The sequence below is a fragment of the Amycolatopsis azurea DSM 43854 genome (genome assembly GCF_001995215.1).
Lineage (GTDB): Bacteria > Actinomycetota > Actinomycetes > Mycobacteriales > Pseudonocardiaceae > Amycolatopsis > Amycolatopsis azurea.
Genome location: NZ_MUXN01000026.1, coordinates 170,415 through 211,171, shown reverse-complemented (window position 1 = coordinate 211,171; position 40,757 = coordinate 170,415). Strand labels below are relative to the sequence as shown.

Annotated in this window: 32 protein-coding genes, 1 pseudogene and 1 riboswitch; of the genes and pseudogenes, 16 read left to right on the top strand and 17 right to left on the bottom strand. The window is 69.2% G+C overall.

Annotation, left to right across the window (positions count from 1 at the left end):
- Positions 1-68 precede the first annotated feature (68 nt).
- Positions 69-2,438: a Tex family protein gene (locus B0293_RS34895; RefSeq protein WP_005168059.1), complete on the bottom strand. Its 2,370-nt coding sequence runs from the start codon at positions 2,436-2,438 to the stop codon at positions 69-71.
- A 161-nt stretch (positions 2,439-2,599) separates the two neighbouring features.
- Between B0293_RS34895 and B0293_RS34890 the strand changes: the two genes are divergently transcribed.
- On the top strand, positions 2,600-4,099 hold the full coding sequence (locus tag B0293_RS34890) for a chitinase (protein WP_005168061.1): 1,500 nt from the start codon (positions 2,600-2,602) through the stop codon (positions 4,097-4,099).
- A gap of 250 nt (positions 4,100-4,349) precedes the next feature.
- Here the strand turns inward: B0293_RS34890 and B0293_RS34885 are convergent, their stop codons facing one another.
- The 3 genes from B0293_RS34885 to B0293_RS34875 are packed head-to-tail and all read right to left on the bottom strand — an operon-like array spanning position 4,350 to position 8,640.
- Positions 4,350-6,017: a GMC oxidoreductase gene (locus tag B0293_RS34885; protein WP_005168062.1), complete on the bottom strand. Its 1,668-nt coding sequence runs from the start codon at positions 6,015-6,017 to the stop codon at positions 4,350-4,352.
- Positions 6,014-7,471, bottom strand: a complete 1,458-nt coding sequence (locus tag B0293_RS34880) for a flavin-containing monooxygenase (protein ID WP_005168063.1) — start codon at positions 7,469-7,471, stop codon at positions 6,014-6,016. The genes B0293_RS34885 and B0293_RS34880 overlap by 4 nt, the downstream gene beginning before the upstream one ends.
- Before the next feature lie 53 nt (positions 7,472-7,524).
- The gene (locus B0293_RS34875) at positions 7,525-8,640 is read right to left on the bottom strand and encodes a winged helix DNA-binding domain-containing protein (protein WP_005168065.1); all 1,116 of its coding nucleotides are present in this window, start codon (positions 8,638-8,640) and stop codon (positions 7,525-7,527) included.
- An 80-nt stretch (positions 8,641-8,720) separates the two neighbouring features.
- Here B0293_RS34875 and B0293_RS34870 point away from each other — a divergent pair, with 80 nt between their 5' ends.
- Complete coding sequence (locus B0293_RS34870) at positions 8,721-9,749, top strand: AraC family transcriptional regulator (protein WP_005168067.1); 1,029 nt, start codon at positions 8,721-8,723, stop codon at positions 9,747-9,749.
- Here B0293_RS34870 and B0293_RS34865 read toward each other — a convergent pair.
- The gene (locus B0293_RS34865; RefSeq protein WP_039920004.1) at positions 9,676-10,353 is read right to left on the bottom strand and encodes a TetR/AcrR family transcriptional regulator; all 678 of its coding nucleotides are present in this window, start codon (positions 10,351-10,353) and stop codon (positions 9,676-9,678) included. The genes B0293_RS34870 and B0293_RS34865 overlap by 74 nt on opposite strands.
- Positions 10,354-10,479: 126 nt before the next feature.
- Between B0293_RS34865 and B0293_RS34860 the strand changes: the two genes are divergently transcribed.
- Complete coding sequence (locus tag B0293_RS34860; protein WP_005168069.1) at positions 10,480-10,758, top strand: hypothetical protein; 279 nt, start codon at positions 10,480-10,482, stop codon at positions 10,756-10,758.
- Here the strand turns inward: B0293_RS34860 and B0293_RS34855 are convergent, their stop codons facing one another.
- Genes B0293_RS34855 through B0293_RS34845 form a run of 3 tightly spaced genes read right to left on the bottom strand, consistent with a single transcriptional unit; the run spans position 10,759 to position 13,057 of the window.
- On the bottom strand, positions 10,759-11,349 hold the full coding sequence (locus tag B0293_RS34855) for a TetR/AcrR family transcriptional regulator (protein ID WP_005168070.1): 591 nt from the start codon (positions 11,347-11,349) through the stop codon (positions 10,759-10,761).
- Entirely contained in the window at positions 11,346-12,638 is a 1,293-nt protein-coding gene (gene paaK / locus B0293_RS34850) for a phenylacetate--CoA ligase PaaK (RefSeq protein ID WP_005168072.1), read from the bottom strand. The genes B0293_RS34855 and paaK overlap by 4 nt, the downstream gene beginning before the upstream one ends.
- Entirely contained in the window at positions 12,635-13,057 is a 423-nt protein-coding gene (locus B0293_RS34845) for a hotdog fold thioesterase (protein WP_039920007.1), read from the bottom strand. The genes paaK and B0293_RS34845 overlap by 4 nt, the downstream gene beginning before the upstream one ends.
- A 201-nt stretch (positions 13,058-13,258) precedes the next feature.
- Between B0293_RS34845 and paaZ the strand changes: the two genes are divergently transcribed.
- The 6 genes from paaZ to paaE are packed head-to-tail and all read left to right on the top strand — an operon-like array spanning position 13,259 to position 18,922.
- Positions 13,259-15,289, top strand: a complete 2,031-nt coding sequence (gene paaZ, locus B0293_RS34840) for a phenylacetic acid degradation bifunctional protein PaaZ (protein WP_005168076.1) — start codon at positions 13,259-13,261, stop codon at positions 15,287-15,289.
- Positions 15,286-16,230, top strand: coding sequence for a 1,2-phenylacetyl-CoA epoxidase subunit PaaA (gene paaA, locus B0293_RS34835; RefSeq protein ID WP_005168078.1), 945 nt, complete (start codon positions 15,286-15,288; stop codon positions 16,228-16,230). The genes paaZ and paaA overlap by 4 nt, the downstream gene beginning before the upstream one ends.
- On the top strand, positions 16,227-16,511 hold the full coding sequence (paaB, locus tag B0293_RS34830) for a 1,2-phenylacetyl-CoA epoxidase subunit PaaB (protein WP_005168080.1): 285 nt from the start codon (positions 16,227-16,229) through the stop codon (positions 16,509-16,511). Before paaA ends, paaB begins: the two co-directional genes overlap by 4 nt.
- A 1-nt stretch (position 16,512) precedes the next feature.
- Entirely contained in the window at positions 16,513-17,370 is an 858-nt protein-coding gene (gene paaC, locus B0293_RS34825; protein WP_005168082.1) for a 1,2-phenylacetyl-CoA epoxidase subunit PaaC, read from the top strand.
- Complete coding sequence (gene paaD / locus B0293_RS34820) at positions 17,364-17,852, top strand: 1,2-phenylacetyl-CoA epoxidase subunit PaaD (RefSeq protein ID WP_005168083.1); 489 nt, start codon at positions 17,364-17,366, stop codon at positions 17,850-17,852. Before paaC ends, paaD begins: the two co-directional genes overlap by 7 nt.
- Positions 17,852-18,922, top strand: coding sequence for a 1,2-phenylacetyl-CoA epoxidase subunit PaaE (gene paaE / locus B0293_RS34815; protein ID WP_005168085.1), 1,071 nt, complete (start codon positions 17,852-17,854; stop codon positions 18,920-18,922). The genes paaD and paaE overlap by 1 nt, the downstream gene beginning before the upstream one ends.
- Before the next feature lies 1 nt (position 18,923).
- On the opposite strand, the gene B0293_RS34810 is transcribed toward paaE, so the two are convergent.
- From B0293_RS34810 to B0293_RS34800, 3 genes are all read right to left on the bottom strand, one after another.
- Positions 18,924-19,745, bottom strand: coding sequence for an ATP-grasp domain-containing protein (locus tag B0293_RS34810; protein WP_005168087.1), 822 nt, complete (start codon positions 19,743-19,745; stop codon positions 18,924-18,926).
- A gap of 41 nt (positions 19,746-19,786) precedes the next feature.
- On the bottom strand, positions 19,787-21,085 hold the full coding sequence (locus tag B0293_RS44465; RefSeq protein WP_005168090.1) for a gamma-glutamylcyclotransferase family protein: 1,299 nt from the start codon (positions 21,083-21,085) through the stop codon (positions 19,787-19,789).
- A gap of 76 nt (positions 21,086-21,161) precedes the next feature.
- Complete coding sequence (locus tag B0293_RS34800; RefSeq protein WP_005168092.1) at positions 21,162-22,727, bottom strand: ATP-binding cassette domain-containing protein; 1,566 nt, start codon at positions 22,725-22,727, stop codon at positions 21,162-21,164.
- Between the two features lie 117 nt (positions 22,728-22,844).
- Here B0293_RS34800 and B0293_RS34795 point away from each other — a divergent pair, with 117 nt between their 5' ends.
- Positions 22,845-23,933 (top strand): dihydrofolate reductase family protein, encoded by a 1,089-nt coding sequence (locus B0293_RS34795; RefSeq protein WP_005168093.1) that lies wholly within the window; start codon positions 22,845-22,847, stop codon positions 23,931-23,933.
- Positions 23,934-24,134: 201 nt separating this feature from the next.
- Here B0293_RS34795 and cobN read toward each other — a convergent pair whose 3' ends face one another.
- Positions 24,135-27,716, bottom strand: a complete 3,582-nt coding sequence (gene cobN, locus B0293_RS34790) for a cobaltochelatase subunit CobN (protein WP_005168095.1) — start codon at positions 27,714-27,716, stop codon at positions 24,135-24,137.
- 53 nt (positions 27,717-27,769) lie between these two features.
- Positions 27,770-27,884: riboswitch (cobalamin riboswitch) on the bottom strand.
- A gap of 132 nt (positions 27,885-28,016) precedes the next feature.
- Here cobN and B0293_RS34785 point away from each other — a divergent pair.
- The gene (locus B0293_RS34785) at positions 28,017-28,424 is read left to right on the top strand and encodes a hypothetical protein (protein ID WP_052014631.1); all 408 of its coding nucleotides are present in this window, start codon (positions 28,017-28,019) and stop codon (positions 28,422-28,424) included.
- Positions 28,425-28,490: 66 nt separating this feature from the next.
- Here B0293_RS34785 and B0293_RS34780 read toward each other — a convergent pair whose 3' ends face one another.
- On the bottom strand, positions 28,491-29,744 hold the full coding sequence (locus tag B0293_RS34780) for an HNH endonuclease signature motif containing protein (protein WP_077241464.1): 1,254 nt from the start codon (positions 29,742-29,744) through the stop codon (positions 28,491-28,493).
- A gap of 192 nt (positions 29,745-29,936) precedes the next feature.
- On the opposite strand from B0293_RS34780, the pseudogene B0293_RS34770 reads away from it, so the two are divergent.
- Positions 29,937-30,680: pseudogene (locus B0293_RS34770) on the top strand (IS5 family transposase).
- Positions 30,681-30,835: 155 nt separating this feature from the next.
- On the opposite strand, the gene B0293_RS34765 reads toward B0293_RS34770, so the two are convergent.
- From B0293_RS34765 to B0293_RS34755, 3 genes are read right to left on the bottom strand one after another with little or no spacing between them, the layout of a single operon-like run.
- Entirely contained in the window at positions 30,836-31,081 is a 246-nt protein-coding gene (locus B0293_RS34765; RefSeq protein ID WP_005162705.1) for a helix-turn-helix transcriptional regulator, read from the bottom strand.
- Positions 31,082-31,084: 3 nt separating this feature from the next.
- Positions 31,085-31,936 (bottom strand): ABC transporter permease, encoded by an 852-nt coding sequence (locus tag B0293_RS34760; RefSeq protein WP_005162701.1) that lies wholly within the window; start codon positions 31,934-31,936, stop codon positions 31,085-31,087.
- Entirely contained in the window at positions 31,933-32,841 is a 909-nt protein-coding gene (locus tag B0293_RS34755; protein ID WP_005162700.1) for an ABC transporter ATP-binding protein, read from the bottom strand. The genes B0293_RS34760 and B0293_RS34755 overlap by 4 nt, the downstream gene beginning before the upstream one ends.
- A gap of 98 nt (positions 32,842-32,939) precedes the next feature.
- Between B0293_RS34755 and B0293_RS34750 the strand changes: the two genes are divergently transcribed.
- Genes B0293_RS34750 through B0293_RS34740 form a run of 3 tightly spaced genes read left to right on the top strand, consistent with a single transcriptional unit; the run spans position 32,940 to position 36,150 of the window.
- Complete coding sequence (locus tag B0293_RS34750) at positions 32,940-34,028, top strand: cobalamin biosynthesis protein CobG (RefSeq protein WP_005162699.1); 1,089 nt, start codon at positions 32,940-32,942, stop codon at positions 34,026-34,028.
- Positions 34,025-34,648: a precorrin-8X methylmutase gene (locus B0293_RS34745; protein ID WP_005162698.1), complete on the top strand. Its 624-nt coding sequence runs from the start codon at positions 34,025-34,027 to the stop codon at positions 34,646-34,648. The genes B0293_RS34750 and B0293_RS34745 overlap by 4 nt, the downstream gene beginning before the upstream one ends.
- Entirely contained in the window at positions 34,645-36,150 is a 1,506-nt protein-coding gene (locus B0293_RS34740; protein WP_005162696.1) for a precorrin-2 C(20)-methyltransferase, read from the top strand. Before B0293_RS34745 ends, B0293_RS34740 begins: the two co-directional genes overlap by 4 nt.
- Here B0293_RS34740 and B0293_RS34735 read toward each other — a convergent pair.
- Positions 36,141-36,770, bottom strand: a complete 630-nt coding sequence (locus B0293_RS34735) for a LuxR C-terminal-related transcriptional regulator (protein WP_245192018.1) — start codon at positions 36,768-36,770, stop codon at positions 36,141-36,143. The genes B0293_RS34740 and B0293_RS34735 overlap by 10 nt on opposite strands.
- Before the next feature lie 93 nt (positions 36,771-36,863).
- On the opposite strand from B0293_RS34735, the gene B0293_RS34730 reads away from it, so the two are divergent.
- Complete coding sequence (locus tag B0293_RS34730) at positions 36,864-40,535, top strand: nSTAND1 domain-containing NTPase (RefSeq protein WP_005162691.1); 3,672 nt, start codon at positions 36,864-36,866, stop codon at positions 40,533-40,535.
- Positions 40,536-40,757: the final 222 nt, after the last annotated feature.

Genomic DNA, 40,757 nt, shown 5'->3' with positions numbered 1-40,757 from the left:
ACCGCCGCGCTTTCCCCGCATCTCATGCGGGGAAAGCGCCCTTCAGCCGCTTCTAACGTGCCCGATCCTTACTTGCCGAAGCCGGCCTTCCGGAGCGCGTCCGCCATGGCGCCGCCGCCGGAGTTCCCGCCCCGGTCCCGGCCACCCCGATTACCGCCGCCCTGGCGCTGACCGCCACCGCCCTGACGCTGACCGCCCTGGCCGCGGTCACGACCGCCGCCGCCCTGCTCGCGAGCGGGTTTGCCGGGCTCGTCGTCCAGGCGCAGCGTCAGCGAGATCCGCTTGCGCGGCACGTCGACTTCCAGCACCTTCACCTTGACGATGTCGCCCGGCTTCACGACCTCACGCGGGTCCTTGACGAAGTTCTTCGACAGCGCCGAGACGTGCGCGAGCCCGTCCTGGTGCACGCCGACGTCGATGAACGCGCCGAACGCGGCCACGTTCGTCACGACCCCTTCCAGGCGCATGCCCGGCTTGAGGTCGCCGATCTTGTCGACGCCCTCGGCGAAGGTCGCGGTCTTGAACGCCGGACGCGGGTCGCGGCCCGGCTTGTCGAGCTCGGCGAGGATGTCGGTGACCGTCGGCAGACCGAAGGTGTCGTCGACGAACTCGGACGGCTTCAGCGCCTGCAGCGTCCGCGTGTTGCCGATCAGCGCACGGATGTCCGTGCCGGTCGAGGACAGGATCCGCCGCACCACCGGATAGGCCTCCGGGTGCACCGAGGACGAGTCGAGCGGGTCGTCGCCGTCCGGGATCCGGAGGAAGCCCGCGCACTGCTCGAAGGCCTTGGGGCCGAGCCGTGCGACCTCCTTGAGCCCGGTCCGCGTCTTGAACGGGCCGTTCTCGTCGCGGTGCGCCACGATGTTCTCCGCCAGCGTCGTCGTGATGCCCGAGACGCGGGTCAGCAGCGGCGCCGACGCGGTGTTGACGTCCACGCCGACCGCGTTCACGCAGTCTTCGACCACCGCGTCGAGCGAACGCGACAGCGAGATCTCCGACAGATCGTGCTGGTACTGCCCGACACCGATCGACTTCGGGTCGATCTTCACCAGTTCCGCCAGCGGGTCCTGCAGCCGCCGCGCGATGGAGACCGCGCCGCGCAGGGAGACGTCCATGCCCGGCAGTTCCTGCGACGCGAACGCCGACGCCGAGTACACCGACGCGCCCGCCTCGGAGACGACGGCCTTGGTCAGCTTCAGTTCCGGGTGCTTCTTGATCAGCTCGCCCGCCAGCTTGTCGGTCTCGCGCGACGCGGTGCCGTTGCCGATCGAGATCAGGTCCACCTTGTGCCGCGCGCAGAGCGCGGCGAGTTCGGCGATGGACTGGTCCCACTTGTTGGCGGGCTGGTGCGGGTAGATCACGTGGGTGCCGACGACCTTGCCGGTGTCGTCGACGACGGCGACCTTGACACCGGTGCGGAAGCCCGGGTCGAGGCCCATCGTGGCGCGGGTGCCCGCCGGTGCGGCGAGCAGCAGGTCGCGCAGGTTCGCGGCGAACACGCGGACGGCGTCGTCCTCGGCCGACTGGCGCAGCCGCATCCGCAGGTCGATGCCCAGGTGCAGCAGGATCTTCGTGCGCCACGCCCAGCGGACGGTGTCGCCGAGCCACTTGTCGCCGGGACGGCCCTCGTTCGCGATGCCGAACTTGTACGCGATCCGGTTCTCGTACTCGGTCGGGCCGGTCTTGGGCTCGTCCGAGGGCTCCTCGGACTCCATCGACAGGTCGAGGATTTCTTCCTTTTCACCGCGCAGCATCGCGAGGATCCGGTGCGAGGGGAGCTTGGTGTACGGCTCGGAGAACTCGAAGTAGTCGGAGAACTTCGCGCCTTCTTCGGCCTTGCCGTCGCGGACCTTCGAGGCCAGACGGCCTTCGGTCCACATCTTCTCGCGCAGCTCACCGATCAGGTCGGCGTCCTCGGCGAAACGTTCGACGAGGATCGCGCGGGCGCCGTCCAGCGCGGCCTGCGCGTCCGCGACACCCTTGTCGGCGTCGACGAACACCGCGGCGGCGGCCTGCGGGTCGGTGTTCGGATCGTTCAGCAGCCCGTCGGCGAGCGGCTCCAGACCGGCCTCGCGGGCGATCATCGCCTTCGTCCGCCGCTTGGGCTTGTACGGCAGGTAGATGTCTTCGAGGCGGGACTTGGTGTCCGCCGCCATGATCGACGCTTCGAGCGCCTCGTCCAGCTTGCCCTGGCTGCGGATCGACTCCAGCACCGCGACCCGGCGCTCGGCGAGTTCCCGCAGGTAACGGAGGCGTTCTTCGAGCGTGCGCAGCTGGGCGTCGTCCAGCATCCCGGTGACCTCTTTGCGGTACCGGGCGATGAACGGCACGGTCGATCCGCCGTCCAGCAGGTCGACGGCCGCCTTGACCTGCCCCTCGCGCACGCCGAGTTCTTCGGCGATCTTCTGCTCGACTGTCTGCAGGCCCTGCACGCTCACTCCCACGCTCCTGAATCCGCCCTCGGGTGCTCTCGGACCCTGCATTCTGCCGCTTCCGCCGAGCCGACTTTCGTATGGCCTCCCCTAACCGAACCCTTGACAGTTGTATTGGTCTGTACCATTTTGATGTGGCCGACATCACCCGTTCGTGGAGGCCAGTAGTGAAAGTCAAGCCGAAACACGCGTTCCTCGCCCTGCTGTCGTCACTGGCCGTGTGCCTGGGGGTGACTTTCGCGGTCTCGGGTAGCGCCTCGGCCGCCAACATCCTGACCAACCCGGGCTTCGAGCTCGGGACCACGAGTGGCTGGACCTGCTCCGGCACGTCCTCGGTGGTCAGCACGCCGGTCCACTCGGGCACCCGCGCGCTCAGCGCCACCCCCGCCGGGCAGGACAACGCCCGCTGTTCGCAGAGCGTGTCCGTCAAGGCCAACACCGCGTACACGCTGTCGGCCTGGGTGCAGGGCAGTTACACCTACCTCGGCGTCACGGGCACCGGAACGGGTGACAAGAACACCTGGACCCCGGGCGGCGCCAGCTGGTCCCAGCTGTCGCTGAACTTCACCACCGGCGCGTCCACCACCAGCGTCGAGATCTACCTGCACGGCTGGTACGGCCAGCCCGCGTACTTCGCCGACGACGTCAACCTGGACGGCCCCGGCGGCTCGCCGACCACGACGCCGACCACGACCACGTCGTCGCCCACCACCAGCACCTCGCCGACCACGTCGAACCCGCCGACCACCACGACGACGACGAACCCGAACCCGGGCGACCTGCCGAAGCACGTGATCACCGGCTACTGGCAGAACTTCTACAACGGTGCGAAGGCGCTCAAGCTCGCCGACGTCCCGACGAAGTACAACATCATCGCGGTGTCCTTCGCCGACGCGACGACCACGCCGGGCGCGGTCACCTTCACCCTCGACTCGGGTCTGTCGAGCCAGCTCGGCGGCTACACCGACGCGCAGTTCAAGGCCGACATCAAGACCGCGCAGGGGCGCGGGCAGAAGGTCATCCTGTCCGTCGGCGGCGAGAAGGGCACGATCCGCGTCGACTCCTCGGCCGCGGCGACGAACTTCGCCAACAGCATGAAGTCGCTCATCGCGACCTACGGCTTCGACGGCGTCGACATCGACCTCGAGAACGGCGTCAACGCGACCTACATGGCGCAGGCGCTGCGGGCCATCCACGCGGGCGGCGGCACGGTCATCACCATGGCGCCGCAGACGATCGACATGCAGAGCACCGGCGCGGAGTACTTCAAGCTGGCGCTGAGCGTCAAGGACATCCTGACGATCGTCAACATGCAGTACTACAACAGCGGCGCGATGCTCGGCTGCGACCAGAAGGTCTACTCGCAGGGCACCGTCGACTTCCTCACCGGGCTGGCCTGCATCCAGCTCCAGGGCGGCCTGCGGCCCGACCAGGTCGGTCTCGGCCTGCCCGCCTCCGGCTCGGCCGCCGGCGGTGGCTACCAGGCGCCCGGCAACACGGTCAACGCGCTGAACTGCCTCGCGAAGGGCACGAACTGCGGTTCGTTCAAGCCGTCGACGACGTACCCGACGATCCGGGGCGCGATGACCTGGTCGATCAACTGGGACGCCTCGCAGGGCTACTCCTGGTCGAACACGGTGAGCGCGGGCCTGGCAGGCCTCCCGTGATGATCGCCTAGACCGGGGCGGGTGCCGGCGTCGCGCGGGCGACGGCACCCGCCCTTTCCACGGACCTCCGACGTGGTGCTCCACGGACGAGTGCGTTGCGAAAGCCACTTTCGCAACCTTCAACGTTGCGAAAGTGGCTTTCGCAACGTCGCTGACAGGTCCGGCGAGCGAACGGGCTTACCGCAAGCAGGTGACTGGTTACGGTAGTTGGCAGGGCGAACTACCGCATTCAGAGGACGAAACGCGTGGGTCAGAGCGGGGTGAGCGGGAGGCGCAGGGCACCGGGGGCGTGAGGCGGCACGACGGGCTTGAGCGGCGCGACGGGGAACAGCCGCCGGTAAGGGGAGCCCAGCGGCGGTCGCGAGTCCGCCTCACCCTTGTTGGGCCACAACGACATCGCGCGTTCCGCCTGTGCGGTGATGGTCAGCGACGGGTTCACCCCGAGGTTCGCCGAGATCGCCGACCCGTCGGCGATGTGCAGCCCCGGATACCCGTGCACCCGCTGGTACGGGTCGACGACGCCGGTCTCGGGGCGGTCGCCGATCGCGCAGCCGCCGATGAAATGCCCGGTGATCGGGATGTTCGCCAGATCCGTCCACGCGCCCTGCGCGAGCCCGCCGATTTTGTCCGCCACCCGCCGCGTGACCTCGTGCCCGGCCGGGATCCACTCGGGGTTCGGGTCGCCGACGCCCTGTTTCGTGGTCATCCGGCGGCCGAAGAGCCCACGTTTCGTGTACGTGGTCACGGAATTGTTCAGCGTCTGCATCACCAGCAGCCCGACCATCCGCTCCGACCACCGCCGCGGGTTGTGCAGCCGGACGAGGTGCCGCCGGTTCCGCCACAGCTCGCGCGCGCCCAGTGCCCACCGGCGTTTGCCGGGCTCGGCGTCGACGAGGACCGTCGTCAGCAGGCCCATGAAGTTGCTGCCCTTGCCGTAGCGCACCGGCTCGACGTGCGTGACCGCGTCGGGATGGATCGACGACGTGATCGCGACGCCGCGCGTGAAGTCCGTGTCCTTCCGCAGCGACCGCGCGGCGAGCACGGCCTCGGAGTTCGTCCTGGCGAGCAAACCCAGACGCGGCGACAGTCCCGGCAGCGTTCCGGAGTCCTTCAAGGAATGCAGAAGCCGTTGCGTGCCCAGGGAAGCGGCGGCGAACACGACCTGCTCGGCGGTGAAGGTCCGCTTGCCCTTGCGGGCCCACCGTCCTGTCCGGACGGTGTCCACCGCGTATCCGCCGTCGATCGGCCGGACCGACACCGCGGTGGTCAGCGGATGGACCTCCGCGCCCGCCTTCTCCGCCAGGTACAGATAGTTCTTGACGGTCGTGTTCTTCGCGCCGACGCGGCAGCCGGTCATGCATTCGCCGCAGTGCGTGCACGGTTTCCGTCGCGGTCCTTCGCCGCCGAAGAACGGGTCGACGTCGCGCTTGCCGAAGTGGACGCCGACCGGCGTCGGCCGGTAGGTGTCCGCGATGCCCATGTCCTCGGCGACCTCGCGCAGCACCCGGTCGGCCGGGGTGACCAGCGGGTTCTCCGTCACGCCCAGCATCCGCTTCGCCTGGTCGTAATGCGGGGCGAGCTCGGCCTTCCAGTCGGTGATGTGCGCCCACTGCGGGTCTTCGTAGAAGGTGTCCGGGGGTTCGTAGAGCGTGTTCGCGTAGACGAGCGAACCGCCGCCGACGCCCGCGCCGCTCAGCACGAAGGTGTTCTTCAGCAGGGTCAGCCGCTGGATGCCGTAGCAGCCCAGTTTCGGGGCCCACAAGTACTTCCGCAGCCGCCAGGAGGTCTTCGCGAACTCGTCGTCGGCGAACCGGCGGCCGGTCTCCAGCACACCGACGCGGTACCCCTTCTCGGTGAGCCGCAACGCGGTCACGCTGCCGCCGAAACCCGAGCCGATCACCAGCACGTCGTAGTTCATCGCGGTCCCGCCGTCCGGTAGTCGCCGAGGTCGAGCGTCTTCGTCCGGCGGTCGTACTCGGTCACCAGACCCGGCCAGTTCGTGCTCACGCGGCCGTTCTCCTGGCGGTACCAGCTGGCGCAGGCCGCCCAGACGCTACGGCCGAGCCGGCGCTGGACCTCCTCGTCGTAGCGCTGCTCGACCTCGGGGACGACGTCCATATAGGACACTTCGGGGCGGCTCAGGTGCTCGACGGCCTGGCGGATGTAGCGGGCCTGCCGTTCGATCATGTAGATGATGGAGCCCGCGCCCAGGTTCGTGTTGGGCCCGTAGACGCAGAACAGGTTCGGGAATCCGGGCACAGTCATGCCGAGGTACGCCCGCGCGCCGCCCTTCCACGCGTCGGACAGCGCCCGGCCGCCGAGCCCCTCCACCTTGAGCTCGCCGAGGAAGTCGGTCGCCGCGAACCCGGTCCCGTAGACGATGACGTCGGCTTCGTGCTCGACGCCGTCTTCGGTGAGCACCCCGGACGGCGTGATCGCGCTGATGCGCCGGGTCTCCACGGCGACGTTGTGCTGCGCTAGCGCGGGCAGGTACTCGTTGGTGAACAGGATCCGCTTGCAGCCCAGCGGGTAGTCCGGGGTGAGCTTCTCGCGCAGCGTCCGGTCCTTGATGTGACGGCGGCGCAGCTGGGCGGTGCGCAGTTCGAAGACCTTGGCCAGCAACGGATGTTTGGTCATCGCGTAGGTCGCGTACTCGGCGAGGAGGAAGATCCGGAGCCTGCCGAGCAGCTGCGTTGCCGGGAGGTGCCGGAACAGCCGCTGCTGCCAGCGCCGGTAGCTGGTGTCCCGTTTGGCCATGATGTACGGCGCGGTGCGCTGGAACACCGTCAGTTCGCCCGCCTGGCGCTGGAGTTCGGGCACGAACTGGATCGCGCTCGCGCCGGTGCCGATCACCGCGACCTTCTTGCCGCGCAGGTCGGCGCCGTGATCCCAGCGCGCGGAGTGGAAGCTGGTGCCCTGGAAGGTCTCCTGGCCGGGGATGTCCGGCTGGACCGGCCGCGAGAGCTGGCCGACGGCGGGGACGAAGACGCCTCCTTCGAACGTTTCGCCGCCTGCGGTCTCGACCCGCCAGAGCCCGCGTTCCTCGTCGAAGGAGGCGCCGGTGACACGCGTGCCGAAGCGGATGTGCGGTTCGAGCCCGTAGCGGCGCACTACGCGTTTGAGGTACTCGTGGATGGCTGGTTGCAGCGAAAACCGCTTGGGCCAGTCGGGATTGGGCTCGTAGGAGAACGAGTAGAGCGGCGACGGGATGTCGCAGCCCGCGCCGGGGTACGTGTTCTCCCTCCAGACGCCGCCGGGTTCGTCGGCGCTCTCCAGGATGGTGAAGTCGTCGAACCCGGCGCGTTTGAGCTCGATCGCCGTCCCGACGCCGCCGAAGCCCGTTCCCACGATCAGCACGCTCGTCTTGCCCATGGTGATCGAAGCTACGCAGCGGTCACCCGGCTAGGAAGTACACGACCGGCCACTCAATCGAGATTTCCGGCCACGACCTCCACCGAGTGCGACTCGGCCTTGGGGTGCGCCCAGGTCAGGAGCCGGTGGGCGGAGCTTTCCAGGGTGTCGAGATCGCGTTTCGGGACGCGCTCGAACGGCGTGATCACCACCGACGCGGCCTTCTTCACCGTCTTGATCTCCCAGAAGCCTTTCACCGACCCGTCGACCAGGATGGTGCCCTTGACCAGGCCGTTCTGGGTGATGACGACCTTGCGGTACTCGTCGCTGATCACCCGTGTGCGGTCGGCGTAGGACAGGACGGTCTGGTCGAACGGACCCAGCAGCCGGGCGGGCGCGGGCGTGTCCGGATCCGGGCGCGAGGCATCGGGCAGGTCGAAGAGCTCGCGTCCGTTCTCGTCCCGGAACGTCCGCAGTTCCGGCCGCAGCCGCTCGGCGACATCGCCGAGCTTCGTGATCCCGGCCCACGCCTGCGCGTCCTGCACGCTGGCCGGCCCGAACGCGGCCAGATAGCGCTTGAACATCGCTTCGGGGGACGGCGACTCGTCCGGTTCGGCGCCGAGCCAGTCGCCGGTGGTCTGATACGTCGGCTGCCCCGATTTGCCCCAGACGCCGCGCGGCGGGATCTGCACCAGCGGCAGCAGCGCCCGCGCGACGTGCACCAGCGACGACGGCGCCGCGCCTTCCCAGTGCTTCGCGAGTTCCGCGCCGAGCCCGGCCGACGACAGCGGCCGCTCGCCGAGCAGTTTGCGGGCGGTACGGGCGATCTCCTGGTGGTCGAGATCCTTGATGTCGGGGCCGAACTGGGTGTTGCCGGTCACCGAGCGGTCGTAGAGGGGTTGCACGATCGGCCGCCACGCCAGCGCGTCCGACGGTGTCACCAGGTGCACCGTGCCGCGCATGAGCGCGATCCGCACGACACTCTTGTCCAGCAGCAGGTTCGCCAGGTCTTCCTGGCGGAAACCGTGCAGCCGCGTCCACAGCGCGAAGTACGGCGGGTTCGGGGCCTGCGCCTGCAACCCGGCGAGATGCTCGACCGCTTCCAATGCGGACATCTTCGAACGCCGGAGCAGCAGTTGCCGGTCCAGCATGGCGCGGTTCAGCGCGCGCCTGCTCAACGTGTCGGACATGCCGCTCACCCTAAACGGGATCAAGGACAGTTACGGTCCTCAATGCGCCGATCGTTGCCAGGGGATCCATAATCCCGGCCATGGAACTACCGCCGCCGGTGATCCGCGACTGGGACTACCCGCGCGGGACGGCGAGCATCGTGCTCATGGCCCGCTTCGCCGCCGAGAACGGCGTCGCCGGACTGGAGTCCTACGAACACGCTCCGATCGACGGCCAGGTCGACGCACGCCAGGAACTCGCGGTGGTCCGAAGCCTGGTTCGCGGGCTCGGCGGCGGGGACGACGTCGCGCTGAGGCTGAGCAGGCGGTACCGCGTGAGTGCCTTCGGTATCTTCGGCTTCGCGTGCATCAGCAGCCCGACGCTGGGGGACGCGATGCGCTTCGCCCTGCGGTACCTGGACTTGAGTTTCACCTTCTGCATCCCGCACGTGACCGTCGAGGCCGGACGGCTCGCGCTGACCATGGACGACGGCCGCGTACCGGGCGACGTCGCCCGCTTCCTGGTGCTGCGCGATCTCGGCGCGATCCACACCGTCATGCGCGACATCCTGCCGGACATCTCGTTGCGCTCATTGTCTTTCCGGCATGACAAACCATCCACTGTGGACGAGTATGTGCGGACCTTCGGGCTCGCGCCGTCGTTCTCCGCGCCCTCGCACCTCGCCACCCTGGACCCGCTCTTCCTCGACAAACCGTTGCCGCAGGCCAATGACCAGACGGTCGCGGTCTGCGCCGCGCAATGCGATCTGCTGGTGTCGCGGAAACGCGAGCGCTCCGGGATCGCCCAGCAGGTCCGGGAACGGCTGGTGCGGCTCGGCGGTGTCGACGCCGGAATGGAGGAGGTCGCGCGGCGGCTCGCGCTCAGCCCGCGCACGCTGCGACGGCGCCTGTTCGAGGCGGGGACCGGCTATCGCGCGCTGCTGGACGAGGTTCGTCAGGCCCTCGCGGAGGAGATGCTGGACACCGGCGCGCTCAGCGTGGAGGACGTCGCGCTGCGGCTGGGTTACGCCGAGGCATCGAGCTTCATCTACGCCTTCAAACGCTGGAAGGGGATGACGCCGGCGGCCTACGCCCGGCGGAACGCGTTGCGAGCACGGCCGGGTAGGTGACCCGCAGCAGGTGCAGGATCGAATCGGTGAGGAAGACGCGCAGCTCGTCCCGGTCGAGCGTGCCGCGGACCAGCCACTCGCGTGACGCCGCCCGCAGCATCCCGCCATACGAACGGATCATCGCGCGAAGCTCTTCGCGACCCTCCGTGACGTCGCTCATCAACGCGGCCGCGAGCACCCGGTCGGCGGCGATCTCGTCACCCTCCAGCATGATCCGCTCGACGTCCGGATCCCGGCCGACGGCCTCCGTGCCGATCGCCGTCAGCCACGCCTGCTCGTTGCGTTCGACGACCTCGATCCAGTGCCGGACGCTGATCGCGAGCCGCTCCTCGGAGGTGGTGTCGGGCAGGTTCTCGATCACCGGCGCCGGGACGATCATCATCTGCCGGACGACTTCCAGGTACAGCTCGCGTTTGCCGCCGAAGTAGTGGTTGATCAGCGGCCTCGCCACCCCGGCCGCCTTCGCGATGTCCGAGGTCGAGACCGAGGCGTACGTGCCCTCGCCGAACAGCCGCCGGGCCGCCGCCAGGATCTCGGCGCGCCGGGCGGCCGGTTCGAGGCGGCGCCGACCTGAGAGAACGGGCGTCTCCGGATCGGTGCTCATGGGCCGAGCGTAACTGTTTCAGGTGGCCGCCTGTCGTTACTCATTCGGAACGACCTGGCCGGTAACTCCGAGAGCCTTCGAACCGACGTTCGGGGCGGGGGTACCGGGTGTCATGGGTAGGGACGAATGGCCAGTGCTGAACGTGATCCGGTTCGCCGTGCCGGACGGTGGGTCAGTGTCCGGTTGCAGCATCGTGACGTCCGGATCCAGGGCGACACCGGGGACGAATGCGTCTCCTACGCGGGGATAGTGATCACCAGTTTCGAGAACGGGGCCGAGGTCGGCGAACGCTGGATCCCGCTCGGGGGCGATCCGTCGGAGGCGGACGACGAGCAGCTCATCCAGCAGTTGCGTGACGCGCTGATCTGGCAGGCGCGACGACCGCCCAAGGCGGCGGGGGAGTAGCTAAGCCCGCAGGCCGTCGAAGGCGATCTTGCACACCGCGTCCGCCAGCTCCGTCCCCGCCGAGCCCCGTCGCGGCCGGTACCACTCGATCAGCGAGTTCACCATGCCGTACAGCAGCCGCGCGGTGACCGCGGGATCGATGTCGGGCCGCACGTCGCCCTCGGTTTCGGCCTGTTTCACCAGTTCCGTCACCAGCCGGTCGAATTCGCGCCGCCGCGCCAGTGCCGCCCGTTCGATCTTGGTGTTGCCGCGCACCCGCAGCAGCAGCGTCACGAACGGCAGCTGCTCGACCAGGACGAGGACACTGCCCCGCACCAGGTGTTCCAGCTTCTCGATCGCCCTGCCCTCGAAGGATTCCGTCTCGGCGGCGACGGCGAACAGGCCGTTCAGCGCGCGGTCGACGGCGAGCCGCAGCAGCTCCTCCTTGCTCGGCACGTGGTGGTAGATCGCGGATTTCGTGATGCCGAGCTTGCGGGAGAGGTCCTCCATGCTGGTGCCGTCGTAGCCGCGTTCGTTGAACAGCTTGACCGCGACCTGCAGCAGCGACTCGAGGTCGTACCCGGGGCGGCCCCGGCGCGCGGGGGTGCTCAAGCGCGGTCCCGTTCGTCGAGTACGCGGCGCATCTTGCCCAGCGACCGCTCCAGCGTGTCCGGGTCGACGACCTCGACGCCGACGCTCACACCGACCCCGTCCTTGACCCCGGCGATGAGCCGGGCGGCGGCCTCGGCGCGCTGCTCGGGGTTCGCGTCCGGACGCGCCTCGACGCGGACGGTCAGGTGGTCCATGCGGCCCTTCGTGGACCGGATCAGCTGGAAATGCGGCGCGAGCGCGGGGGTCACCAGCACGACTTCCTCGATCTGCGTGGGGAAGACGTTGACGCCACGCAGGATGATCATGTCATCGCTGCGCCCGGTCACCTTCTCCATCCGCCGGTAAGCCGGCCGCGCGGTGCCCGGCAGCAGCCGGGTGAGGTCGCGCGTGCGGTACCGGATGATCGGCAGCGCCTGCTTGGTGAGCGAGGTGAACAGCAGTTCGCCCTGGGCGTCGATGGGTTTCTCGGTGAACGGGTCGATCACCTCGGGGAAGAAGTGGTCCTCCCAGATGTGCAGCCCGTCCTTGGTCTCGACGCATTCCTGCGCGACGCCGGGGCCCATCACCTCGGACAGGCCGTAGATGTCGACGGCGTCGATGCCGACGCGTTCCTCGATCTCCGTGCGCATCTGCTCGGTCCACGGTTCCGCGCCGAAGATGCCGACCTTGAGCGAACTCGTCTGCGGGTCGATGCCCTGCCGTTCGAACTCGTCGAGCAGCGTCAGCATGTACGACGGGGTGACCATGATGATCTCGGGTTTGAAGTCGGTGATGATCTGCACCTGGCGCGCGGTCATGCCGCCCGACGCCGGGATCACCGTGCAGCCCAGCTTCTCCGCGCCGTAGTGCGCGCCGAGACCGCCGGTGAACAGCCCGTACCCGTAGGCGACGTGGACCTTGTCGCCCGGCCGCCCGCCCGCCGCGCGGATCGATCGCGCCATCACCGTCGCCCAGGTGTCGATGTCCTCGGACGTGTAGCCGACGACGGTCGGCTTCCCGGTCGTGCCGCTGGACGCGTGGATGCGGCTGACCTGCGACTCGGGGACGGCGAACATGCCGAACGGGTAGTTGTCGCGAAGATCCTGCTTGGTGGTGAAGGGGAACTTCGCCAGGTCTTCAAGCGCCTTGCAGTCGTTCGGGTGGACGCCTGCCTCGTCGAACTTCCGGGTGTAGAACGGCACGTTGTCGTAGGCGTGCCGCAGCGTCCACCGGAGGCGGGTCAGCTGCAACGCCTTCAGTTCGTCGATGGTCAGGTTCTCGGCTTCGTCGCTGAAGGCGCTCATGATCATGCTTTCTGGATGGTGCGGCTGCGGCCGCGGAATTCGGCGACGACTTCCGGACCGTCGGGGGTCTCCCGGTGCACGGTGACGTCGTAGATGCCGTTGCGGCCGTAGCGGGTCCGCTCGGTGGCGGTGGCGATGAGGTGGTCGCCGAGTTTGCCGGCGGCGACGAACGAGATTTCCGCGCCGGACGCGACCGTCACCGGGCCGTGCCGTCCCGAGGTACTTCCTCCCGCCGAGGGCGCGTGGACAGAGTTGCAGGCGCAGGCGAAGGTCGTGTCGGCCAGCAGGAAGACGTAGCCGCCGTGGGCGATGTCGTGGCCGTTGACCATCGTCTCGGTGATCCGCATCGTGGCGACGGCGTGCCCTTCGGCGGCCTCGACCAGTTCGATGCCCAGCGCGTTGGACGCCTGGTCGTCGGCGAACATCGTGTGCGCGGCGTTAGTCAAGCCAGACCACCTAGATACTGACCGAATGGACGGTTGTTAAAGGGTGTCGCCAGTAAAGGCGTGTTTTCGGGTGGATGTCAAGGGTCCACCGCCATCAGGGGGTTTGCAAGTGCCGGGTCACGGGCTACAGTCAATTACTGAACGGACGGTCTGTAAATCCACCACGCGAAGGGTCGCCCCATGGCATTGCTGCGCAGCTACGTCTCCGGCGGATGGCACACGGCGGAAGCTGACGGAGTACCGCTGCACGACGCCTCGACGGGCGAGGAGGTCGCCCGGGTCTCCTCGGACGGCATCGACTTCGCCGCCGCGCTGGACTACGGCCGCCGCACCGGCGGCCCCGCGCTGCGCGAGCTGACCTTCCACCAGCGTGCCGCGCTACTGAAGGCCCTCGCCTCCCACCTGCGTGAACACCGCGAGGAGCTGTACGCGCTCTCGGCCAGGACGGGCGCCACCAAGGGTGACTCGATGGTCGACATCGACGGCGGCATCGGCGTGCTGTTCGCCTACTCCAGCAAGGGCAAGCGCGAACTGCCGAACGACACCGTCTACGTCGACGGCAACGTCGAGCCGCTGAGCAAGGGCGGCACTTTCGTCGCCCAGCACATCGCCGTCCCGCTGCGCGGTGTCGCCGTCCAGATCAACGCCTTCAACTTCCCCGTCTGGGGCCCGCTGGAGAAGTTCGCGCCCGCGTTCCTCGCCGGGGTGCCGAGCCTGATCAAGCCGGCCAGCCAGACCGCGTACCTCACCGCGCGGCTGGTCGAGATCATCGTCGAGTCCGGCATCCTGCCCGAGGGCTCGCTCCAGTTCGTCGCGGGCAGCGTCGGTGACCTGCTCGACCACGTCACCGCGCAGGACCTCGTCTCGTTCACCGGTTCCGCGTCCACCGCGCAGAAGCTGCGCACGCACCCCGCGATCGTGCGCAACTCGGTCCGGTTCAACGCCGAGGCCGACTCGCTGAACCTGTCGATCCTCGGCCCGGACGCCCGGCCCGGCACCACCGAGTTCGACCTCTTCGTCAAGCAGCTCACCACCGAGATGACGGTCAAGGCGGGCCAGAAGTGCACCGCCATCCGCCGCGCCTTCGTGCCCGCGGACCTGCTGGACGCCGTCGCCGAGGCCGCGAGCGCGCGGCTGGCGAAGACCACCGTCGGCAACCCCGCCGCCGAGGGCGTCCGGATGGGCGCGCTGGCCAGCCTGGAGCAGCGTGAGGAGGTCCGGCGGTCGCTCAAGGCGCTGCTGGACGTCGGCACGGTCGTCTTCGGCGACCCGGAGCAGGTCGACGTCGTCGGCGCGGACGCCGAGCGGGGCGCCTTCATCTCGCCGGTGCTGCTGAAGGCGGACCCGGAGCGTTCCGAGCCGCACGAGGTCGAGGCGTTCGGCCCGGTGTCGACGCTGTTGCCCTACACCTCGACCGAGCAGGTCATCGAGCTCGCCGCCCGCGGTGGCGGCAGCCTCGTCGGCTCCGTCGTTTCCGCCGACAAGGACTTCGTGCGCGAGGTCGTGCTCGGTGTCGCGCCGTACCACGGCCGCCTGCTGGTGCTCGACGCCGAAGACGCCAAGGAGTCGACGGGCCACGGTTCGCCGATGCCGCAGCTGGTCCACGGTGGCCCCGGCCGCGCCGGCGGCGGCGAAGAGATGGGCGGCGTCCGCGGCGTCCTGCACCACATGCAGCGCACCGCGGTCCAGGGTTCGCCCGCGGTGCTGAGCACCGTCACCGGACGCTGGGTCACCGGCGCGCCGAGGACCGAGAGCGACGTCCACCCGTTCCGGAAGTCCTTGGCGGAGCTGAAGATCGGTGACTCCGTCGTCGCCGGGCCGCGCGAGGTCCTCCAGTCCGACGTCGACCACTTCGCCGAGTTCACCGGCGACACCTTCTACGCCCACACGGACCCCGAGGCCGCGGCGGCGAACCCGCTGTTCGGCGGGATCGTGGCGCACGGCTACCTCGTGGTCTCCTTCGCCGCCGGGCTGTTCGTCTCCCCGGAACCCGGCCCGGTGCTGGCGAACTACGGCCTGGAGAACCTGCGGTTCCTCACCCCGGTCAAGGTGGGCGACACCCTCACGGTGACCTTGACCGCCAAGCAGATCACCCCGCGCATCGACCAGGAGTACGGCGAAGTCCGCTGGGACGCCGACGTCACCAACGCCGACGGCGACTCGGTCGCCAAGTACGACGTCCTGACCCTGGTGGCGAAGGAGCAGTCATGACCGCGACCTTGCCGGAAGAAGACCTCGAAAAGCACTTCGAGGCGACCATCGAACGCGACCAGCGCATCGAGCCCCGCGACTGGGTGCCCGAGGGCTACCGCAAGACGATGATCCGCCAGATCGCGCAGCACGCGCATTCGGAGATCATCGGCATGCAGCCCGAGGGCAACTGGATCACCCGCGCGCCTTCGTTGCGGCGCAAGGCGATCCTGCTCGCCAAGGTGCAGGACGAGGCCGGGCACGGGCTGTACCTGTACTCGGCGGCCGCCACGCTCGGCGCCGACCGCGCGGACCTGACCGACAAGCTGATCAACGGCAGGCAGAAGTACTCGTCGATCTTCAACTACCCGACGCTGACCTTCGCCGACGTCGGCGTGGTCGGCTGGCTGGTCGACGGCGCGGCGATCTGCAACCAGGTCCCGTTGTGCCGCAGCTCCTACGGGCCGTACGCCCGCGCGATGATCCGCATCTGCAAGGAGGAGTCCTTCCATCAGAGGCAGGGCTTCGAGCTGCTGATGACCATGATGCGTGGCACCGAAAAGCAGCGCGAAATGGTGCAGGAGGCGGTGAACCGCTGGTGGTGGCCGTCGCTGATGATGTTCGGTCCGCCGGACGCGGATTCACCGAACACCGCGCAGTCGATGGCGTGGAAGGTCAAACGCCACACCAACGACGAACTGCGGCAACGTTTTGTCGACATGTCCATTCCGCAGGCGGAGGCGCTGGGCGTCACCTTCCCGGACCCGGACCTGAAGTGGAACGCCGAACGCGGGCACTACGACTTCGGCGCGGTCGACTGGGACGAGTTCAAGAACGTGTTGAAGGGCAACGGCCCCTGCAACGCCCAGCGCGTCGCGCACCGGCGGCGGGCACAGGAAGACGGCGCGTGGGTGCGGGAAGCCGCGGCCGCCCACGCCGCGAAGAAGGGTGCCTCGGCATGAAACACGACTGGCCGCTGTACGAGGTGTTCGTCCGGGGCAAGCGCGGGCTGAACCACGTCCACGTGGGTTCGCTGCACGCGGCGGACGACGACATGGCGCTGCACCACGCGCGGGATCTGTACACCCGCCGCAACGAAGGCGTGTCGATCTGGGTCGTGCGCGCGTCCGACATCACCGCGTCCTCGCCGGACGAGAAGGACCCGTTCTTCGCGCCCAGCGGCGACAAGGTGTACCGGCACCCGACGTTCTACGACATCCCCGACAACGTCCCCCACATCTGACATGAGCTTCGACAACGCCTACGAGGCGATCACCGAGGAGAATGACTCCCGCTGGGCCTTCGGCACCGGGTTCGAGGATCCGCTGTCCGGTGTGGACACCACTGTCCCGTCCGGTGTGGACGGTGCGCGCCTGGCGGCCTACTGCCTCATGCTCGGCGACGACGCGCTGATCTTCTCGCACCGGCTCCAGGAGTGGTGCACGAACGCGCCCGAACTCGAGGACGAGGTCGCGATCGCCAACATCGCGCTCGACCTGCTCGGGCAGGCACGGTTGCTGCTGGCCCGCGCGGGCAAGGCCGACGGCAGTGAGCGCACCGAGGATTCCTACGCCTTCTTCCGGAGCGAGCAGGAGTACCGCAACGTCCGGCTCGCCGAACTCGAAGGCGGGCACTTCGGGCATCTGATCGCGCGGCTGCTCGTGTTCTCGATCTGGCGGCTGGCGCTCTTGCAGCGCTTGCAGACCAGTGTGGACCCGGTGCTGGCGGCGATCGCGGACAAGGGTGTCAAGGAAGTCGCCTACCACCGCGACTACGCCGCCCAGTGGGCCGTCCGGCTCGGTGACGGCACCGAGCTGTCCCATGAGCGCATGCAGGAAGGCCTGGACGCTGTTTGGCCTTACGTGGGCGAGCTTTTCGCCGCGCACGAGGTCGAGTTCGTCGAGTCGCCGTCGCTGCGGCCGGAGTTCGACGCGATCCTCGACCAGGTGCTGGCCGTCGCTCACCTGACCCGCCCCGAGACCGGCGCGCTCGCCGGGGTCTCCGGCCGGATGGGCCGCGACGGCGTGCACACCGAGCGGATGGGCTTTCTGCTGGCGACCTTGCAGAGCGTCGCCAGGGAACATCCGGACGCGACATGGTGACCGCGTACGCCGTGGCGGCCACGGTCACCGACCCGGAACTGCCGATGCTCACCCTCGCCGACCTCGGCGTGCTGCGAGAAGTGTCCGAAGAGGACGGCCGGGTGGTCGTGGCGATCACGCCGACCTACACCGGCTGCCCGGCGATGGACACCATGCGCGATGACCTCGTGCACGCGCTCACCGGTGCGGGCTACGGCGACGTCGAGGTCCGCACGGTGCTGCAACCGGCGTGGTCCACGGACTGGATCACCGAAGACGGCAAACGGAAACTGGCCGAGGCCGGGATCGCGCCGCCGGGCGCCGCGCCGCGGCGGACCGGGCCGATCCCGCTCACATTGAGCCCGCCGGTGTCTTCGGTCCGCTGCCCGCATTGTGGTTCCGCGGACACCGAAGAGCAGTCCCGGTTCAGCGCGACGGCGTGCAAGGCCCTGCGCCGCTGCCGGTTCTGTCTCGAACCGTTCGAACACGTCAAGGAGATCTAGTGACAGCGACCCTCCGCCGCACGGGTTTCCACACCCTGAAGGTGTCCGACGTCCAGCGCCTGTGCGACGACGCCGTCGCCGTGACCTTCGACGTCCCTGAAGACCTCGCCGAGACCTTCCGGTTCAAGGCAGGTCAGTCGCTGACCCTGCGCCGCGAGGTCGACGGCCGCGACGAGCGCCGCTCGTACTCGATCTGCGCGCCCGCCGGCGCGAAGCCGCGGGTCGGCGTTCGCGAGGTGCCGGGTGGACTGTTCTCGTCTTGGCTGGTGCGCGAGGTGAAGCCCGGCGACGAGATCGAGGTCGCGCCGCCCACCGGCAGCTTCAGCCCCGATCTCGAAGCGGCCGGGCACCATGTGCTGATCGCGGCCGGGTCCGGGATCACGCCGGTATTGTCGATCGCGTCCTCGCTGCTCGGCGACTCCGACGCCACGGTGACCGTGCTCTACGGCAACCGCCGCACGGACACCGTCATGTTCGCCGACGACCTCGCGGACCTGAAGGACCGCTACCCCGCGCGGCTCGAACTCGTCCACGTCCTCTCCCGTGAGCCGCGCGAGGCCGAACTGTTCACCGGACGGCTCGACGTGGAGAAGCTGCGGCGGCTGTGCACCGTGCTCATCCCGGTCGGGGACGTCGCGCACTGGTGGCTGTGCGGCCCGTTCGACATGGTGACCGGCGCGCAGGAACTGCTGCGGTCCCTGGACGTTCCCGACGAGCGTGTCCACCAGGAACTGTTCTATGTGGACACTCCGCCGGAACCGGTGCACCATGTCGACCCCGCCGTCGTGGGTTCGTCCAGCGAGGTCACGCTGGTCCTCGACGGCCGGTCGACGACGATGACCCTGCCGCGGAACTCCTCGCTGCTCGACGGCGCGCAGAAGTACCGCCCGGATCTGCCGTTCGCCTGCAAGGGCGGCGTGTGCGGGACCTGTCGGGCGAAGATCTGCGACGGCAAGGTGGACATGCGGCGCAACTTCGCCCTGGAGAAGGCCGAGGTCGACGCCGGTTTCGTGCTCACCTGTCAGTCGGTGCCGGTGTCCGACGAGGTGACCGTGGACTTCGACGCCTGACTCAGGTGAGGCAGGCGCGGATCGCTTCGGCGTAGACCCCGCCCGCGAGCCGGAAGTTCTCCTCGCCGTGGTGGCTGAACCGCTCCAAGGAAACCCCGCTGTTCACTTCCAGCACGAGGTAGCTCCCGTCGACGGTGATGATGTCGACCGTGGCGAAGCGCAGGGACAACGCGTCCACCGCGCTTCGCCCCAAGGTCGCCAGCCGCTGGTTCACCCGATGATCCCCGCACACTTCGGGTACCGCGCCGAAATGCAGGTTGTGCCGCCATTCCCGGCTGTCCGGCGGCCGTACCTTGCGATAGGCGAGCAGCAGTTCGCCGTCCAGGAGAACGGCCCGGAACTCGTCCTCGACGTCGAGGAGGGGAGACCAGGCCAGCGCTCGGTAGCGCGGCGAGAGCGAGGAGACCAGGGCCTCCAGTTCGCCTTCCGTGTGGACGCGGTGGACGTCGCGACCGCCGCTCTCGGCGTTCGGCTTGAGGACGACGGGGAGTTCGACCGGCCAGTCGACCGATCGGTTGCCTCGCCAGGCCGGCCTTAGCAGGGACTGGTGGAGGCAGGGAACACCGCCCGATCGCAGGAGCGTGGAACTCGCCGCCTTGTCGTCGGCGATCTTGGCGGCCGCGACGTTGTTGAGGGGAAAGGAATAGCCGAGGACCAGCGCGCGGCCCGCGTCGCGGCGGATCTCCGCCAGCCAGTGGTCCGCGTGCCAGGCGATCGTCCCGCCCGCTCCGGCGACGGCGTTCTCGAGGTGACGGACGAAGTGTCGATCGGCGAGGCCCGACCTGGGCGGGTCGGCGTCGATCACGGTGCTGGGGCTGGTCACGGATTCCCTCAAATCGGCGGGTGATGGTTCGGTGGTCGGGCTTAGTAGCTCAAGCTCGCGCGGATGTCCAGCCAGGCGACGATCACCGTCGCGAGGATGGCGGTGGCGATCGCCAGGAGTCCGCGCACCAGGCTGGACAACGTGGGCGCGAACAGGGCGAGCAACTGACTCAGTGAGGCTATCCCGAGGAAGAAGGTCACTCCGTACCTGGCGATCCGCTGCTGCAGCAACCGCCGCACGCTGGGCCGGACCAGGACCGGCCGGTTCAGGAATTCGCCACGATCCGTCGGGAGGCCGAGTTCGGTCCGGCATTCGCGATCCAGGTGGACGTGGTCGAAGCCGGGGTAGTCGCGGGTCTGGTCGGCTCGTTTCTCGGAAGTGTAGGCGCGGAGCTTGATCTTCTTGACGGAGAGATGCCCCGATCCGTCTCGCCACGCGTTGAGGATCTCGACGTGTTCACCCTCCTTGATGCCCAGCAACGCGAGGCTGCGTTCGTGGAGTACGCAGATCCTCTTCTCGCTGTCGATCCAGTTCGTCTGGTGCACGAGAAGGGTGAGGCTGCGCGGCCTGACCAGGTCGACCCTGTTGCGCATTCCGCTGAGCGGATGTATCCCCACCGTGTAGCCGTAGCAGTTCTGCCCGATCATGCCCAAGGCGTGGCGAAGGTTCTGGTCGATCTCGCAGGAGCGCTCGGCGACCTCCTCGGTGATGTCCAGCGCGGCGACGGTGACGCGACCGTCGAACTCGACGGTGACCAGCCTGCTCTTCACCTTCCCCAGGGTGCGCGGATGGACGCGGACGAGGTAGTGCCCTCCCGGCCTGTTCCGGACGTTCGTGCCGGAAACCAGCAGTCCTTCGCGGAGCGGTGGGGTGCCTGCCTCCGCCGCTCGTTTCCGCAGCCAGCGGAGGAAGACGGCGTACGCGGGAAGGCCGAGCCGGTCGGCCTGGGTGATCATGGCGGACAGATACTCCGCCGACGGGATCTGCTCGGCCTCCGAAGGCGATACGACGACGAAGGCGGTGGCCGTCCTGCTCTTCTTGTCCGCGAAGGAATAGACGGTCACCTCGACGGTGCGGTACGCGGGCTGCTTCATCAGCGCGCCCTCTTTGCGCAGTATCCCCTTCCACTCGTTTTCCGGTACGTCGTAGAGGACTCCCATGACCGTGAAACCCGGCTCGGCGACGATGTCGGCGACACCGGTCCCCGTCTTCTTCGACTTCCGGCCGAACCTGATCCTGTACTCCGGGAGCCGCGCCTTCCCGACGAAGGTCGCGGAGGGAGCCCTGCCGGTGACCGTTTCTTCCGACATGTTGCTGCCGTAGGCGAAATACAGGACCACGGACGCTCCTAGTGCGGGCAAGCCGGTACTTCACGGTCCTCTGCAAGTCGCGATCGGCGCCACCCGCGTTACCTGTTCACAGCTCCAGCCACCTGGTGACGCCGATGTCCTTCAGGAACGGCCGGTCGTGGCTCGCCACGATCAGCGCGCCCCGGTAGGCCCGCAACGCCTCGGTGAGCCGCCGCACGCTCGCCAGGTCGAGGTTGTTCGTCGGCTCGTCGAGCAACAGCAGCCGAGGTGTGGGCTCGGTCAGCAGCAGGGTCGCCAGCGCCGCCCGGAACCGTTCCCCGCCGGACAGCGACGCCACCTCGCGGTCGGCCGTCGTTCCCCGGAACAGGAACCGGGCCAGCCGCGCGCGGATCTCGTTGTCCGTGAGCGACGGCGCGACCAGGCGCACGTTGTCCACAATGGACAGCGTGTCGTCGAGGATGTCGAGCCGCTGGGGGAGCAGCCTGGCGGGGACGAACAGCTCCGCTTCGCCCGACTTCGGCGGGAGTTCGCCGGTGATCGTCCGCAGCAGGGTGGTCTTCCCCGACCCGTTCGGGCCGACGAGCGCGATCCGTTCGGGGCCCATGACGTGCAGGTTCACCGGCGGGCCGAACCGGGGCACGGCGTCGATCCGGAGCACGTCGGTTCCGCGCGGGACCGTGGTTTCCGGGAGTTCGACGCGGATCTCGGCGTCCTCACGCACCAGGTCCTCGGCGGCCTTCAGCGCTTCGACGGCGTCGTCCAGCCTGCCGGCGTGCAGGTTCCGGTGCTTGCCCGCGGCGATCTGCGCGTCCTCCTGGCGTTTGCGCATCCGCACCTTGGGTTCCCGCTTCTGGTCCCACATCTTCTGGCCGTACCGGGCCCGCCGGGCGAGTTTGATCCCGGCTTCGATCAGCTCCCGTTTCTGGCGCTTGACGTCGGATTCCGCGGCGCGCAGGTGCCGCCGCGCGGCCTCCTGGGCGACTTCGACGGCGTGTTCGTAAGCCGCGAGGTCGCCGCCGTACAGGGTGACCTCGTGGTCCCGGACCTCGGCGATCCGGTCGACCAGCCGGAGCAGCTCGCGATCGTGGGAGACGACCACGAGGATCCCGCCCCAGGCCGCCACCTCGCGGTGCACGAGTTCGCGTGCCCGCAGGTCGAGGTTGTTCGTCGGCTCGTCGAGCAGCAGCGCGGCGGGACGGCGCAGGAGCAGGGCCGCCAGCCCGAGCAGCGTGAGTTCGCCGCCGGACAGCTCGCCCGCACGCTGGTCCAGCCGGACGGCGTCCAGGCCGAGCCGGTCGAGGATCGCGCGAGTGCGTTCCTCGACGTCCCAGTTGTCGCCGATGGTGGCGAAGTGCTCCTCGGTGGCCGTGCCGCTCTCGACGGCCTTGATCGCCGCGCGGACCGCGGTGACGCCCAGGACGTCGTCGACCCGGCGATCGGTGTCGAGGACGAGGTTCTGGGGCAGGTAGCCGAGTTCGCCGGGCGCGGTCACCGAGCCCGTGGTGGCTCGCAGTCGTCCGGCGAGCAGCCTGAGCAGCGTGGACTTGCCGGATCCGTTGGTGCCGACCAGGCCGGTGCGGCCCGTGCCGATGGTGAGCGAGAGGCGCTCGAACACCGGAACGCCGTCCGGCCAGGTGAAGGAGACGTCGGAAAGCGTCAAGGAAGAAGACATGAGACTCCCTGCGAAGGAGGTGGGATGAGGGCGCAGGTTCGTCTCACAAGATCATCGGGCCACCCTAGCCCGCGCGCGTCCGCGATGCGACCGATTTAGCGGGGCATACTGGCGGACGTGATCGAACGACCCCACGTCCTGTTGTCCGCCGCGGTCTCGCTGGACGGCTACCTCGACGACGCGACTGACACCCGGCTGGTGCTGTCCAACGAGGACGACTGGGCCAGGGTGGACGGGCTGCGCGCCGCGTCGGACGCGATCCTCGTCGGCGCGAACACGGTCCGCGCGGACAATCCCCGGCTGCTGGTCCGCTCGCCGGAGCTGGTCGCCGGACGGGTCGCGGCGGGCCGTCCGGAACAGCCGATCAAGGTCACGCTCACCCGGAGCGGGTCGCTCGACCCGACGGCGCTGTTCTTCACCGTCGGGGACGCGGAGAAGCTGGTCTACGCCCCGCCCGGTGTCGTCACCGGGGTGAAGGCGACCGTCGTCGAGCTGACGGATCTGCGCGGAATGCTGGCCGACCTCCACGCGCGGGGCGTCCGGCGGCTGATGGTCGAAGGCGGCGGTGCGATCCACACGCAGTTCCTCACCGAAGGGCTGGTCGACGAACTGCACCTGGCCGTCGCGCCGTTCTTCGTCGGTGACCCGCGAGCGCCCCGGTTCACCGGTCCGGGCGCTTTCCCGCGCGGGCTCACGCTCGCCGTTAGCACCCGCCTGGGCGACATCGCCGTACTGGAGTACCACGCGACACCGGAACCGTCCGAAGTGGACATTCTGCGGTTGCGCGAAGCCATCGCCTTGGCCGAGAACTGCCCGCCACGGACTTTCCGCGTCGGCGCGGTCATCACCGACGCCCACGGCGAGGTGATCTCCACCGGCTACTCGGGCGACGGTGATCCCGCCGACCACGCCGAAGAAGCCGCGCTGGCCAAGCTCGAACCCGGGGACCAGAGGCTGGCGGAAGCGACGATGTACACGTCGCTGGAGCCGTGCAGCTCGCGGACGTCACATCCGCGAAGCTGCACCGAGCTCATCCTCGACGCCGGTATCCCGCGCGTCGTCTTCGCCTGGCGCGAGCCGTCGGTGTTCGTCGACTGCGTCGGCGCCGAGACGCTGGAGGCGGCCGGACGCCGGGTGATCGAGGTACCAGCCCTCGCCGCCGACGTCCGCCGCGCGAACACTCACATCGCGGGTGTCCGTCCGTGACCTACTTGCAGGCGTCGCAGCAGCCGCACCCCTGACCGGTGCAAGCCGAGCAGCAACCGTGGCGAAGCACGACCTTCAACAGACGCTTGATCATCGCTGTCCTCCCGATCGTTGTCATCCCACCGCCCTTGTCACGCTAAGTTCTGCGCATACGACAGTGGTACCGCCGGGAGTGCCATGACACCGCTCCACCGAGTGATGTCAGGACTCGAGGTCCCCCTCCAGCGATAAGTAGACCTCGCGCAGCTGAGCCAAAAGGTCGGCGTCCGGCTCCGCCCACAGCCCCCGATCGGCCGCCTCGTTCAAGCGCTCGATGATGCCGCGCAACGCCCACGGGTTGGCCTGGCGCAGGAACTCCTGGTTGACCTCGTCGAGCACGTAGGACTCGCTGAGCTTCTCGTACATCCAGTCGCCGACCACCCCGGCGGTGGCGTCGAACCCGAAGAGGTAGTCGACCGTCGCCGCCAGCTCGAAGGCGCCCTTGTAGCCGTGCTTGCGCATCGCCGCGAGCCAGCGCGGGTTGATCACCCGGGCCCGGAAGACGCGGGCGGTCTCCTCGCCGAGGGTGCGGGTGCGGACCGCGTCCGGCGTGGTGCTGTCGCCGACATAGGACGCGGGCGCGGTGCCGGTCAGCGCGCGGACCGTGGCGATCATCCCGCCGTGGTACTGGAAGTAGTCGTCGGAGTCGGCGATGTCGTGCTCGCGGGTGTCGGTGTTCTTGGCCGCGACCACGATCCGCTTGTACGAGTTCTCCATGTCCTCGCGCGCCGGCCTGCCGTCGAGGTCGCGGCCGTAGGCGAACCCGCCCCAGACCGCGTAGACCTCGGCGAGATCCTTGTCGTCGCGCCAGTTCCCGGAATCCATCAGCGGCAGCAGTCCCGCCCCGTACGCACCGGGCTTGGAGCCGAAGATCCGCGTGGTGGCACGGCGTTCGTCACCGTGCGCGGCCAGATCGGCGCGGGTGTGAGCGCGTACGAAGTTCTGCTCGTCCGGTTCGTCCAGGTTCGCGACGAGGCGCACGGCGTCGTCCAGCAGCGTGATCACGTGCGGGAAGGCGTCGCGGAAGAACCCGCTGATCCGCACGGTGACGTCGACGCGCGGGCGCCCGAGTTCGGCGAGCGGGATGGCCTCGATCCCGGTGACCCGCCGCGACGCCTCGTCCCAGACCGGCTGGACGCCCAGCAGCGCCAGGACCTCCGCGGCGTCGTCACCCGACGTGCGCATGGCCGACGTGCCCCAGACCGAGAGGCCGACCGAACGCGGCCAGTCGCCGGTGTCCTCCTTGTAGCGGCGGAGAAGCGAGTCGGCGAGTGCCTGCCCGGTCTCCCAAGCGAGACGGCTCGGGATGGCCTTCGGGTCGACGGTGTAGAAGTTGCGGCCGGTCGGCAGCACGTTGATCAGGCCGCGCAGTGGCGAACCGCTGGGGCCCGCTGGGATGTAGCCGCCGTCGAGCGCGTGGAGCACGGCGTCGATCTCGGCGCCGGTGCCCGCCAGGCGCGGGACGATCTCGGTGGCGGCGAAGGTCAGCACGCGGGCGACTTCCTGGTGTTCCGGCACTTCGGCGACGACCTCGGCGACGGCGGCGGGGGACCAGTCACGGGCCTCCATCGCCTCGACGAGTGAGCGTGCGGTCTGCTCGATGGCGTCCACTTCGGACAGTGGGGCGTCGCTGTTCTCCTTGAGGCCCAACGCGGAACGCAGACCGGGTACGGCGCCCTGTTTGCCGCCCCACATCTGCTGGGCGCGCAGCATCGCGAGCACGAGGTTGATCCGCGCCTCGCCTTCCGGCGCGGCACCGAGGATGTGCAGGCCGTCCCGGATCTGGGCGTCCTTGACCTCGCACAGCCAGCCGTCGATGTGCAGCAGGAAATCGTCGAACTCCGCGTCGTGCGGGCGTTCCTCGACACCGAGGTCGTGGTCCAGTTTCGCGGCCTGGATCAGCGTCCAGATCTGCGCTCGGACCGCGGGCAGCTTCGCCGGGTCCATCGCGGCGATGTTGGCGTGCTCGTCGAGAAGCTGTTCCAGGCGGGCCATGTCGCCGTAGCTCTCGGCGCGGGCCATCGGCGGGATCAGATGGTCGACGATCGTGGCGTGCGCGCGCCGTTTCGCCTGCGCGCCCTCGCCAGGGTCGTTGATCAGGAACGGGTAGATCAGCGGCAGGTTGCCGAGGACGGCGTCCGGCGCGCAGGAGTCCGAGAGGCCCGCGGTCTTGCCGGGAAGCCATTCCAGCGAACCGTGTTTGCCGAGGTGGACGACGGCGTGCGCGCCGAACTCCTCCTCCAGCCAGCGGTACGCGGCGAGATAGTGGTGGCTCGGCGGGAGGTCCGGGTTGTGGTAGATCGCCACCGGGTTCTCGCCGAACCCGCGCGGCGGCTGGATCATCAGGACGACGTTGCCGGACTGCAAGGACGCCAGGACGATGTCGCCGTTGTCGACGTACAGCTCACCGGGTGCGGGGCCCCAGTGCTCCTCCATGCCCTCGCGGAGTTCCGCGGGCAGTTCGGCGAACCACGCGCGGTACTTGTCGGCCGGGACACGGATCGGGTTGCCGGAGAGCTGTTCTTCGGTGAGCCACTCCGGATCCTGGCCGCCCGCGGCGATGAGCGCGTGGATCAGCGCGTCGCCGTCCGGCTGGTCGGTGCCCGTGGGCTCGACGCCGGGGAACGGGTCCTCGCCGAGGTCGTAGCCCTGGTCACGCATGCGGCGCAACAGCTCGATCGCGGACGCGGGCGTGTCGAGGCCGACGGCGTTGCCGACGCGGGAGTGCTTCGTCGGGTACGCGGACAGCATCAGCGCGATCCGGCGCTCCTGCGGCGGCGTGTGCCGCAGCCTGGCGTGGGCGAGCGCGATCTTGGCGACCCGCGACGCGCGCTCGGCGTCCGGCACGTACTTCGGGAGGCCGTCGTCGTCGATCTCCTTGAACGAGAACGGGACGGTGATGAGGCGGCCGTCGAACTCGGGGACGGCCATCTGGTTGCCCGCGTCGAGCGGGGAGAGACCGTCGTCGTTGGCGGACCAGGTCTCACGGTCGCTGGTGAGGCAGAGCGCCTGGAGGATCGGGATGTCGAGCGCGGCCATCTCGGCGACGTCCCACGCCTCGTCGTCCCCGCCGGCGCCGACCTCCGACGGCTTCGTGCCGCCCGCGGCGAGCACGGTGACCAGAAGCGCGTCGGCCTTGGCCAGCTCGGCCATCATCTCCGGCTCGCGGGTGCGCAGGGACGCGCAGTGGATCGGGAGCGCGCGGCCCCCGGCGTCCTCGATGGCGTCGGAGAGGGCGTGGACGAACTCGGTGTTCCCGGACAGGTGATGCGCGCGGTAGTAGAGGATCGCGATGACCGGGCCCTTGGTGGTCTTGGGCTCGCGTTCGAGGACACCCCACAGCGGCTGCACGGCGGGCGGTTCGAAGCCGTCACCCGTGAGCAGGAGCGTGTCGCTCAGGAACCGGTGCAGCTGGGTGAGGTTGGCCGGGCCGCCCTGCGCGAGGTACGCGTGCGCCTCCGCCGCGGTGCCCGCCGGGACCGTGGACAGCTTCATGAGCTGCGCGTCCGGTGTCTGTTCGCCGCCGAGGACCACCACGTGCGCGCCGCTCGCGCGGACCGTGTCGAGCCCCTCCTGCCAGCTCCGCTCGGATCCGAGGATCCGGACGACGACGATCCGGGCGCCATCGAGCAGGGCGGGCAGCTCGGCCAGGTCCAGCCGGGCGGGATTGGCCAGCCGGTAGTCGGCCTCGCTGGCGCGTGCGCTGAGCAGGTCGGTGTCCGAAGTGGACAGAAGCAGGATCACGGCAGTCCTCACTCGGGGTGTCCGCGCCCCGGGTCGTGCGGTCGCGACGGCCGGAGTTCCTGGCTTCCCCTCTTCGGTCCGGTCCTTTCGGTCCTTTCGGTCCTTTCGGTCCTTCGGTTCGGAGGGGTGACAGTGGCGGGACCGCCCCGGACTCTCACCGGGTTCCTCCCTCTGCCGTCGCGTGGGTCTCCGCTCACTCTCCGGTGCGGTCCGGCGGGAGTCAAGGTGATGTGTCCGGCAGGCGGCGAGGGGCGGGATTTTCGCTGGTCGTGAACGGTGTGTTCGGACAAACTCGCGGGTATGCGATCGGTATTCGTGTACCCCCACCTGGACCAGGTCGGCACCGTCGCCGTGCTTGACGCGCTTTCGCCAGGTCAGAACGCGCCCTGGCTGGTGGAGGGCGTGCTGTACTGCTGGCTGGAGTCTGAGGACGAATACCTCTATCAGGGCTGGGAACCAGATGGTGTCGAGCACTTGACTGTCACGATCGGTCACCGCCCGGACTGGGCGATAGAGATCGAAGTGTCCGGCCGGGTCGACGGAACCGAGCAGCTGCGGCGGCTGGTCCTGACCCTGCTTGAGCATGGTGGTGTCGTGACGGACGACTACAGCGACCATGCGTGGACGGCGGGCGAGATTCGGTCCCACGCGCGACACGAAGGCTTGACCTTCTTCGACTTCCGAGGTTCGTACAACCGGCTCATCTAGCCGCAGGCATGGCGAGGGGCCCGTCGCCGGTGTGGGTGGCGGGCTCCTCGGGTCATGCAGGGGATGTCAGGCGCGGTGGAGGGTGTTGCGCCGGGATCTGCGTAGCGGGTCCAGGTACTGGGGTGGGATGAACTCCGGGAGTCCGTCGGTGGCCATGTGGACTTGCCAGTCGCCGTGGTGGATCAGGCGGTGATGGAAGCCGCAGAGGAGGACGAGGTTGCGGAGGTCGGTGGGTCCGCCGTCTGCCCAGTGGTGAATGTGGTGGGCGTGGCAGTTCTTGGGTCTTCGATGACATCCGGGGAACGCGCAGCCGTGGTCGCGGATGTTGAGCGCCCGCCGCTGGCCTGGGGTGACGAACCGTCGTAGCCGTCCGACGTCGAGGGGTTCTCCGGCGGCGTTGAGCACGACCGGGAGCATGAGGCAGTCGCACGCGGCCATGCGGGCCTCGCGGGCGGTCATGCTGCCGACGAAGTCGAGGCAGGCTTTCCCGATGCCGGTCTTCAGCTCTTCGAGACCGATGGTGACGTGTACCAAAGTCCTGTAGCCGCTCGTCCCGGGTTGATCAGGGCAGGCGATGGCGAGGTCGAGGAGTTCGGCCCACGCGTCGCCCAGCCGTTCGCATTTCATGCGCAGGTCGGCCTGGCCGAACTCGTCCACCGGGCGAGGTTTCGCGTACGCCTCCAGGGCGGCGGCGGTGCGGGCGCCCAGCTCGTCATCGAGCAGCCCGGTCAGCTTCCAGAACCCGTCCCTGCGGCGCTCCAGAGTGACCTCGCGACGCGGCTGCTTCGGCTCTGGATCCTTGGGTTCGTTGCCGTCGGGGTCGAGCCAGGCGAGAAGGTTCGCCTCCGCGTCCGCCAGCTGCCGGGGACCCGCCTCGCGAGCCAGATCGGCCAGGATCTTCTCCGCGCTCTCCCGATCCTCTACGGACGTGTCGGCCGGGATCTTCTTCAGAATCTCCAAGATCTGCTCGATACGGTGCTCACCGATCACACCCTCGGCAGCCACGGCGGCCGTGGCGGGAGCGACAGCCGGGACCTCGCTGCCGTCCACAGCGCGGGTGGGGTTCAACGCGATCGCCCGCTTCACGATCGGCCCCGCCTCACCCCGAGACAACCGCGCCACATCGGCGAACCACGCCGCCGTCGACCCATACCCATACAGGTCTTTCGCGCCCCGCGACTCCACCTCCGCCAGGAATTGCCCGAGCCCGGCGGACGCCACCCGCATCACCTGCAAGAACTGCTGCACGCCATGCGCAAGCTCCAGCTTGCCGGCACGCCACAACTCCTGCGGCAACTCGGGAAGAACGGTCTCGGACACTCCTCCATAATACGCCTAGAAATCGAACACATGTTCGTAATTTTAAGTCACCATAAACCCGCTCCTTCGCCACTTTCGAGTGACCTCGCAATTAGGTGACTAAGGGGTCGTAACAGAATGATCTTGGGTGTGGTTTGATGCCGTGTCTCGGTGATCGTCTGTGAGAGGTGTGCTGGGTGGGCGGCGGCGTCCGTGGGGGGCGATGACGGTCTGTGGGAGCGGATCGAGCCGTTGTTGCCGCGTGTGGAGCGTCGGTTTCGGCATCCTGGGCGTAAGCGGTTGGACGACCGTAAGGCGTTGTGCGGGATCATGTTCGTGCTCTATACCGCGATCCCGTGGGAGTTCCTGCCGCAAGAGCTGGGGTATGGCTCAGGCATGACCTGCTGGCGGAGCTGCACGCGGCGGGCCAGCTGGATTGGTCACAGGCGGCGGTCGATGGATCGCATGTGCGGGCGTTAAAAGGGGGGCGAAAACCGGGCCCAGTCCGGTAGATCGAGCCCGTACCGGATCGAAACACCACGTGATCACCGACGGCACCGGTATCCCGCTGGCGACTACCCTGACCGGCGGGAACCGGCACGACGTCACCCAGCTGATGCCGCTGATCCACGCGATCCCGCCGGTCCGGGGCCGCCGTGGACGGCCCCGCCGACGGCCACAACGGCTCTACGCCGACCGCGCCTACGACCACGACAAGTACCGCAAGCTTGTCCGCGCCGCGGGAATCACGCCTCTCATCGCCCGCCGAGGCCAGGAGCACGGCTCCGGTCTCGGTGTCCATCGCTGGGTCGTCGAGGGCGCCTTCGCCTTTACTGCACTGGTTCCGGCGTCTACGCATCCGATGGGAGATCCGCGACGACATCCACGAAGCCTTTCCTCACCCTCGGCTGCGCCATCATCTGCTGGCACAGACTCAAAGCCCACTCAATCTGTTAGGACCCCTAATTGCTTCACGCGAGCGTGGTGTGGTTACGGGAGACCGTCCCGAGCGCCACGTTCGAGACGGTGAGTGTCCCGAGCGGGGCGCTCGGGACACTCACCGCATTTAGTCCTCTAATCGCGAGGTCGCCGGAGAACGGCGACCAGCAGGGTCACGCCGAGCGCTCCGACGAAGAATCGCCGATCCGCGGGAAAGGGGCGGTGGAGAAGATGATCTCCACCGCCACCTCGAAGAACTCCGCGATCCGCAACGCGAGATAGAGGCTCGGGCTGTACTCGCCGCGTTCGAGGTAGCCGATGGTCTGGTAGTGCACGCCCAGCGCATCGGCGAGCTCGCGGCGGGAGATGCCCCGTTCCGCCCGCAGCATCGCGATCCGGTTGTAAACGACCTCGCTCATGAGCTAGCCAATTCGCTGCATCGCCTTTTCCCGTCGTGCCGCCACCGAGGACCCGGACTCGCGTCGCGCCATGCGCCGCAGGACCACCGGGGCCAGGGTCAATCCGATCACGGCCCACGCGGTCAGCACGCCGAGGGTCTCCCATGGCCGCCAAGACTGCCCGATCTCGATCATCACCGTCGAGTCCGGCAGCAGGGCCGACCGCATGCCGAGGCCGAGCCAGTACATCGGGAACACCTGGCCGATGCCTTGCAGCCACTCCGGCAGCGCGGTGATCGGGTAGAAGATCCCGGAGATCGCGCCGATGCCCAGCGTCGGCAGCATGATCAGGCCGATGCTGCGCGCGTTGGTGGTCAGGGAGCCGAAGATCGCGCCGAGCGGCATGGTGGCGAGCAGGCCGAGCACCAGCACCCACAGCAGGCCCAGCCAGGAAGCCAGCCCGCCCGGGGCGATGCCGTCGAACAGGATGAGGCTCGGGATCAGCACCAGCAGCATCCCGATGACGGTGTTGATGGAGACCGTGACGACCTTGCCGACGAGGTAGCCGACCATGCCGTTCGGCGTGGCCTTGGCGCGCAGGAGCGTGCCGTCCTCGCGTTCGACGGCCAGGACGCCCGCCATCCCGAGCATGCCGCTGAACACGATGCCCGCGCCCAGCACGCTCGGCACGGTCGCGGCGCCGAGCGAGAACTCCATCCCCGGCAGTTTCGCGTCGCGCATGAAGAACATGACGACGATGAAGATCGCCGGGAAGATGAACGTGTTGAACAGGTCTTCCCGGTTGGTCATCATTTGCAGCGTCTCGAGCCAGCCTCGTTTGACGCCCATCCGGACACTGTGCTGAACCGGGTTCATCGCGCACCCACCTCCACGAGCGGCGTCTCGGCCTTGCGGACCAGGGTCATGTACGTGTCTTCGAGCGACGCCCGCCGGACCTCCAGGTCGCCGATGGCCTCGCCGTGCTGTTTGAACAGTTCGTGCACGTACTTCGTCGATTCCGTCGTCGAGTGGACGAACCGCTGTCCGTCCAGCGTCCAGCGCACCTCGGCCTCGCCGGCGATCTGCCTGCTCAGCGCGTCGGCCGAACCGTCGGCCACGATCCGGCCGTGGTTCAGGATCAGGATCCGGTCGGCCAGCTTCTCGGCCTCGTCGAGGTCGTGCGTGGTGAGCAGGATCGTCGTGTCGTCGTCATCGGTCAGCCGGTGCACGAGTTCGTGGAACTCGCGCCGCGCCTCCGGGTCCAGCCCGGCGGTCGGCTCGTCGAGGAACAGCAGTTCCGGACGGCCGACGATGCCGATCGCGACGTCGAGACGGCGCCGCTGCCCGCCAGAGAGCATGCGGACCCGCTTGTCCGCGTGCGCCGTCAGCCCGACCGCGGCGATCAGCTCGTCCGGATCCCACGGCCGCCTGATGCGATCGGTGGAGTACGGCGCGTAGTAGCCGCCCAGGTGCTCCAGCAGTTCCCGGACGCGCCACTTCGCGTGGTCCCGCCAGGACTGGAGGACGACCCCCAGCCGCGCCCTCCAGTCTTCGTCCGCGTGCGCGGGGTCGATGCCCAGCACGCTGACCTCGCCCTCCGACCGCATCCGGAAGCCTTCGAGGATCTCGATCGTCGTGGTCTTGCCCGCGCCGTTCGGCCCCAGCAGGCAGATCACCTCGCCGCGGTGCGCGGTGAAGTCCACGCCGTGGAGGACGTCGTTCGTCCCGTACCGCATCCGGAGATCTTGGACGGAGATCATCACGTCGTGTGGATCTCTCATAGGTCACCCCCATCTCAGTGCTGCGATCGAATGTAGCACACCTACTACATTCGATCCGACCATTACTCTCCCGAAGAGGGGCCATCTACAGTGAGCGCATGTCCACGAGCGCACGTGTCCGAGCCGACGCGTGCCCCGGTGTTTTCGCCACGCACGACGCCGCGGACGGTCCGCTCGCCCGGGTCCGGCTGCCCGGCGGCGCCATCACCGCGGACAGGCTCCTGGCCCTCGCGGACGCCGCCGACGACCTCGGCGACGGCGCTCTCCACCTCACTTCGCGCGGCAACATCCAGCTGCGCGGCGTCACCCGTCCCGGTCTCGCGGACAGGCTCGCGAAGGCAGGACTGCTGCCCTCGCCGTCGCATGAACGCGTACGCAACATCCTCGCTTCGCCGCTGAGCGACGTCTCCCAGGAACTCGCTTCGGCGCTCGACAAGGCCCTGTGTGCCGAACCCGAGCTGGCCGAACTCCCAGGACGCTTCCTCTTCGCGCTTGACGGCGGCCAGGGTGACGTCGCGGGAGAAGGCGCCGACGTCTGCTGGCGCGACGGCGCGATACTGCTCGCCGGCGACGACACCGGCCTGCGCGTCCCCGCCGAGCACGCCGTCGACGCGCTCATCTCGGTCGCGCGCGCGTTCCTCCGCATCAAAGGCACGGCCTGGCGGATCAGCGAACTCGCCGACACGAAACCGCTGGTCAAGGACATGCCAGGCGAAAACCGGGAGCCACAGAGGTTCGACGTGAATCCCGGCCTGCCCATCGGGCCGATCGGTGAAGCGATCGCCGTCGCCCCGGTCTTCGGCCGCCTGACCTCGGCTCAAGCGCGCGCGATCGCGAGGGCCGGGAACGCCGTGGTCACCCCATGGCGGTCGATCCTGGTCCTCGGCCCGCTGGAGGCGGACACGGGACTGGTCGCCGATCCGGACGCGCCGTCGCTCGGGATCAGCGCCTGCATCGGACGGCCGGGCTGCGCGAAGTCGCTGGCCGACGTCCGGGCCGACGCGGCACGGGTCGGCCGGGCCCCGAGAGCCCATTTCGCCGGTTGTGGACGGCGCTGTGGAAAACCCGCGCACGAGCACGTCGACGTGCTCGCGACGGAGGACGGTTATCTGGTCGACGGGGCGTTCGTCCCGGTCGGCGAGCTGGCGGAGACGTTGGCGACGTTGGCGAAGAAGGGAACAGAGTGATCGACTACATCCGGGACGGGGCCGAGATCTACCGGCATTCGTTCGCCACCATCCGCGAGGAGGCGGATCTCGCGATCCTCCCCGACGACGTCGCGGTGCTGGCCGTGCGGATGATCCACGCCTGCGGGATGGTCGACCTGGTCGACGACATCCGCTACAGCCTGGACGTCGTGGAGTCCGGTCGCGCCGCGCTGGAGGCGGGCGCGCCGATCCTGTGCGACGCCAACATGATCGCCTCCGGCGTGACCCGCAAACGTTTGCCTGCCGCCAACGAGGTGCTGTGCACGCTGTCCGACCCGAAGGTGCCGGGGCTGGCCGAGCGGATGGGCACCACCCGGTCCGCGGCCGCGCTGGAACTGTGGCGCGACAAGCTGCCCGGTTCCGTGGTGGCGATCGGCAACGCGCCCACCGCGTTGTTCCGCCTGCTGGAACTGCTCGACGAGGGGGTCGGTGCCCCGGCGGCGATCATCGGTGTCCCGGTGGGTTTCGTCGGCGCCACCGAGTCCAAAGTGGAACTCGTGGAGCGGGCACCCGCGCCGTACCTGGTGGTGCACGGACGACGCGGCGGCAGCGCGATGGCCGTCGCCGCGATCAACGCGATGGCGAGTGAGGTCGAATGAGCGGGCTCGGGAAACTCTGGGGTGTCGGGCTCGGACCCGGCGACCCGGAACTGATGACGGTCAAGGCCGCGCGGCTGATCGGCGAGGCCGACGTCATCGCCTATCACTCCGCACGGCACGGCCGGAGCATCGCGCGTTCGGTCGCCGAGCCGTACCTGCGGGACGGCCAGCTCGAAGAGAAGCTGGTCTACCCGGTCACGACCGAGACCACCGATCACCCCGGCGGCTACGAAGGCGCCATCGCCGATTTCTACGAGCTGAGCGCGAAGCGGCTCGCCGAACATCTCGACGCCGGACGCGACGTGGTGGTGCTCTGTGAAGGCGACCCGTTCTTCTACGGCTCCTACATGTACATGCACGAGCGGCTCGCCGACCGCTACGAGGCGACAGTGGTGCCCGGCGTGACGTCGGTCAGCGCGGCGTCGTCGGTGCTCGGGCGTCCGCTGGTGCAGCGCGACGAGGTCCTCACCATCCTGCCGGGCACCCTGCCCGCGCCGGAGCTCGCGCGGCGCCTGGCCGACACGCAGGCCGCGGCGGTGCTCAAACTCGGCCGCACGTTCGGCAACGTCCGCGAGGCGCTGGCCGAGGCCGGGAAGTTGGACGACGCCTTCTACGTCGAACGCGCGACCTGGCAGGCGCAGCGTGTCGAGCCGTTCGCCGACGTCGACCCGGAGTCGGTGCCGTACTTCTCGCTGGCGCTGCTGCCCAGCCCGGCGTACGCGTCCCGGCTCGCCGACGAACCCGAAGTCCCTCGGAAGCAGGAAACGCACACCGGCGGTGAGGTCGTGGTCGTCGGCCTCGGCCCGGCGGGCCCTGGCTGGCTGACGCCCGAAGCGACCGAGGAACTGGCCGCGGCGGAGCACGTCGTCGGCTACGGCCCCTACGTCGCGCGGGTCCCGCAGCGCGCGGGCCAGCAGCGGCACGCGTCCGGCAACCGGGTCGAGGCCGAACGCGCCGTCGAAGCGCTGGAACTGGCCGCGAACGGCGCCAAGGTCGCGGTGGTCTCCTCGGGTGATCCCGGGGTGTTCGCGATGGCGTCGGCCGTGCTGGAGCAGGTCGCCGCCGGGCACGGCGCGGGCACACGGGTGCGGATCGTGCCGGGGGTGACCGCCGCGCAGGCGGCCGCGTCCCGGGTCGGCGCGCCGCTGGGCCACGACTACTGCGTGCTTTCGCTGTCCGACCGGCTCAAGCCGTGGGAGATCATCGAACGACGGCTCGACGCGGCGGGCGCGGCGGATCTCGTGCTCGCGCTGTACAACCCGGCGTCCCGCACGCGGACCACGCAGCTCGCGCAGGCCCGCGAAGTCCTGCTGCGGCACCGCGCGCCGGAGACCCCGGTGGTCGTCGCCCGCGACGTCGGCGGTCCCGAGGAGGACATCCGCGTCGTCACCCTCGGCACCATGGATCCCGCGGAAGTGGACATGCGCTGCCTGCTGATCGTGGGTTCGTCGAAGACCCGTGCCGAGAGCGGTGTCGTCTGGACGCCTCGCAGCTACGAGTGACGGCCGAGCCCGGCGTTCCGGGCCTGGCCGAGCAGTATCTCGCGGTCGTCCGTGCCGACCTTCGCGTGAATCGACGAGATGACGTTGCGCACGGTCTTGGGGGCGAGCCCCAGCCGCCGCGCCACCTGCGCGATCACCAGCCCGCCCGCCAGGAGGTCGAGCACCTCGTGCTCGCGTGAGGTCAGCCGCGGGAACACCCGGATCGGCTCGGACGCGGCCAGCAGGCCGTAAAGCCGGTCCGCCGCGCGTTCGCCGAACACGACCGCGCCCGCCGCGACCCCGCGGACGAACCGGACCAGGTCGTCGTGGCCCGCGGTCCGGGACAGCACGCCGCGGGCGCCCGCGAGCATCGCGGCGACCACGAGATCGCCGTCGCCGGGCGGGGTCAGCGCGAGCACGGCGGTTCCCGGTACGCGGGAAGTCACTTCGCGCGTCACGGCGAGCCCGTCGAGCGCGGGCGGGTGAACGGACAGGACGAGGACGTCCGGACGCAGCACGGTGGCGTGCCAGAGCGCTTCGCGTGCGTCGGGGGTGTAGGCGACCACCTCCAGCTCCGAAGACTCGGGCGGCTCGGGGACACCGGCGAAGACCACGCTCACCGCAGGGGTTCGAATCGGCACGCCATCGGTTGTAGCGCAGAACTTTTGTACAGTGTCCGGCCGTTTTCGGTGAACAATGTCCCTTCGATAACGCTTCGACGATCAGGGGGCCTGGTGCCGAGACGCGAGCGCCCGCTGGGGCCGGGCGACGACGTCGTCGTGCGGTTCGCGGCGGATCTCCGGCTGCTTCGAGAGAAGGCCGGAGGGCCGACGTACCGCGAGCTTTCGACCCGCGCGGGCTACTCGGCCGCCGCGCTGTCCGATGCGGCGGGCGGCCGGAAACTGCCGGGGCTCGCGGTCACGACCGCGTACGTCACCGCGTGCGGTGGCGACTTCGTGGCTTGGGAGGAACGCTGGCGCGCGGTCGCCGCCGGGCTCGCCGCGGCCTCCGAAGACCGTGCCGACCGTGAGGCCGCTGAACTCCCGTACCTGGGGCTGGCCGCATTCCAGACCTCCGACGCCGCCCGGTTCTTCGGCCGCGAGCGCCTGGTCGCCGAGCTGACCGGCAAGCTCGCGGAACGACGGCTCGTCGGCGTCTTCGGCGCGTCCGGATCGGGGAAGTCGTCCGTCCTGCGGGCCGGACTGGCGGCGGCGAGCGAACGCCCTGTCGTCCTTCGCACGCCTGGCGAGCATCCGCTCGAAGAGGACCTCGACGCAGAGGGGCGGCTGCTGATCGTCGACCAGTTCGAGGAGGTCTACACGCTCTGCCGGGACCAGACCGAACGGGAGAAGTTCGTCGACACGCTGCTCGCGCTCGCGGGCGACGACCACGGGACCCGGGTCGTGCTCGGCGTCCGCGCGGACTTCTACGGTCACCTCTGCCGTCACGCCGGGCTGGTCGAGGCGCTGACCGACGCGCAGGTGATGGTCGGCCCGATGACCGCGGACGAACTCCGGACCGCGATCGTCGAACCCGCCGTCCGAGCGGGCTGCCGGGTCGAGGCGGCGCTGGTCACCACGCTCGTCGCCGACGCCACCGGCCAGCCCGCGATGCTCCCGCTCGTTTCGCACGCGCTGCTGGAGACCTGGCGCCGGCGCCAGGGGATCACGCTGACCAGCGCGGCGTACGAGGCGGCGGGCGGGATCCTGAACGCGATCGCGCAGACCGCGGAGGCCGTCTACACGGACCTGGAGCCGGACAGGCAGAGCGTCGTCCGGCAGATCTTCCTGCGGCTCACCGCGCTCGGCGAAGGCACCGAAGACACGAAGCGCCGTCTCAACCGGCGCGAACTCGACGACGATCCGGCGACCACGGAGGTCCTCGAACGCCTCGCCGACGCACGTCTGCTCGTCCTCGACCGCGACGGCGTGGAGATCGCGCACGAGGCCTTGATCCGCAGCTGGCCCCGGCTGCGCGACTGGCTCGCGGAGGACCGCGAAGGACACCGGCTGCACCGACAGCTGGCCGAGGCGACCGACTTGTGGGAGTCGCTGGACCGCGACAAGGGCAGCCTCTATCGCGGCACACGACTGGGTCTCGCGGCCGAATGGGCGGTCCGGGAGCCGGACGCGTTGAGCGCGCGAGAGCGGCGGTTCCTGGAGGCGGGGCTCGACGCCGAAGCCGAGGAGACCGCCGTCGGCCGCAAACGGACGCGGAGGCTGCGAAGACTTGTCGCGCTCCTTCACGTGCTGCTGATCCTGGCGGCCGTGGCCATCGTGTACGCCGTCGATGCCGAGAACACCGCGACCGATGAGCGGAACGTCGCGCTCGCGCGCAAGGCCGTCGTCGACGCGAAGACGTTGCGGGAGTCGAATCCGGCGCTGTCGACGCAGCTCAGCCTCGCCGCGTACCGGCTCGCGCCGATCCAGGAGACCCATGACGGCCTGCTCGCGTCCATGGCGGCGCCCTTCGCCACCAGGATGACCTTCGACCCGGGTGACGTGACGATCGTGCTGAGCGGGCAGCTCATGATCACCTCCGACTCCTACCGCGCGACCCAGGTGTGGTCCATCGCCGACTCGCGGCGGCCTGCGCTCCTGTCGACGTTGCCCGGTTCAGGGGAGATCCGCGGACCGCTCGCGTTCAGCCGCGACGGACGAGCTTTGGCGACCACGACCCGGGATCACGCGGTCCGGCTCTGGGACCTGACCGAGCCGCGGCGTCCGGTGCGGAAGGCCGACGTCACCGGCCATCAGGACACCCTGCTCTCCGTCGACTTCAGCCCCGACGGCCGCGCTCTCGTCACCGGTTCCGCCGACCGCACCGTCCGGCTCACCGACGTCGCCGATCTCGGCGCGCCGAAACCGCTGGGCGGGATCCCGGCCGAGCAGCTCGAACGTGCGGTCTTCAGCCCGGACGGCAAGCTGCTCGCGGTCACCAACACGAACTGGACGGCGGAACTCTGGGACGTCACCACGCCGTCCGCCCCGCGGAAGCGGTCCGTCCTTTCCGGACACCAGGACCTGCAGCTCACCCCGTCGTGGAGCCCGGACGGCAAACGGCTGCTCACCACCAGCTGGGACCGCACGGCGAAGCTCTGGGACGTCGCGGATCCGGCGGTGCCGCGCCCGCTGACGACGTTGAACACCCCGGCCGTGGTCTGGGCGGCGGGGTTCAGCCCGAGCGGCAGGCTCGTGGTGACCGCGGGCGACGACCAGGCCGTGCGTCTCTGGGACGTCACGGGCCCGGCGAAGGAACTGCCGCCGCTGTCCGGGCACACGAACGCGATCTGGTGGGCGGCGTTCTCCCCGGACGGCAAGACGATCGTGTCCACCAGCGCCGACCGGACCGTCCGGCTGCAGGACGTCGGTGAACTGGCGCTGGCGTCGAGCGCGGGCTGGAACGCGGGCCTGTTCACCGAGCAGGGGCGGATCCTCGTCACGGCGGGGGACGACGTGCGGCTCTGGGCGATGGACGACCTCCGCGCCCCGAGACAGCTCGCGAAACTCCCCGGCCCGGCCACCGTCACCGCCGTCGCACTGAGCCCGGACCGGCGCAGCCTCGCGCTGGCCGCGCACGACGGCGCCGGCGTCGCCGGGACGTTCGTGCTTCAGCGCTGGGACATCAGCGATCCGGCGGCGCCGAGACTGCTGGCGTCGACCGAGGTGAAACCCACGTACTCGCTCGCGTTCAGCCCGGACGGCAAGACCTTCGCCTCCGGTCACGACGACGGGCCGATCCAGCTGTGGGACGTCGGCGATCCCACGCGGTTCGCCGCACCGCGGGTCCTGCCGGTCGGCGACGGCACGGTGTGGTCGCTCGCGTTCACTCCCGACGGGCGGACACTCGTGGCCAGTCAGGGTCTCGACGCGTCCGCGGTGACGCTGTGGGACGTCACCGACCCTCAACGCCCCGGCCTCGTGTCGACCCTGCGGCCCGACGGCGGCGCGTTGTTCAAGATGGCGCTCAGCCCCGACGGCCACACGATCGCCGCGGGCAGCAGCGACCGCAACGTCTACCTCTGGGACATCGCCGATCGCGCGCACGCCGTGCGGCTGGCGAAACTGGGCGGCAATCCCGAAGGCGTCGGGCACCTCGCGTTCGGCCCGACCGGACGGGAACTGGCGGCTTCGGCGTTCCGGACGGTGCGGGTCTGGGACCTGGCCGATCCGCGGAATCCGGTCGAATCGGCGCAGCTCACCGGCTTCGCCGCGACGGTCAACTCGCTGGCGTTCCGGGACGACGGGCATACGCTCGCGATCGGGAGCAGCGGCGTCCAGCTGTGGCAGACGGACACGGATCGCGTGGGCGAGGAGATCTGCCGGCTGGCGACTCCGAGGATCACGCGGGAAGAGTGGGAGAGGTACTTTCCGGGGCTCGACTACGCGCCGTCGTGCGGTCCATGACCTGCCATCGGTGACCGATTCGGGTACTTTGTCCCCGGTGTTGATGTCCCCAATGCCACATTGGAGACGCTCAGTGTCCCCAATGTGGCATTGGGGACATCGTAAAGACTCGACCCCTCAGCAAGGCAAACGTGTCGTAGTCGCGGGGCTATGGACGACGTCGCGAGCGCGACGCTCGAGACAGTGAGCGTCCCAGGCGAGGCGCACGAGACATCTACACTT

Coding starts and splice junctions, on each gene's coding strand:
- B0293_RS34860 (WP_005168069.1), top strand. CDS start 10,480: ATGGCCAGTGCTGAACGTGATCCGGTTCGCCGTGCCGGACGGTGGGTC.
- B0293_RS34865 (WP_039920004.1), bottom strand. CDS start 10,353: ATGAGCACCGATCCGGAGACGCCCGTTCTCTCAGGTCGGCGCCGCCTC.
- B0293_RS34755 (WP_005162700.1), bottom strand. CDS start 32,841: ATGAGAGATCCACACGACGTGATGATCTCCGTCCAAGATCTCCGGATG.
- B0293_RS34880 (WP_005168063.1), bottom strand. CDS start 7,471: ATGGGCAAGACGAGCGTGCTGATCGTGGGAACGGGCTTCGGCGGCGTC.
- B0293_RS34740 (WP_005162696.1), top strand. CDS start 34,645: ATGAGCGGGCTCGGGAAACTCTGGGGTGTCGGGCTCGGACCCGGCGAC.
- B0293_RS34765 (WP_005162705.1), bottom strand. CDS start 31,081: ATGAGCGAGGTCGTTTACAACCGGATCGCGATGCTGCGGGCGGAACGG.
- paaA (WP_005168078.1), top strand. CDS start 15,286: ATGACCGCGACCTTGCCGGAAGAAGACCTCGAAAAGCACTTCGAGGCG.
- paaZ (WP_005168076.1), top strand. CDS start 13,259: ATGGCATTGCTGCGCAGCTACGTCTCCGGCGGATGGCACACGGCGGAA.
- B0293_RS34870 (WP_005168067.1), top strand. CDS start 8,721: ATGGAACTACCGCCGCCGGTGATCCGCGACTGGGACTACCCGCGCGGG.
- B0293_RS34785 (WP_052014631.1), top strand. CDS start 28,017: ATGCGATCGGTATTCGTGTACCCCCACCTGGACCAGGTCGGCACCGTC.
- B0293_RS34800 (WP_005168092.1), bottom strand. CDS start 22,727: ATGTCTTCTTCCTTGACGCTTTCCGACGTCTCCTTCACCTGGCCGGAC.
- paaK (WP_005168072.1), bottom strand. CDS start 12,638: ATGATCATGAGCGCCTTCAGCGACGAAGCCGAGAACCTGACCATCGAC.
- B0293_RS34750 (WP_005162699.1), top strand. CDS start 32,940: ATGTCCACGAGCGCACGTGTCCGAGCCGACGCGTGCCCCGGTGTTTTC.
- B0293_RS34760 (WP_005162701.1), bottom strand. CDS start 31,936: ATGAACCCGGTTCAGCACAGTGTCCGGATGGGCGTCAAACGAGGCTGG.
- paaC (WP_005168082.1), top strand. CDS start 16,513: ATGAGCTTCGACAACGCCTACGAGGCGATCACCGAGGAGAATGACTCC.
- B0293_RS34875 (WP_005168065.1), bottom strand. CDS start 8,640: ATGTCCGACACGTTGAGCAGGCGCGCGCTGAACCGCGCCATGCTGGAC.
- B0293_RS34845 (WP_039920007.1), bottom strand. CDS start 13,057: ATGTTCGCCGACGACCAGGCGTCCAACGCGCTGGGCATCGAACTGGTC.
- paaB (WP_005168080.1), top strand. CDS start 16,227: ATGAAACACGACTGGCCGCTGTACGAGGTGTTCGTCCGGGGCAAGCGC.
- paaD (WP_005168083.1), top strand. CDS start 17,364: ATGGTGACCGCGTACGCCGTGGCGGCCACGGTCACCGACCCGGAACTG.
- B0293_RS34885 (WP_005168062.1), bottom strand. CDS start 6,017: ATGAACTACGACGTGCTGGTGATCGGCTCGGGTTTCGGCGGCAGCGTG.